Annotated in this window: 56 protein-coding genes and 1 tRNA gene (2 of these 57 only partly in view); 34 read left to right on the forward strand and 23 right to left on the reverse strand. The window is 65.3% G+C overall.

What is annotated here, in order from left to right:
- On the forward strand, positions 1–633 hold the end of the coding sequence (locus tag QX135_RS09685; RefSeq protein ID WP_316176546.1) for an ABC transporter substrate-binding protein. 981 nt of this gene lie to the left of the window's left edge; the window shows 633 of its 1,614 coding nt (coding positions 982–1,614); its start codon lies off the left edge, out of view; it ends in the stop codon at positions 631–633.
- A 101-nt stretch (positions 634–734) separates the two neighbouring features.
- Here the strand turns inward: QX135_RS09685 and QX135_RS09690 are convergent, their stop codons facing one another.
- A complete protein-coding gene (locus tag QX135_RS09690; RefSeq protein ID WP_315780679.1) occupies positions 735–878 on the reverse strand; it encodes a hypothetical protein in 144 nt (47 codons plus the stop codon).
- A gap of 261 nt (positions 879–1,139) precedes the next feature.
- Here QX135_RS09690 and QX135_RS09695 point away from each other — a divergent pair, with 261 nt between their 5' ends.
- Positions 1,140–2,753 carry an ABC transporter substrate-binding protein gene (locus tag QX135_RS09695; RefSeq protein WP_316176545.1) on the forward strand — a complete coding sequence of 538 codons (1,614 nt, stop codon included), beginning with the start codon at positions 1,140–1,142 and terminating at the stop codon, positions 2,751–2,753.
- A gap of 326 nt (positions 2,754–3,079) precedes the next feature.
- On the opposite strand, the gene QX135_RS09700 is transcribed toward QX135_RS09695, so the two are convergent.
- Entirely contained in the window at positions 3,080–4,483 is a 1,404-nt protein-coding gene (locus QX135_RS09700) for a methyl-accepting chemotaxis protein (RefSeq protein ID WP_316176544.1), read from the reverse strand.
- 216 nt (positions 4,484–4,699) lie between these two features.
- Between QX135_RS09700 and QX135_RS09705 the strand changes: the two genes are divergently transcribed.
- The 4 genes from QX135_RS09705 to QX135_RS09720 all read left to right on the forward strand — a co-directional run bounded on the left by QX135_RS09705 (position 4,700) and on the right by QX135_RS09720 (position 7,187).
- A complete protein-coding gene (locus QX135_RS09705; RefSeq protein WP_316176543.1) occupies positions 4,700–5,029 on the forward strand; it encodes a metalloregulator ArsR/SmtB family transcription factor in 330 nt (109 codons plus the stop codon).
- Positions 5,022–5,507 (forward strand): SRPBCC family protein, encoded by a 486-nt coding sequence (locus QX135_RS09710; protein ID WP_316176542.1) that lies wholly within the window; start codon positions 5,022–5,024, stop codon positions 5,505–5,507. The genes QX135_RS09705 and QX135_RS09710 overlap by 8 nt, the downstream gene beginning before the upstream one ends.
- Positions 5,508–5,537: 30 nt before the next feature.
- Entirely contained in the window at positions 5,538–6,197 is a 660-nt protein-coding gene (locus QX135_RS09715; RefSeq protein WP_316176541.1) for a glutathione S-transferase family protein, read from the forward strand.
- A 264-nt stretch (positions 6,198–6,461) separates the two neighbouring features.
- A complete protein-coding gene (locus QX135_RS09720) occupies positions 6,462–7,187 on the forward strand; it encodes a Crp/Fnr family transcriptional regulator (protein WP_316176540.1) in 726 nt (241 codons plus the stop codon).
- Positions 7,188–7,223: 36 nt separating this feature from the next.
- Here QX135_RS09720 and QX135_RS09725 read toward each other — a convergent pair.
- A tRNA-Leu gene (locus QX135_RS09725) sits at positions 7,224–7,310 on the reverse strand.
- A gap of 389 nt (positions 7,311–7,699) precedes the next feature.
- On the opposite strand from QX135_RS09725, the gene QX135_RS09730 reads away from it, so the two are divergent.
- Positions 7,700–8,161: a hypothetical protein gene (locus QX135_RS09730; RefSeq protein ID WP_316176475.1), complete on the forward strand. Its 462-nt coding sequence runs from the start codon at positions 7,700–7,702 to the stop codon at positions 8,159–8,161.
- 19 nt (positions 8,162–8,180) lie between these two features.
- Here the strand turns inward: QX135_RS09730 and QX135_RS09735 are convergent, their stop codons facing one another.
- Entirely contained in the window at positions 8,181–9,380 is a 1,200-nt protein-coding gene (locus tag QX135_RS09735) for an FAD-dependent monooxygenase (RefSeq protein WP_315737481.1), read from the reverse strand.
- 10 nt (positions 9,381–9,390) lie between these two features.
- Positions 9,391–9,633, reverse strand: coding sequence for a zinc-finger domain-containing protein (locus QX135_RS09740; RefSeq protein WP_006611181.1), 243 nt, complete (start codon positions 9,631–9,633; stop codon positions 9,391–9,393).
- A gap of 292 nt (positions 9,634–9,925) precedes the next feature.
- Between QX135_RS09740 and QX135_RS09745 the strand changes: the two genes are divergently transcribed.
- Complete coding sequence (locus QX135_RS09745) at positions 9,926–11,077, forward strand: hypothetical protein (RefSeq protein ID WP_409997755.1); 1,152 nt, start codon at positions 9,926–9,928, stop codon at positions 11,075–11,077.
- A gap of 46 nt (positions 11,078–11,123) precedes the next feature.
- Positions 11,124–11,873 (forward strand): alpha/beta hydrolase, encoded by a 750-nt coding sequence (locus tag QX135_RS09750; protein WP_316176474.1) that lies wholly within the window; start codon positions 11,124–11,126, stop codon positions 11,871–11,873.
- A 120-nt stretch (positions 11,874–11,993) separates the two neighbouring features.
- Here QX135_RS09750 and QX135_RS09755 read toward each other — a convergent pair whose 3' ends face one another.
- Positions 11,994–13,190, reverse strand: coding sequence for a hypothetical protein (locus tag QX135_RS09755; RefSeq protein ID WP_316176473.1), 1,197 nt, complete (start codon positions 13,188–13,190; stop codon positions 11,994–11,996).
- A gap of 580 nt (positions 13,191–13,770) precedes the next feature.
- Between QX135_RS09755 and cysE the strand changes: the two genes are divergently transcribed.
- Together cysE and QX135_RS09765 are read left to right on the forward strand one after the other, a co-directional pair.
- The gene (gene cysE / locus QX135_RS09760) at positions 13,771–14,601 is read left to right on the forward strand and encodes a serine O-acetyltransferase (protein WP_315737485.1); all 831 of its coding nucleotides are present in this window, start codon (positions 13,771–13,773) and stop codon (positions 14,599–14,601) included.
- A 280-nt stretch (positions 14,602–14,881) separates the two neighbouring features.
- Entirely contained in the window at positions 14,882–15,094 is a 213-nt protein-coding gene (locus QX135_RS09765) for a DUF3126 family protein (protein WP_006611186.1), read from the forward strand.
- Between the two features lie 102 nt (positions 15,095–15,196).
- Here QX135_RS09765 and QX135_RS09770 read toward each other — a convergent pair whose 3' ends face one another.
- Positions 15,197–15,895, reverse strand: coding sequence for a hypothetical protein (locus QX135_RS09770; RefSeq protein WP_315776699.1), 699 nt, complete (start codon positions 15,893–15,895; stop codon positions 15,197–15,199).
- Between the two features lie 194 nt (positions 15,896–16,089).
- On the opposite strand from QX135_RS09770, the gene QX135_RS09775 reads away from it, so the two are divergent.
- Positions 16,090–16,419 carry a DUF6949 family protein gene (locus tag QX135_RS09775; protein ID WP_172115419.1) on the forward strand — a complete coding sequence of 110 codons (330 nt, stop codon included), beginning with the start codon at positions 16,090–16,092 and terminating at the stop codon, positions 16,417–16,419.
- Positions 16,420–16,502: 83 nt separating this feature from the next.
- On the forward strand, positions 16,503–17,033 hold the full coding sequence (locus QX135_RS09780; RefSeq protein ID WP_315737487.1) for a gamma carbonic anhydrase family protein: 531 nt from the start codon (positions 16,503–16,505) through the stop codon (positions 17,031–17,033).
- Between the two features lie 39 nt (positions 17,034–17,072).
- Here QX135_RS09780 and QX135_RS09785 read toward each other — a convergent pair whose 3' ends face one another.
- On the reverse strand, positions 17,073–17,240 hold the full coding sequence (locus QX135_RS09785; RefSeq protein ID WP_316176472.1) for a hypothetical protein: 168 nt from the start codon (positions 17,238–17,240) through the stop codon (positions 17,073–17,075).
- Positions 17,237–17,518, reverse strand: a complete 282-nt coding sequence (locus QX135_RS09790) for a hypothetical protein (RefSeq protein WP_315776697.1) — start codon at positions 17,516–17,518, stop codon at positions 17,237–17,239. The genes QX135_RS09785 and QX135_RS09790 overlap by 4 nt, the downstream gene beginning before the upstream one ends.
- Positions 17,519–17,617: 99 nt before the next feature.
- Between QX135_RS09790 and QX135_RS09795 the strand changes: the two genes are divergently transcribed.
- The 3 genes from QX135_RS09795 (at position 17,618) to QX135_RS09805 (ending at position 18,840) form a co-directional block, all read left to right on the forward strand.
- The gene (locus QX135_RS09795; RefSeq protein WP_315798724.1) at positions 17,618–18,088 is read left to right on the forward strand and encodes a hypothetical protein; all 471 of its coding nucleotides are present in this window, start codon (positions 17,618–17,620) and stop codon (positions 18,086–18,088) included.
- 158 nt (positions 18,089–18,246) lie between these two features.
- Positions 18,247–18,558, forward strand: coding sequence for a hypothetical protein (locus QX135_RS09800; protein WP_315754014.1), 312 nt, complete (start codon positions 18,247–18,249; stop codon positions 18,556–18,558).
- Positions 18,559–18,687: 129 nt separating this feature from the next.
- Positions 18,688–18,840, forward strand: coding sequence for a hypothetical protein (locus QX135_RS09805; RefSeq protein ID WP_315737739.1), 153 nt, complete (start codon positions 18,688–18,690; stop codon positions 18,838–18,840).
- A gap of 95 nt (positions 18,841–18,935) precedes the next feature.
- Here QX135_RS09805 and QX135_RS09810 read toward each other — a convergent pair whose 3' ends face one another.
- From QX135_RS09810 to QX135_RS09820, 3 genes are all read right to left on the reverse strand, one after another.
- Positions 18,936–19,748 carry a dienelactone hydrolase family protein gene (locus tag QX135_RS09810; protein ID WP_410052028.1) on the reverse strand — a complete coding sequence of 271 codons (813 nt, stop codon included), beginning with the start codon at positions 19,746–19,748 and terminating at the stop codon, positions 18,936–18,938.
- Positions 19,749–20,145: 397 nt separating this feature from the next.
- Positions 20,146–20,661 (reverse strand): hypothetical protein, encoded by a 516-nt coding sequence (locus tag QX135_RS09815; protein WP_315737492.1) that lies wholly within the window; start codon positions 20,659–20,661, stop codon positions 20,146–20,148.
- Between the two features lie 253 nt (positions 20,662–20,914).
- Complete coding sequence (locus QX135_RS09820; RefSeq protein WP_316176470.1) at positions 20,915–21,337, reverse strand: hypothetical protein; 423 nt, start codon at positions 21,335–21,337, stop codon at positions 20,915–20,917.
- 332 nt (positions 21,338–21,669) lie between these two features.
- On the opposite strand from QX135_RS09820, the gene QX135_RS09825 reads away from it, so the two are divergent.
- Positions 21,670–22,725, forward strand: a complete 1,056-nt coding sequence (locus QX135_RS09825) for a hypothetical protein (protein WP_316234058.1) — start codon at positions 21,670–21,672, stop codon at positions 22,723–22,725.
- 247 nt (positions 22,726–22,972) lie between these two features.
- Here the strand turns inward: QX135_RS09825 and QX135_RS09830 are convergent, their stop codons facing one another.
- The 3 genes from QX135_RS09830 to QX135_RS09840 all read right to left on the reverse strand — a co-directional run bounded on the left by QX135_RS09830 (position 22,973) and on the right by QX135_RS09840 (position 25,905).
- Positions 22,973–23,884 (reverse strand): methyltransferase domain-containing protein, encoded by a 912-nt coding sequence (locus tag QX135_RS09830; RefSeq protein ID WP_316176468.1) that lies wholly within the window; start codon positions 23,882–23,884, stop codon positions 22,973–22,975.
- Between the two features lie 445 nt (positions 23,885–24,329).
- Positions 24,330–24,956 carry a transglutaminase-like cysteine peptidase gene (locus tag QX135_RS09835; RefSeq protein ID WP_316176467.1) on the reverse strand — a complete coding sequence of 209 codons (627 nt, stop codon included), beginning with the start codon at positions 24,954–24,956 and terminating at the stop codon, positions 24,330–24,332.
- A gap of 334 nt (positions 24,957–25,290) precedes the next feature.
- Positions 25,291–25,905: a PilZ domain-containing protein gene (locus QX135_RS09840; protein ID WP_316176466.1), complete on the reverse strand. Its 615-nt coding sequence runs from the start codon at positions 25,903–25,905 to the stop codon at positions 25,291–25,293.
- 183 nt (positions 25,906–26,088) lie between these two features.
- On the opposite strand from QX135_RS09840, the gene QX135_RS09845 reads away from it, so the two are divergent.
- The 4 genes from QX135_RS09845 to QX135_RS09860 all read left to right on the forward strand — a co-directional run bounded on the left by QX135_RS09845 (position 26,089) and on the right by QX135_RS09860 (position 32,974).
- Positions 26,089–27,072 carry an MBL fold metallo-hydrolase gene (locus tag QX135_RS09845; RefSeq protein ID WP_316176465.1) on the forward strand — a complete coding sequence of 328 codons (984 nt, stop codon included), beginning with the start codon at positions 26,089–26,091 and terminating at the stop codon, positions 27,070–27,072.
- Positions 27,073–27,360: 288 nt separating this feature from the next.
- The gene (locus QX135_RS09850; protein ID WP_315776690.1) at positions 27,361–28,473 is read left to right on the forward strand and encodes a trypsin-like peptidase domain-containing protein; all 1,113 of its coding nucleotides are present in this window, start codon (positions 27,361–27,363) and stop codon (positions 28,471–28,473) included.
- Positions 28,474–28,564: 91 nt separating this feature from the next.
- On the forward strand, positions 28,565–29,839 hold the full coding sequence (locus QX135_RS09855) for a hypothetical protein (protein ID WP_316176464.1): 1,275 nt from the start codon (positions 28,565–28,567) through the stop codon (positions 29,837–29,839).
- A 3-nt stretch (positions 29,840–29,842) separates the two neighbouring features.
- A complete protein-coding gene (locus QX135_RS09860; RefSeq protein ID WP_316176463.1) occupies positions 29,843–32,974 on the forward strand; it encodes a tetratricopeptide repeat protein in 3,132 nt (1,043 codons plus the stop codon).
- Between the two features lie 64 nt (positions 32,975–33,038).
- Here the strand turns inward: QX135_RS09860 and QX135_RS09865 are convergent, their stop codons facing one another.
- Positions 33,039–33,596 carry a PAS domain-containing protein gene (locus QX135_RS09865; RefSeq protein WP_316176462.1) on the reverse strand — a complete coding sequence of 186 codons (558 nt, stop codon included), beginning with the start codon at positions 33,594–33,596 and terminating at the stop codon, positions 33,039–33,041.
- Between the two features lie 523 nt (positions 33,597–34,119).
- Here QX135_RS09865 and QX135_RS09870 point away from each other — a divergent pair.
- Both QX135_RS09870 and QX135_RS09875 read left to right on the forward strand, forming a co-directional pair.
- Entirely contained in the window at positions 34,120–34,917 is a 798-nt protein-coding gene (locus QX135_RS09870; protein ID WP_316177236.1) for a rhomboid family intramembrane serine protease, read from the forward strand.
- A gap of 276 nt (positions 34,918–35,193) precedes the next feature.
- Positions 35,194–35,622, forward strand: coding sequence for a CBS domain-containing protein (locus QX135_RS09875; RefSeq protein ID WP_315737503.1), 429 nt, complete (start codon positions 35,194–35,196; stop codon positions 35,620–35,622).
- Here the strand turns inward: QX135_RS09875 and QX135_RS09880 are convergent.
- Positions 35,609–36,643, reverse strand: a complete 1,035-nt coding sequence (locus QX135_RS09880; RefSeq protein ID WP_315737504.1) for a patatin-like phospholipase family protein — start codon at positions 36,641–36,643, stop codon at positions 35,609–35,611. The two genes, QX135_RS09875 and QX135_RS09880, sit on opposite strands and share 14 nt — an antisense overlap.
- A gap of 270 nt (positions 36,644–36,913) precedes the next feature.
- Between QX135_RS09880 and QX135_RS09885 the strand changes: the two genes are divergently transcribed.
- From QX135_RS09885 to QX135_RS09895, 3 genes are all read left to right on the forward strand, one after another.
- Entirely contained in the window at positions 36,914–37,981 is a 1,068-nt protein-coding gene (locus tag QX135_RS09885; protein ID WP_410052023.1) for a hypothetical protein, read from the forward strand.
- 81 nt (positions 37,982–38,062) lie between these two features.
- Entirely contained in the window at positions 38,063–38,230 is a 168-nt protein-coding gene (locus QX135_RS09890; RefSeq protein WP_316176461.1) for an RNA polymerase sigma factor region1.1 domain-containing protein, read from the forward strand.
- Between the two features lie 924 nt (positions 38,231–39,154).
- On the forward strand, positions 39,155–41,629 hold the full coding sequence (locus tag QX135_RS09895) for a putative bifunctional diguanylate cyclase/phosphodiesterase (RefSeq protein ID WP_316176460.1): 2,475 nt from the start codon (positions 39,155–39,157) through the stop codon (positions 41,627–41,629).
- Positions 41,630–41,736: 107 nt separating this feature from the next.
- Here the strand turns inward: QX135_RS09895 and QX135_RS09900 are convergent, their stop codons facing one another.
- A complete protein-coding gene (locus tag QX135_RS09900; RefSeq protein WP_316176459.1) occupies positions 41,737–42,300 on the reverse strand; it encodes a nitroreductase in 564 nt (187 codons plus the stop codon).
- 322 nt (positions 42,301–42,622) lie between these two features.
- Here QX135_RS09900 and QX135_RS09905 point away from each other — a divergent pair, with 322 nt between their 5' ends.
- A complete protein-coding gene (locus QX135_RS09905; protein WP_410052027.1) occupies positions 42,623–43,525 on the forward strand; it encodes a hypothetical protein in 903 nt (300 codons plus the stop codon).
- A 91-nt stretch (positions 43,526–43,616) separates the two neighbouring features.
- On the opposite strand, the gene thrS is transcribed toward QX135_RS09905, so the two are convergent.
- A complete protein-coding gene (gene thrS / locus QX135_RS09910) occupies positions 43,617–45,683 on the reverse strand; it encodes a threonine--tRNA ligase (RefSeq protein ID WP_316176457.1) in 2,067 nt (688 codons plus the stop codon).
- 381 nt (positions 45,684–46,064) lie between these two features.
- Between thrS and QX135_RS09915 the strand changes: the two genes are divergently transcribed.
- From QX135_RS09915 to QX135_RS09925, 3 genes are all read left to right on the forward strand, one after another.
- Positions 46,065–47,342 (forward strand): hypothetical protein, encoded by a 1,278-nt coding sequence (locus QX135_RS09915; RefSeq protein ID WP_316176456.1) that lies wholly within the window; start codon positions 46,065–46,067, stop codon positions 47,340–47,342.
- Between the two features lie 94 nt (positions 47,343–47,436).
- The gene (locus QX135_RS09920) at positions 47,437–48,612 is read left to right on the forward strand and encodes an MFS transporter (protein ID WP_316176455.1); all 1,176 of its coding nucleotides are present in this window, start codon (positions 47,437–47,439) and stop codon (positions 48,610–48,612) included.
- Positions 48,613–48,759: 147 nt separating this feature from the next.
- A complete protein-coding gene (locus QX135_RS09925) occupies positions 48,760–49,110 on the forward strand; it encodes a hypothetical protein (RefSeq protein WP_315737513.1) in 351 nt (116 codons plus the stop codon).
- A 21-nt stretch (positions 49,111–49,131) separates the two neighbouring features.
- On the opposite strand, the gene QX135_RS09930 is transcribed toward QX135_RS09925, so the two are convergent.
- Positions 49,132–50,292, reverse strand: coding sequence for an alpha/beta hydrolase (locus tag QX135_RS09930; protein WP_316177232.1), 1,161 nt, complete (start codon positions 50,290–50,292; stop codon positions 49,132–49,134).
- Positions 50,293–50,682: 390 nt separating this feature from the next.
- Here QX135_RS09930 and QX135_RS09935 point away from each other — a divergent pair, with 390 nt between their 5' ends.
- Both QX135_RS09935 and QX135_RS09940 read left to right on the forward strand, forming a co-directional pair.
- Positions 50,683–52,056 carry an APC family permease gene (locus QX135_RS09935; protein WP_315737728.1) on the forward strand — a complete coding sequence of 458 codons (1,374 nt, stop codon included), beginning with the start codon at positions 50,683–50,685 and terminating at the stop codon, positions 52,054–52,056.
- 1 nt (position 52,057) lies between these two features.
- Entirely contained in the window at positions 52,058–53,296 is a 1,239-nt protein-coding gene (locus QX135_RS09940) for a hypothetical protein (RefSeq protein ID WP_410051331.1), read from the forward strand.
- Between the two features lie 10 nt (positions 53,297–53,306).
- On the opposite strand, the gene QX135_RS09945 is transcribed toward QX135_RS09940, so the two are convergent.
- Positions 53,307–53,519, reverse strand: coding sequence for a hypothetical protein (locus QX135_RS09945; protein WP_315737515.1), 213 nt, complete (start codon positions 53,517–53,519; stop codon positions 53,307–53,309).
- Positions 53,520–53,683: 164 nt separating this feature from the next.
- On the reverse strand, positions 53,684–54,034 hold the full coding sequence (yidD, locus tag QX135_RS09950; RefSeq protein ID WP_315811526.1) for a membrane protein insertion efficiency factor YidD: 351 nt from the start codon (positions 54,032–54,034) through the stop codon (positions 53,684–53,686).
- 262 nt (positions 54,035–54,296) lie between these two features.
- On the opposite strand from yidD, the gene QX135_RS09955 reads away from it, so the two are divergent.
- Positions 54,297–55,196, forward strand: a complete 900-nt coding sequence (locus tag QX135_RS09955; protein WP_315780744.1) for a hypothetical protein — start codon at positions 54,297–54,299, stop codon at positions 55,194–55,196.
- A gap of 135 nt (positions 55,197–55,331) precedes the next feature.
- Here QX135_RS09955 and QX135_RS09960 read toward each other — a convergent pair whose 3' ends face one another.
- Positions 55,332–55,793, reverse strand: coding sequence for an iron-sulfur cluster assembly scaffold protein (locus QX135_RS09960; protein ID WP_315798710.1), 462 nt, complete (start codon positions 55,791–55,793; stop codon positions 55,332–55,334).
- A 227-nt stretch (positions 55,794–56,020) separates the two neighbouring features.
- Between QX135_RS09960 and folE the strand changes: the two genes are divergently transcribed.
- Positions 56,021–56,299, forward strand: the 5' end (the start) of a protein-coding gene (gene folE, locus QX135_RS09965) for a GTP cyclohydrolase I FolE (protein WP_315737519.1). Its footprint extends 429 nt past the window's final position; 279 of the gene's 708 nt are visible here — the first part of the coding sequence; it begins with the start codon at positions 56,021–56,023; its stop codon lies off the right edge, out of view.

Here is a 56,299-nt window from a genome sequence, read left to right on the forward strand (position 1 = left end):
GACAAGTATCAGAAGATCTGCGGCGCCGTGTTCGTGTGCGGCACGCCGCTCGAGACCGATGTCGGCGCCGAGACGCTGATCAAGGGCAACGGCATGGCGGAAGCCAAGAAGGCACTCGCCGAGTCCGGCTATGACGGCACGCCGATCGCGATCATGGCGCCGGGCGACGTCACCACCTTGAAGGCGCAGCCCGTGGTGGCGGCGCAGCTGTTGCGCGAGGCCGGCTTCAAGGTCGACCTGCAGGCCACCGACTGGCAGACGGTGGTGACACGGCGCGCCAGCCAGAAGCCCGTGAAGGAGGGCGGCTGGAACATGTTCTTCACCAACTGGGTCGGCGCCGACGTCGCCAATCCCGTGGCGAACGTGTCGATCGGCGGCCGCGGCACCAAGGGCGGCTGGTTCGGCTGGGCCGAGGATGCCGACATCGAGAAGCTGCGCGACGCCTATGCGCGGTCCGCCTCGCCGGAGGAGCAGAAGAAGATCGCCACCGAGATCCAGAAGCAGAACTACGAGAAGGTGATCTACATCCCGCTCGGCCAGTATTTGCTCCCGAGCGGCTGGCGGAAGTCGCTGACCGGAGTGCTCGACGGCCCGGCCACGCCGGTGTTCTGGAACGTCGACAAGAGCGAGTAGGCCGCGCGCCGAACTCGTGACGCAACGAGAGACGCGGTGAAGCGGAGACTTCGCCGCGTCTCTCTTTTGTTCTTGCGCTCGCCTTGTGCATGAGCCGCGCTTCAGCAGTGCGGATCGCGGACCGCTTCCAGACCGTCGACCATCAAGGGCGGGCTGATCTGATCCTGGGGTGGCGTCTTGCCGGTGCGGATAGGTGCGGTCGGACGTCGGCCATTATCCCGCGGTTCGGTGACTTCATTCGGCATCGTCAAGCTCCTTGCTGGTGCGCATAACGGACCAGGTGCAGCCGAGTTCCAGAGGGCGGGACGCCATCGTCGCAGCCGCGCCATGTGCATCCGTGCGATGCGGTGACCCATGCGCCCATGGCGATTGACCTGCGATGGAACTGCTGCAAGTCTCCTTGCCGAGACTCTTTGCTCCGCGTTTGCAGACGCGACGCAAGACGCCTCATCAGGCCTTGATCGGTATCAGGGCCCTCGGATGGAAGCCACGCCAAGAGAGATCGCATGTCACATACTTCGCGCCGGACCTCATCCGCGCTCGTTTCATGGTTCGTCGCCTCGGTCATGGCCGTGTCGATGGCGGGCGTGACGACCCAGGCCCTCGCCGCCGGCAAGAAGACGATCACGGCGGTGATGCATTCGGATCTGCGCGTCATCGATCCCGTGTTCACGCCGGCCTACATCACGCGCGACCACGGCTACATGGTGTACGACACCTTGCTCGGGACCGACGCCAAGTTTCAGGTCCAGCCGCAGATGGCGGAGTGGAAGGTCTCGGACGACAAGCTGACCTACACCTTCACCTTGCGCGACGGCCTGAAGTGGCACGACGGCGCGCCGGTCACCGCCGAGGATTGCGTCGCTTCGCTGAAGCGCTGGAGCCGCAACGACAGCATGGGCCAGAAGCTGATGGAGGCCACGGCCTCGCTGGAGGCCACCGATGCCAAGACCATCACCTTGAAGCTGAAGGAGCCTTACGGCCTGGTGCTGGAGTCGATCGGCAAGCCGTCCTCCTACGTGCCGTTCATGATGCCGAAGCGTCTCGCCGAGACGCCCGCGAACCAGCAGATTTCGGAGCAGATCGGCTCCGGACCGTTCAAGTTCGTCAAGGCGGAATTCCAGCCGGGCGTGAAGGCGGTCTATGAGAAGAACACCGACTACGTGCCGCGCAAGGAGCCGCCGAGCTGGACGGCCGGCGGCAAGGTGGTGAAGGTCGACCGCGTCGAGTGGGTCTCGATGCCCGATGCGCAGACGGCGGTCAACGCGCTGCAGGCGGGCGACATCGACTTCATGGAATTCCCGCCGCTCGACCTCGAGCCGGTGCTATCAGCCAATCCCGATCTTTCGATGAACGTGCTGAACAAGTTCGGCTACCAGACCCTGGGACGCATGAACTTCCTGTTTCCGCCGTTCGACAATGTGAAGATCCGCCGTGCGGCGTTCCTGGCGCTGAACCAGAAGGATGTGCTCGACGCGCTCGTCGGCAACGCCAAGTACTACACGATCTGCGGCGCCGTGTTCGGCTGCGGCACGCCACTCGAATCCGACATCGGCTCGGAGACGCTGGTGAAGGGCAACGGCATGGAGCAGGCCAAGAAGCTGCTGGCCGAGGCCGGCTATGACGGTACGCCCGTCGTGATCCTCGCGCCGGGCGACGCGATCACCCTGAAGGCGCAGCCGGTGGTCGCCGCGCAGCTGTTGCGCGAGGCCGGCTTCAAGGTCGATCTGCAGACGACGGACTGGCAGACCGTGGTGACGCGGCGTGCCAGCCAGAAGCCGCCCAAGGAGGGCGGCTGGAACATGTTCTTCACCAACTCGGTGATCGCCGACTCCGGCAATCCGATCGGCAGCACCTTCGTCGGCGCACGCGGCCAGAAGAGCCCGTTCGGCTGGCCCGATGATCCGAAGATGGAGGAGCTGCGCGACGCCTTCGCCAAGGCCACCAAGCCCGAGGACCAGAAGCGGATCGCCGCCGAGATTCAGCAGGAGATCTACGAGCAGGTGATCTACGTGCCGCTCGGGCAATGGTTCATGCCCAGCGCCTGGCGCAAATCGATCACCGGCGTGCTGGAAGGACAGGCGGTGCCGGTGTTCTGGAACGTCGACAAGAGCGAGTGACGTGATGTCGGCCGCGGCCCGTAGCCGTAGCCCGGATGAGCGATAGCGACATCCGGGTTCAAACGCACTGTGGAGGAGACCCGGATGTCGCCGCGCTCATCCGGGCTACGCGACTGCCGACGGGGCCGGCTCTCTCGCCATCATTCCGGGGCATCGCGCAGCGATGAGCCCGGAATCCCTATCCACGCGCCGTCATGTGGCGAAGATAAGCGCCACTGCCATCTCGCACCACACTCTGTCCTGGGGCTATGGATTCCGGGCCCGTGCTGCGCACGCCCCGGATGACGCGCGGATGGAGTGACGTGACGTCGGCAGCAGCCTCGTAGCTATGAGGCCCTGATCTCGTCCAGCGCCGCCAACACCTCGCTGGAAGCGACCTCGACCTTGCCGATCTCGTTGAGTGCTTCATCGATGCGCCCTGAGCTGAACAGGCGCGCGGCTTCCTTGCCGTGGCGATGCACCGCCTCGTGAGGGCGTTCGAGGTTACGAAATGCCGGATCGCCGGCCAGACGCTGGCCGCCTTCGCCATAGTACCATTTGCCGAGCCGGCACGTGTGATGATCGGAGAGCTCGTCGGCGCGAAGTTGCAGCCGGCCGACCGACATGTCGACCAGCCGCTTCTTCCAGATCACGTGGTCGGCCTTGGCCAGTCTCACCACCTGGTTGTCGAGCGAGAGCTTGGCGATCTCGCCCAGCATCTTGCCGACCTTCGCGTCCGTCTTGCCCATGGTGTCCGCGAGCGACATCACCTCGTTGGCATTGGCGGTCGCGAGATCGGCGATGATGGTGATGCCCTGCGCGACCTCGTCGGTCGCGGCGGACTGCTCGGCGAGAATGCCGGAGATCTCGTCCATCTTGGTGCTGACCACCGCGGTCCGGGTGCCGGCCTGATCGATCGCCTGCGCCAGATCGTTCATCTCGGACATGCCGACCTCGACCGCCTTGGCGCCGCCGGCCATGGCCTCGACGATGCCGCTCATCTCGGCCTGCAGCCGCTCGATGCGACCCTTGATGTCCTCCGTCGCCTTGGTGGTCTGCTGCGACAGGTTCTTGACCTCGGCTGCGACCACCGCGAAGCCCCTGCCGAATTCGCCGGCGCGCGCCGCCTCGATGGTGGCATTGAGCGCCAGCAGGTTGGTCTGGTTGGCGATCGCGTCGATGGTGCCGACGATGGATCCGATCTCGGCGGAGGCGGCGCTGAGATCGGCGATCTTCGCCGAGGTGTCGCGCACGGAGCTGGCGATGCCGTTCATCGTCTGCAGCGTCCGCCGCACCGCGGTCACGCTGGTCTCGACGGCCTGGCGCGTCGCGGCGGCCTCGGCAGCGGCTTCGGTCGACGTCGACCGGATGGTGTGCACGGAGGCCTGCATCTCGACCGATGCGGCAGCGAGACTCTGACAGCGTTCGGACTGATTGTTGGAGGCGCCGATCAGGCGCGCCGCGCTGATCGAGGCTTCGTTGCTGTTGATGCAGAGGTCGACGACCGAATCGAGATCCTGGGACGCGCGGGCCGCGAGCGCGGTGCCGAGACGATGGATGGCCTCGATCAGTTGCGGCTTGAGCTTGGCGCGCAGCGCGGCAGCATCGACGCCTCCGATATCGCGATTGAGCTTGCCGTCCGCCCAGTCACCAAGGCACTGCGCCAGCGCGTCCTGGAAGGCGTCGTGTGCGGAGGTGTCGGACGCAAGCGGGGCGTCCGATGGTTCGTTCTTTCGGCGGAATCCCAGCATCGTGCCTCTCATTGATGGCGAGCCCGGCTGGCCTGAGCGAGGTCGCACGCAGTGACCGGCCCGGACGCCGGTAGCCGTTGGTTCCACCCTCGTCGGTTGTGGTTAATGGCGGGTTTCTTCCTGCAACCGGTGGTGGCGAGATCTGCTGGATCAGGCTCTCGCGTACCCCGACCTGCCGCCCTTGACCATTATGTAAGTCGCAGCTTACAGTAAGCTATGGCTTACGGAACGACGCTGAACGTGTTGGCGGACCCGACGCGGCGGGAAGTGCTCGAGCGGCTGCGCGGCGGGCCGCGCCCGGTCCATGCGATTGCGGCCGGGATGCCGGTGTCGCGGCCGGCGGTCTCGCAGCATCTGAAGGTGCTGAAGGATGCGGGGCTGGTCGAGGAACGCAGCGAAGGCGTGCGCCGCATCTACGCGTTGCGCCGTGAGGGGCTGGCCGAGCTCCGCGACTGGCTCGACAGCTTCTGGGACGACGCGCTGCTCGCCTTCAAGATCGAGGCGGAGCGCACGCATCGGCAGACGAAAGGGAGGATCGATGAGTGAGGGTGCCGTGATCGCGCCGGTTCGGAAGCTCGTCCATGTCCCGGCGCCGATCGACCATGCGTTCGACGTTTTCACGCGCGGCCTGACGCGCTGGTGGCCGCATACGCATGGGGTCGGCCGCAAGCCGATCGAGAAGGTGCTGCTGGAGCCGAAGCTCGGCGGTCGCTGGCTCGAGATCGCTGAGGACGGCACGGCGACCACGGTCGCGACCATCACGCTATGGGAGCCGCCGCATCGCTTCGTCATGCTGTGGCAGATCGATGCGCAGTGGAAGCCGAACGCGGCGATGCGCTCGGAGGTCGATGTGCAATTCGTCGTCGAAGGCGCGGACGTGACCCGCGTCGAGCTGTTGCACCACAAGTTCGAAACCATGGGCAGCGAGGCCGGCGCATCGATGCGGCGGGACGTCGAAGGCGGCTGGCCGGGGCTGCTGCAGCGTTTCGTGGCCGAGGCCGAGCGGTCGCCGACGTCATCGTGAGCAAATCATCATAAGAGCGGGGAGACCGTGATGTCCGAGTTCGTGGTCCATTCCGTGCCGGGAAGCCCGTTCGGGCGCAGCGTGCTGATCGCGCTGGAGGAGAAGGGCGCGCCGTATCGGCTCGCCGCGCTGGCGCCGGGGGACTCCAAGGGAGAGGCGCATCTGGCGCGTCATCCCTTCGGGCGCGTGCCGGTGCTCGAGCATGACGGCTTCGTGTTGTACGAGACCCAGGCGATCCTGCGCTATCTCGACCGCATGCTGCCCGAGCCGGCCCTGACGCCCGCGGACGTCAGGCAGGCCGCGCGTATGGACCAGGTGATGAACATCAGCGACTGGTACCTGTTCCAGGGCGTGTGCAACGTCATCATCTTCCAGCGCATCGTCGGCCCGCAATTCTTCGGCACGACCACCGACGAAGCCGCGATCGCACGCGCGATGCCGCAGGCGAGAGCCGTCATCGCGGAGTTGTCGCGGCTGCTCGGCGAGCAGCCGTTCATGGTCGGCGACCATCTGTCACTGGCGGATCTGCAGGCCGCGCCGCAGGCGAGCTTCCTGTCGTTGACGCCGGACTGGACGGAGCTGACCGCCGGCCATCCCAATCTCGTCGCCTGGATCGACCGGCTGGAGGGGCGGCCGAGCTTCAAATCCACCACCATGGCGGAGCTGATGGCACGAGCGCAGGCGGCGTAGGCGCTAGCCGCGTCGATCATTGCTTGGGTGTGAGATCCGCGTCCAAACGACTGATCGCGCCGTGAAGGCCGCTGGGGCGGACGAATGCACGACTTTCAACCACGTCATTAATCCAAGTTATATCGCTACGGACCGGTTCCATCTTAGCTGTCAGGCATGCCGGAGGCTTCGGCATCCGCTGACTCGGAGCGGCCGCCGCTGCGTGCCGACGGCCGCGCGACGAAGCTGGCCCTGCGGACAGATTGGACACAAGCACCCCCCTTGATGCTGCGATCAGACCCCGATCTAGCCGCCCGCTGCGTCTCCTGCACTCACCTCAATTCCGGATTCTGTGCCGCGCTGTTCAATGCTTGCGGGGAGCAGTCGGCGCTGCCACGGCTCCACCAGCAGTTCTTCACCGTCCGGGCGGGCCAGCAGATCAAATGCCAGAGCGAGGCGCGCGACGATGTGCTCGTGCTCTGCACCGGCTGGGCATTCCGTTACATCCAGTTGTCGGATGGCGGCCGCCAGATCCTGCGCTTCCTGCTGCCGGGCGACATCTTCTCGCCGGCGGCGATCTTCGCCAAAGGCATGAGCTTCTCGGCCAAGGCATTGACCCAGGTCCAGGTCAGCCGGCTCGATGGCGAGGAGGTCCGCAAGCAGTGTCGTGCCGACGAGCTGGTCATGATGGAGGTGTTCCGCTCTCTCGGCGACAACGGCCGGGCCTCCTACGAGCTCATCACCGTTCTCGGCCAGCGTCCGGCCGAGCGTCGGATCGCGCATCTGCTGCTCAGCCTGATGCGGCGCGTCGCGGCGAACGGCGTGATGCAGAATCACCGCTATCCGTTTCCCTTGAAGCAGCAGCACATCGCCGACGCCGTCGGCCTGACATCGGTCCATGTCAGCCGCGTGCTGGCGCTGTTTCGCGATCGCAAGATCCTGACGATCTCGGAGGGCAGGCTGGAGGTCACCGATCTCGCTGAGCTCGAGCGGCTGGCGGCGTTGAACTGAGCCGGGCAGGGCGGTCAAGGAAGGCGCGCATAGCGCTGGTGCGGACGGTGGGACTCGAACCCACACGACGTTGCCATCGAGGGATTTTAAGTCCCTTGCGTCTACCGATTCCGCCACGTCCGCGCTTTGATTTCAGAGACCTGGCGCACCATCCGGCGAGGCCGGACGAGGTTGCACTTTGGCTCTGAAGCTCATCCTCTGCTTAAGCCAGCGAGAGCGCCTTGGTAAAGCCTCAATCCGGCCGTCACCAGCTGCTTTGAGAATGCCTTCGCGTTGAAGCGCTTTGCCAAGTCTGGGATCACGTGGTGCAAGACATGGACGAAGCGGCCGTTGTAAGGCACGGACCCATCACGAGAAAACGATTCGGATCCGCATGCCTTGCGGACCGGTCGCTGGGCGAGGTGAGCGTGACGAATCCGAAGACCATCGCAGAGGCGAACACTGCCGCCGTTCGCGGCCGATCGGCCCACAATCGCGTCGACGTCTCGAGGCCGCCGCATGATCGAGGCTGCATGACCACCGATCGCCTTCGTTCCCGTCGTCTCGCGCTGGCCGCGGGACTGCTGGCCTTGTCATCGCTGCTGTCGGGCTGCGCCGGCATGAGCGACAGCGTGTCGACGGCCTTCGCGGATCCCGCCAAATACGATCTCTACGACTGCAAGCAGCTCGAAGCCGAGCGCAAGGCCCTCGCGGCGCGAGCCGCCGAGCTGCAGGGCCTGATGGCCAAGGCGGAGACCGGAGCCGGCGGCGCCATCGTCGCCGAGGTCGCGTATCGCAACGATTACGTCGCCATCAGGGGCCAGTCGCAATTCGCCGAAGAGGCCTGGCGCCGCAACAAATGCGTGGAAACGCCGCCGGCGCCGGTGGCCGCGAAGGGTGGCAAGCCGGTCAAGCCGGCGCGCAATGCGCGGCCGATGGCCTCGAGCAATTCCGGCGCACCATCGATCTTGCCGCGCGACGGCTCGGTCTACTGACCGCAGCCGCAGCGGCAACCTATAGCCGCCAGTCGTAGATCCAGCTCTGCCGCGCCGACAGGCGCTGCGGGCCGAGCGCCTTGATGCTGAGGTCGCGGGCCAGCGCTAGCGGCCCGGTCATGTGATAGAGGCGGCCCTGATTGCGCGCGGTGCGCTGCACCTGGCCGACGCGCGGACGGCGCAGCTTGGCGTAGCGTTTGAGCGCAGCCGGGATCGCGCCGGGACCGTCCGGGCGTGCCTCGCTCAGGCTCTTGGCGAGCACCACCGCATCCTCGATCGCCATTCCCGCGCCTTGCGCCGCAAAGGGCAGCATGGCATGCGCGGCATCGCCCAGCAGCGCGACGCTGCCGTCGGTCCATTCGATGCCTTCGGGGACGCCGAAAAGCGCCCATTTGCGCCAGCCGTCGACCGCGTTGAGCAGCAGGCGCGCCGTCGCAGGCCAGCGCGGTGGGGCGAACGCCGCCTTCAGCTCGCTCGGATCACCCTCCGTGCTCCAGCCCGGCCGGTTCCAGGTCCCCGGCACCACCGCGACCACGTTGACCTGCCGGCCGGCAGAAATCGGATAGGCGACGAGATGGGCCTCGGGACCCATCCACAGCTGCACCCGTGCTGCGGTCAATTCGCGTGGCAATTGCCGGGCGTCGAGCGTGCCGCGCCAGGCGATCAGGCCGGAAAACGCGGCGCGGACCTGCGGAAACAGATGGTGCCGGACCGCCGACCACACGCCGTCGGCGCCGATCAGCGCCAGCGCCACGTCCTGGCGGCGCTCATTGCCGCGGCGATGCACGACGGTCAGGCCCTTGGCGTGGGCGGCGACGTCCTCGAACTGGCAGCCGAGCCGCAGCTCGACGTCCGGATGCGCCATCACCTCCGCGGCCAGCGCCGCCTGCAGGTCGGCGCGGTGGATGACCCAATAAGGCGCGCCAGCCGCCTGGCTCGCGGCCTCGCCGAGCGGCAGGCGGGCGATCTCGCCGCCGGCCCGCGCGCTCATGATGCTGACGGCGTCGGGCACCACGGCGCGCGCGGTCAGCCGCGGCCCCAGGCCGAGATCGAGCAGGATGCGGCTGGCATTGGGCGACAGCTGCAGGCCGGCGCCGACTTCCTCGAGCCGTTCGGCCTTCTCCAGCACGACGACGCGGAAGCCCTTGGTGGCGAGCGCGAGCGCAGCCGTCAGGCCGCCAATCCCGGCTCCCGCCACATAGACGGTACGCGATGCCACGACACGCCGATCAGGCAACGTCCTTCAATACGCATTCCGGCGGCCGCGCTTCGCCCGCGGCGAGGTCCGGCGCATAGCGGTACAGCGTCGAGCAGTACGGGCAGATGATTTCCTTGTCGTTGCCGAGATCGAGGAACACGTGCGGATGATCGAACGGCGGATTGGCGCCCACGCACATGAACTCATGCGAGCCGATCTCGATGACGGGGACACCGGCATCATTGTGGAAATGCGGGACGATGTTATCGGCCATCGGTATCACCTCGCGTGGCAACGGGAGCGTATGCGGTCAGCACGACGGAGCAGGACGGGACTGAGGTCGCAGGGCCGCACGCGTCGAAAACGGCGCGACCATACTGAGCCTTAAGGCCAATTCCTAGTTTTGGGAACCCGCGTTTGGTGCAACGCACGCCGTTATGTTGTGGCCTGTGGATTCGACACAAACTCAGGCCCGCCGAGAAGCCCTTCTTTCGTCGGGGCCGTTGTGTCAGGCACGGGACATCCTATGTCTTTCGGCATCGTCCCCGCGAAAACGTGAAGGCGGCGTGATCTCGAAGCGAATCAAGCTGGGAATCAGTCTGGCGCTGGCCGGGCTTGCCGTCAGCGCCGCGGTCGGCGCTGCAATATGGCCGCACGCCTATGGGGCAGGAGCCATCATCGTGGCACAGGATGACCCGGCGAGGCTGTCGGAGCTTCAGATTGCGTCCGTTCTGCAGAACGATCCGGCGCGGATTGCTCGCAACATCGAGGATGCGCTCGCGGCTGGCGATCCCGATCTGGCCGAGAGTTTCGTCGCGCTCGCACAGGATCATCGCGTTGCGCTCGACGAGGCGCTGATCCAGCGGGTGAGCGATGCCGTGGCCGCCGAGAAGGCGCCGGGGAGTGTCGCCAAGCGCTTCGCCAGCGGGCTCGTCACCGGCCAGGCCGATGACGTCGCGAGCCTGTCCGGCACCGTGGCCGGCGACCTCTTCGTGTTCGGCGACATCCGCGACGCGGTGCGCGAGGGCAAGCATCTGGTGATGGGCGAGGAGACCGACCGGCTGGTGCTGGGTCTCGCGACTGCGGGCCTTGCCGTCACGGCCGCGACCTATGCCTCGGTCGGAACTGCCGCGCCGGTGCGGGCCGGGCTGACGCTAGTCAAGGATGCGCGGAAAGTCGGCCGGCTCGGCGAGGGGCTCGCCGCCTGGGCCGGGCGCTCGGCGCGCGAGGTTGTCGATGCGCCGCTGTTGCAGCAGGCGGTGGCCTCGGGCTCGGTGCTGCGGCCGGGCCAGACCGCGACCGCGATCCGGGCTGCGTTCCGCGCCGAGAAGGCCGGCGCTCTGGTGCGGCTCGCCAAGGATGTCGGCCGCATCACCGAAAAGGCCGGCACGCGTGGCGCGCTCGATTCGCTCAAGCTTGCCGAAGGGCCGAAGGACATTGCCCGTGCGGCCCGCCTGGCCGAGGCCAAGGGCGGGCAGACCCGCGCGATCCTGAAGCTGCTCGGCCGCGGCGCGCTGCTGCTGACCGCGGGCGCGTTCAATCTCGCGCTGTGGCTGTTCGGCGCGTTGATGACGCTGCTCAGCTTCGTTGCCTCGCTCAAGGCGATGGCCGAGCGGGCCACCCAGGCCTGGCTCGACCGGAGCAAGCGGCGCCGCCTGCGCCAGATGCAGGCCGCTGCGGTCCGTCCCGAACTGGTCGCGGCCGCGCCCTGCGGCTAGACTGCGGCTCAAGATCAATACTTGCACATTCCGGGATCCGCGACCGATGCCGAGCTTTCACAACGGCGCTGTTGAAATCGCCTTCATCGATGAGGGGGAGGGCGATCCGATCGTGCTCGTCCACGGCTTCGCCTCGACCAAGACCGTCAACTGGATCTATCCGGGCTGGACCTCCGAGTTGCGCAAGGACGGCCGCCGCGTGATCGCGCTCGACAATCGCGGCCATGGCGATTCGGCCAAGCTGTACGACCCCGCGCTGTATTCGATCGCGGAGATGGCGAGCGACGTCACGGCGCTGATGGATCATCTCGGCCTCGCCAGCGCCGACGTCATGGGCTATTCGCTCGGCGGCCGCATCGCCGCGCATATTGCCTTGAGCACTCCACAACGCCTGCGCTCGGCGATCTTCGGCGGCATCGGCATGGCGATGATCGAAGGCGGCGGCCCCGGCGAGAACGTTGCCGCAGCGCTCGAGGCGCCGTCGATCGACGACGTGACCGATCCCGTCGGCCGCACCTTCCGCGCCTTCGCCGACCAGACCCGCTCGGACCGTCTGGCGCTGGCCGCCTGCATGCGCGGCTCGCGCGGCCTGATCTCGCGGGAGGAGGCGGGCCGCATCGCGGTGCCGGTGCTGGTCGCGGTCGGCACGACGGACGAAGTGTCGGGCTCGGGGCCTGCGCTCGGTGCGCTCATCCCGGACGCAGAGGTGCTCGACATTCCCAACCGCGATCACATGCGCGCGGTCGGCGACAAGGTCTACAAGGCCGGCGTGGTGGATTTCCTGGCGCGGCGCTGAACGCGTAGCCCGGGCGAGCGGAGCGACCCCGGGTTCTCCGGAGCAGCGCGTGTGAACCCGCATGTCGCTTTCGCCGAAGCCTCGCGGCTTCGGCTGTCGCTCACGCGGGCTGCGGGGCCGTCACGTGGCGGATACGTCGGTGCGCTCACCGCCGAACCAGCGCGCGGCTGCGATCAGCGCGGTGAAGGTGGCGATCCACACCAGCCGCGCGCCATAGCGGTCGTGCGGGCCGGAGATCACGCCGCAGATCACGGCGTTGCCGAGCAGCGCGAGCGTCACGGTGCTGGCGAGCAGGGCGACGTCGTCGCGCCGCCGCCGCCAGATCGCGTGAGCGGCAATCGCTGCTGCCGCGAGCATCGAGCCCAGCGCGACCGGCACGTGCAGCCAGTTCACGACGGCGAAATTGATCTCCCAATGCTGCTGGTGAGCCGCACGCATCTCCCGGACCTGCGAGGGGATGTAGCGCTCGATGATGCCATAGGTGTGCGGCACCCAGCCGCTGGTGCCTTCACCGGTCGCCACATGCATCAACTGCTCGGCCGTGGCGACCGCGGCGGCCTTGGCCTGCCACAGCGGGTAGGCCGCGAGCGACTGCTTCACGATGTAGCCCATCTCGTCGTTCATGCCCTCGAAGCGGCCGAGCTTGTTGAACATGCTGTTGCCCCACAGGAAGTCGTCGGCGGTGGGCGGCAGCTCGTTGCGATAGGGGCAGAGCTTCAGCTTCTCGCGGGCGCAATGATCCTTCAGATATTGCACCACGATACCGTCCTGGAGCATGCGGCCGAAGGCGACGCCGGTGCCGCCCGGCGTCCACGCCAGCTGGCCGGACAGGGCAAAGTTGGCCGCGAGCAGCATCGCCGCCCCCGCGACGATGGTCATGCTGGCCTGGACCAGGCCCGAGAGCGCGATCTGCCGGCGCAGCCGGGGATAGGCGATCCAGCCGACGCAGCACAGGCCGAACAGGACGCCGAGCGTGGCGCTGTGGGTGGCGGAGGCGAAGGCCACGAAGCCGAACAGCGCGCATTTCTCCAGCAGGGAGGTCCGGCGCGCCTGCGTGACCATGATGTACAACGCCAGCACCGACAGCCCGGCGAAGATGTCGGTCAGCAGCATGCTGGCGAGCCAGGGCAGGGCGGTGGTCAGGACCAACAGCAGGCCGATCCAGAGCAGGCGCAGCGGCTGGGCCAGTCCCAGCACGCGCAAGGTGAGCTGCAGGATCCAGAGCGTTGCCAGCGCCTGCAGACCGAGATTGAGCCAGAAGCTCGAGCCCTCGCCCCAATGCAGATAGAGCCCGAACACGGTCGAGCGGCTCGGCACCAGATAGCCTTCGTACCAGCGCGCGAGGTAGCCCCCGGTGTCCCACTGCAGCAGCGGGTAGCCGTTCCACAGCGCCGGCGCGACCAGGAAGAGCGGGATGACGATGACGGGGAGCCAGGCCGATCCGGCCTCGGTCGTGCGTTCGTCCAGGATCTGAGTGTTACTGATACCCGTGTCCCCCCGATCAGGAGCACCATGGCCGAAATATGGTCAGGGCGATATTCACTAGTAGACGCAGAGCGATGGATGGTAAAGCCGATCCCGGGATTGAACGGGGGAATGGTCGGCCTTCTGTGCCCAGGTGGTTCCTTTTTGCCGCAGCCACGGTGTTCGCCGCTTCTTCCGCCACGATCGTCTTGATTTCGGGTTCCTGCTGCCCACCTTGAGCCGACGGCGGTGCCGAACCGTATGGCGGCGCAACCGGGACGTCACCGGCGGGGCGTAACGGAAATGTCTCAATCCCGTGTTCTCTGGGAGGCGGGCTGGCCGGGATGGATCGCCGGCCTCGCGCAGCCCGCGGAGGACATCGTTCCCGGCGCCGTGCTATAAGGCCCGCCCACTGAAACTGCGAGAAGCAGCCATGGCTATGCACCAGACCAATCCGCAGCAGGGCAGCAAGCTGGCGACGCTTGATCCGATCTGGGATCGGATCCGCCACGAGGCAGAAGAGATCGTGCGCCGCGAGCCTGAACTCGCGACCTTCATCTATTCAACCGTTCTGCACCACGGCCGGCTCGAGGATTCGGTCGTGCACCGGGTTGCCGATCGTCTCGATCATTCCGCGCTGTCGGGCGACCTGATCCGCCAGACCTTCGACGACGCGCTGCGCGACGAGCCGGACCTCGGCCATGCGTTTCGCGCCGATCTCGTCGCCGTCTACGATCGCGATCCCGCCACCTCGCGCTTCATCGATCCGTTGCTCTACTTCAAGGGCTTTCACGCGCTGCAGACGCACCGGCTGGCGCATTGGCTGTATCGCAAGAGTCGCAAGGATTTCGCGTTCTATCTGCAGAGCCGCTCCTCGGCCGTGTTCCAGACCGACATCAATCCGGCGGCGCGCATCGGCCGCGGCATCTTCCTCGATCACGCCACAGGCTTCGTCTGCGGCGAGACGGCCATCATCGAGGACAACGTCTCGATTCTGCATGGCGTGACGCTCGGCGGCACCGGCAAGGAGAATGAGGATCGGCATCCCAAGATTCGTCACGGCGTGCTGATCGGCGCCGGCGCCAAGGTTCTCGGCAACATCGAAGTCGGTCATTGCGCGCGCATCGCTGCCGGCTCCGTCGTCGTGAAGCCGGTACCGAACAACGTCACCGTCGCAGGCGTGCCGGCGAAGATCGTCGGCGAGGCCGGTTGTGCGGAGCCGTCGCGCACCATGGATCAGATGATCAACGCGATCGGGATCTGAGCCGCGAGCGCGTCGGCGACAGCGAAGTCAAGACCTTCTCATCCAGGGAAATTCGTGCCAACACATCGGCGTCTGTGGATTTGACGATCCGCCGTTTGTCTTGGCGGAGTGAATGTGAGATCCACGGCGTCCCTTTCAGGTCGTTCGACATCGCCGGCTCGTCTTGCCTCGATCGGTGGGCCGGAATGTCGAAATCACAATGTCGAAATCACAAGGACACGGACGTTCGCGCTGCAACGTCCTCATCATCCGCAAACCTCGCTGTCGATTGGAGATCACCGTGGACGTTCAGGAAGTCAGGAAGCTCGACGCGTATCTGAAGCGCGTGTTCGGCAATCCCAAGATCCGTGTAGTGCCGCGGCCGAAGAAGGAGGACTCCGCCGAAGTCTATATCGGCGAGGAGTTCATCGGCGTGCTGTTCGTCGACGATGAGGACGACGATCGCTCGTTCCAGTTCCAGATGGCGATCCTGGAAGACGATCTGGTGGAGTAAGTCCTAGAGCGCGTAGCCCGCATGAGCGCAAGCGACATGCGGGTTCACACGCGCTGGGCGAAAGACCCCGGATATCGCTGCGCTCATCCGGGCTAAGACTGACTACTTCGTCGCATGCATCTGCGCCGTCAGCCGCTCCATCGCGGCGGCGACGTCCTGCCACTGTGACAGCCAGCTGCGCGGAAACCGGAAGATCAGATCCGCGCCCTCGACGCGGCGTTCGCTGAGGCACATGCCGGGCGTGGCGGCGTCACGCGTGCAGCGGGCGACCAGCAAAGGCTGTTCGGCCGTGAACAGATCCTCCACGTCGTACGGTGTGCCCGCGCGGAAGCTTCGCATGCTCAGCCCGTCCTGCACCGACACGGCAGCCGGATTGAGGTAGCGCGGATAGATTGTCTTCAGTCGCGTCTCGGGCGACATCGCGTCGTGATGCGCCGATATCGAGACGAAGATGCGATCGATCGGGTGCGGCGCCTGATCGATCTGGTCGGCGCTGACGTGATGCGGCGCCTCGGGCGGCGTGAGCGAGGGATATTCGAAGCCGAGATCGACGCGCTCCTGCGGGCCGGTGTGGCGCTGGACCTTCACCCGGATGGCGGCCGCCGGCACGTTGAACACGGTGCTGCCGATGCTGACCGGCAGGCGCTCGGGCCCCTTGAAGGTGCTGGCGCGCCAGGTCGGCCAGAGCAGGTAGGCAACGAGGGCGATCGCCGCCGCCGCCAGCACGCAGCCCAGGATGATCGGCACGGCATGGCCATGTCCGTTCGAAGGGCGGGCACTGCGGACCGAAAACATCGTCATGGCGGGCAGGGATCTCAAGGCCGAATCAGCGGCGACTATGCCACGGCGATGCGGCATTCCGCAGAAACTTACCTGCAGGGAGCCGCGCACCGGCTGCCGCCGCCGTTAACCGTTCCTTAAGGATAATGTGGCGGGCGCGAGCACTTTTTGCCAAACCAGCATCGGGCTGTTCTGCAAGTGTGTGAGTGCGTACGATGTCGGCAGAGGCGTTCAATTCCCTGTTCTCGCTCCTCATCGGTTTCGCCTTGGCCGGTGCCCTGGCGAGCGGCTATCAGGCCTATGCCGAACGTCCGCCGGGCTTCGAGCTGCTGCAGGAGGGCGTCACGCCCCGGCGCTTCGCCGCGGTGCCGTTCCTGGTGTTCGCCGCGCCCTTCATCATCATGCGCAACACGCTACGCGGCGCGCGCATCGAGCGCCGCCGCTTCGAGTTCGTGATGCTGGCGACCGTCATCGCCGGCTTCTGGAGCATGATGTCCGGCACCTTCGTGGTGATGACGCTGCGCGCCGCGGGCGTGCTGACCTAGTTCCCGTGCCGGGCGCCGCCGCGGCGGTTGCTTGAAATCGCTCTGGCGGCTGTGCCAAGGTCACCTGCGAACGGGAGACCTCGATGGCCATCTACGAACTCGACGGGCAGGCGCCCGAGCTGCCGGCGGACGGCAACTACTACATCGCCGACAATGCCACCGTGATCGGCCGGGTGAAGCTCGCCAAGGAGGTCACCGTCTGGTTCGGCGCGGTGATCCGCGGCGACAATGACTCGATCGAGATCGGCGAAGGCTCCAACATCCAGGACAACGCCACCTGCCACGTCGATCCCGGCTTTCCGCTGCGCGTCGGCCGCAACGTCACGGTCGGCCACAATGTCATCCTGCACGGCTGCACGGTCGAGGACGACGCCCTGATCGGCATGGGCTCGATCATCATGAATGGCGCGCACATCCGCCGCGGCAGCGTCGTCGGCGCCGGCGCCATCATCACCGAGGGCAAGGATTTTCCGGAATACTCGCTGATCATCGGCGCGCCGGCGCGTGTCGTGCGCACGCTGGAGCCGGCGCAGGTCGAGCGCATGGGTATCGCGGCCAAGGCCTATGTCGCCAAGGGACCGCGCTATACCAAGGGCCTGAAGAAGATCGGCTGACCTCGCCGCCGATCGAACTGTCGGGCTATCGGAGATCCCTCACATCCCTTCGGACTCGCCAGCTTCGGCTGCGCTGGCGACACGCTCGTGGCCGCTCGCCCACAGCGCATGCTGCTCGCTGCCGTCGTGATAGGGATTGGCCTCGGCCGGAATGTTCTCGCGCGCGGCGCGCTCGCCCTGCTCGAACGGATCGGGGTCGGTGCTCATGCTGATGCCCTGCTTCTCTGCTTCGGTTTGCGCTTCGACTGGTTTCTGGACTTGTCGTCGGTCTCGCTTTTCCGTTTGCGCGCAGGCTTGCCTGCGCCATCGCCATCCTCCGCAGCGCTCTTGCGCAGCGCGTCCTTCAGATCCGCCGGTACGCCGTGCTTTTCCAACAGGTCCATGAACGCCTCGTCGGCGAGATCCTGCAGACTCAGCATCTGATCGCGGCCCAGCTGCTTGAGCTTGCCGAACGTGTCCTCGTCGAAGGCGATCAGCTTGCGCACGGCTCCTCGGTCTCCTCGCCCCATCAATCCTCTCCGATCAACATTCGTTCCGGAACGCGGTCCGCCCGGTCGGGTTGAAGCGTAAAGGGAGACGGTCACATGGCCAGATCTTCGTTGGGCACTTTGATCGTGATTGCAGGCCTCAGCACGGCCACAGCGGTGTTCGCGCAAGGCGGTGGGGGCGGTGGAGGAGGCGCTGGCGGCGGCGCGCCGGGTGCGGGGGCCGCCGGCACCGGCACGACCGGCATCGCCGCGGGATCAGGGAACGCCGCCGGTCTCGGCAACGCGCAGAACGAAGCCGGAAGCGGCAACAATCCCTCGCGGCTGTCGCAACCGGGGGCGGCAGGCACCAACGGGACTAACAGCCTCGGCACGGCGCAGTCGTCCGGTTCCGGCGCGAGCGGGTCGGGGTCGAGCAATTCCGGCGTCACGACGGGCACGGGTCGTGGAGCGGCGGGAGGCACCGCGGCAACGGGACCGAACCGCGCCGGTGATGCGACCGATGAGCAGATTCAGCAGGAGAACAAGACGGTCGACCGGAAGGTCAAGAGCATCTGCCGCGGTTGCTGAATATTGCCCGCGGCTCCGGACGTCACGCAACGACATCGAGATCGCGCAGATGTGAGCGGGGTTGCCCCCGCGCCGTTCCAAATTCGGCTTAGAGACATCCGGCTGAGAGTACCGAGTGCAATGACATTGTCATGCCGGTTGAATTTGGAGACGGATCGATGCGCAAGAGATTGATGGGATTGCTGGCGGGTGCCGTGATCGCGGCGGCGATGGTGCCCGGCATGGCATCGGCGCGCGGGCCGGGCGGCTTTCATGGCGGCGGTTTCCATCACGGATTCGGTTATCATCATGGCTTTGGTCCAGGCTTCGGAATCGGGTTCGGCTTCGGCTATCCCGGCTACTACGGTTACGGAGGCTATCCTTACTACTACCCGTACACCTACGAAGATCTCGGCGGCTGCTACGTCGCCCGCAAGCGCGTGCGCACGGCGCACGGCTGGCGCTATCGGAACGTCGAGGTGTGTGAATGAAGCTTGGGCGAGGTGACCGGCCGATCCGGTCACTTCGCCTTAACGACATCTCGTCACCTTTTGTTGGCGCTCCGATCGGCGGCGCACAACGGAGAAGTAGCTGGCGCAACGCTTGCATGGGATCCAGGCATGATGAACACACTCACATCCCCTGAACTCACGTTGGTCTTCATGGGCGTCGTCGTCGGCCTGGGCGCAGCGCTGGTCTGGATGGCCTGGGAGCTCGAGCAGGGCGGCAGGCAGCTGGCGAAGATCCGTCGCGACGATCATCGCCTGCGCTAACCGCCGACAGCCCGGAGCCCGCATGAGCGCAAGCGACATGCGGGACGTCTCGCGGAGGCAGTCTTACCCGGTTCGCTCGCCCGGGCGGGCGGCCGTCAGCTCAGCACGCCATATTTCTTGAACCACGCCTGCATCTGCACCCAGCCGTCCTCGGCGGCGTCCTTGCGATAGCTGGGGCGATAATCGGCGTGGAAGCCGTGCGGCGCGCCGGGATAGATCTTGAACTCCGCGGTCTTCTTGTTGTCGGCGAGCGCGGCCTTCATGGCCTCGACGCTGGCGACGGGAATACCGGTGTCGGCCTCGCCGTAGAGGCCGAGGACGGGCGCCTTCATCTCGGGTGCAAGCTGCGTCGGGCTCTTCGGCCAGGGAGGATTGGGCGGATCGATCAGCGGGCCGTAGAACGCGACGCCCGCCTTCAGCGCCGAACTATGCGCCGCATATTCCCACACGTTGCGGCCGCCGCGGCAGAAGCCGACGATGCCGAGGCGCGAGCTGTCGCCGCCCTGCGACTTGGCCCAGGCCACGGTCGCGTCGAGGTCCGACAGCAGCTCCGCGTCGGGCTTGGCATTCACGATCGGCAGCAGGTCCTTGATCTCGGTGATCTTGGTGAGGTCGGTCCCGCTGCGGAAGTAGTAGTCCGGCGCCACGGCCAACGCGCCGAGCTTGGCGAGACGGCGGGTCACGTCCTTGATGTACTGATGCAGGCCGAAGATCTCCATCGCGACCAGCACGACGGGCGGGCTGCTGGCGCTGGCGGGGCGGGCGAAATAGGCCGGCATGTCGCGGTCGCCGACCTTGATCTTCGCATCTCCGGCATTCAGGCCATTGCTGTCGGTGGTGATGACCTCGGCCCGCACCGGGCCGGCAGCCAGCGTGTAGCCGGCCGTCACGGCAGCGGACGCGGTCATGAAGCCGCGGCGTGAGAAGGGGGCGACCGTGGTCAGCCCGATGACATCGGAGGTCAGTGCTGGATCGGCGGACATGGGGGCTCCTCTGCGTCTTGCGGGCGCATTGAGCCGAGAATTGGCTGGGAAAAGCAAGTCACCAGCCGGAGAGCCGCGGCAGTCGGGTCCGTTCCGGGCGGTCGAACGCGATCCCACAAAGAACAAGGCCGTCGGCGCAGTATGGCGCCAACGACCTTGCCAGCCCCGGATATTGAAATTGGCCCTGTGCCATCCTGAAATTGGCTCGCCATCCGGTGAAGGCAGGATGGCGTGACTCCAGGTTTCAATCTGTGAAGCACTTCACAGGGGCCCGGGAAAATTCGGCGGGAAATTCTACGAGCAGGTGTCAGGACCGGCCATATCAGGACCGGTTGCGGCGATGCCGATGGCCGCTGCGGCTGGCATGGGCGCGGGCGCGGATGCTGCGGTTGCGCGGGGCCGGTGCGGCCTGCTCCGAGCTCTGGGTGCTGGCGAAGGACTGGCGCAGGCCGTCGATGGAGTCCTTCAAGGTCGAGACCTGGTCCGAGAGCCGCTTGGTGTCGGCCTGCTGGGCGGCGAGCAGGCGGCGCATGCTCTGCATCTGCTCCTGCATCATCTGCAGCTGATCGATCGATTCCTGCTGGGTGGCTTCCAGGCCCTTGGTCTTCTCCACCAATTGCTCGGACGCCTGCACAGTGCGCGCCTGCAATTGCCGCGTCACCGCGCCGCGCTCGGCTTCCGGCGCGCCCCCATGGGCACGCCACAACATGATGCCGCCGATGCCCGCGACCAGCACCACGAGCGTCGCGGCTGCGAGCGCGATCGGCTGGGCGCCCTTGACGGGGCTCGGGCTGAGCTTCTCAGGGTAGCGTCTGGTGTCGCGCGTCACCGGATTCATCACGAAACCACCCAAATTGAAAAAGCTTCGGATGCTCCTCCCGAAAACTGGGAGAGGCGAAAACTCGAGCAGAGAACGCTGTTCGCCCAGCCCGCAAATCGAGCGTCTGACGGACGAACCAAGTCGTCAAGGTTTGATTAGGAAATCCGACAAAAGCGAGGCCTGCAAGTCCGAAAGCGCGCCGCCGCGCCATGCACCATGCCGGTTCCGTGCGGCGGTCGCGACCAGCCGAAAAATGCGGCGGGACAGATGCTTACTGCGTTGCGCTGCAGTTCCGGCAGATCGTGAGCTTCTGCTTGAGGCGGGCCTCGTCGGCGAGGTCGGCCGCCTGTTCCTCCTCCCAGCTCATCCGGCCCCGATAGCCGGAGCTCGACTGCGCGGACATCACGTCGACCCGCGAGTCGCCACGGCGCTTGGCGCCTTTGCGCGGCGTGCCGATGTCCGGCTCCGTCGCCATCTCGGTGTCGGCTTCGGAGGTGGCGACACGGCCGTCCCAGTCGGCCGCAGCGCTCGTCGGCTGCGCGGCAATCACGGCGGGCGCAGCGGCCATCGCCGGCGTGGCTGCAGGTGCGCCGGCCGAGGCCAGCGGTCCCGAGCAGCCGGTGCCGGACATGCAGCAGTTCGCCAGCGTCAGGGCCGCGGCCAGCAGGGTCGCGCTTCGCAGGATCATCATCATGCCGACAACCTAAACCCGACGGTCGAGGGAAAACAAGGTTGGCCGGCCATTGCCGCGCCCCGCCTGCGACATATCGTCAAAGCAAGGCCAAAAAAAGTTGCGCATCGAGACGACCTTACGCGAGGCGATGACGTGCCTCCCACCGTCCGCGACCCACGGCAAGACGCCGAACTACGAAGTCCGCGACCCCCGCGCCGCCGGGCTTTTTTTGTTCCGGCAGCTCACCCCGGCTTGCCGGAAACTCGGCTTAGATAAGTATAAAAATACCGTTATTGATTGCGTTAGACTCTGAATTCAATCTTAAGTCGATTTTTTGCGCGTGATGGCGAACCATGTGGTATTTGCTAACCGTTTTTCCGGCCGGCAGAGGGGGGGGCGCGCGCGTGCGTGATGGGCACAAACTTTGGTTGTTGATCTATATTGCCATGGTCATTGTATCGGGTTGCCTGGCGGCTCCGATCGCATATGGCGGCAGGGGGATCTCGATCGCCGGATGCAAGCTGGCGCCGGAGCCTGATCAGTTCATCAGCTACTGCAGCGCGCGCCGATTTGGAGACTTCGAGCATGCTGCGTTTTGGTTCGGGATCGAGCGCAGGGCGCTTGCCAACCTGAAGGCAGCCGATGTGGTCTTTACTGGGTCGAGCCGCACGATGTTTGCTTTCAGCACGGCCGAAGTGCGGTCGTATTTTGCCGCACGCGGTCTACGGCAGTTTAATCTCGGATTCGGCTATGAGGACCAGCAGACGTTCTTCTCTGCGCTTGCGGTGAAGCACCATCTGCGTCCGCGTGTGCTGGTGATTGGTGTCGATCCCTATTTCAACGATCGGGTAAGCGAGCCCGCCTTGGCCGCGCTGCATGATGGATGGGAGCTCGGGCGGGCTCTGGTCAAGAAGGGGGAGATGTGGGCCCAGCCAGCCCTGTGCAATTTACGGTTTGTCGACTGCGAAATTGCGCCGACGGCCTTCAGATCCTCAGTGGATGGCTATTTTCGTTGGCGGGATGTGCTGATGGCGGATCGCCAGCGCCCGCGAGTTCGTCGGAGCCAGTTGCGGGACTTTCAGGTCAATGTGCCGCTCTCGGCGATCGAGGCAAACAACTTCTTGAAGCGAATTGGCATGCCTGCCGACTGTGTCGTCCTGGTCCCGATGCCGACGACCGAAATCTGGCCAAAGCCGGATCCGACCAAGCAACTCGCCGAGACGATCGGGGCGATGTATATCGATGCTGATACCGGCGACGATCTCACCTTCGTCGACGAGGCTCATCTGTCATTTGACAGCTCGAAGCGGTTCTCGTCGGAGTTTGTTCGCGCGTTCGACCGGCTGCCGCAGACGTGCTTGAACAATGGTCCATTGCGGGCTCAAGCCTCCGTGCTTCCTGGCGGGTGATGGAGCTAGGACGGTCGAGATCGCCGCTGGCCTCTAACGGCGGACGCTTGCATCTCGGCCTGCTCTCAGCACGGCGTCGTCGAGAGATTCACGGTGACAGTCGATCGTGCCCGACGCGCGAGATATCCTGGCCGCAGCCTTTGCCACGGCCTGGTCGATTGAAGGCGCAGCTGCGCCCGATGGCAGATGCTGATGCCAGCTACGCTTCTCTGGCATCACAATTCGAGGAGCGGTAGGCCACCTTTCGCTATGGCAGCCGGACGGGCGCGCGCCCGCTCCCACGCAGCAGAGCGTAGTTCTTCTGCAGCCAGCGGATAAGGCGGGGGCTCACCGTTCTGTCGAGTTCCGACTCAAGCGCCTCGATGCGATCCTGCAACTGGAGGAGGTCGCTGTAGCGAGCTCGCATCCTTTCGCTCAGTTGGCTGTGGGTCGTAGCGATCTCGAGCGAGGGGCGGAACGCCTGGTCGATCGTCTTCCGCAGGACGACGTGCAGATTGAGCTGGGGGACGCGATTGTTGTCGGCGAGATGTGCCGGCTCATTCAACATCGTATCGCCGCCGAGACAAGTGATGCCGAGAGCGTCGATCCGGTTTTCGCCCGCATGGGTGACTGCGAGGCACTCGATCTCGTAGCCGTTGGCCTGGGCAAGCTCCCGGAAGAACAGCGGCGTGTAGCAGAAGTATCCGTGGTCGAGATAGCCGCTCGCTGGCAGCTGATGGTAGATCACGCCGCCGACCTTCATGGCGTCATGCATCACTTCGAAACAGTTCCACTGATTGACGATGTGCTCGGTGGTACCGAAGTTGAGAACCACGTCGAAATGGCCACGGAGCTGCGAAGGGAGTTCGTCGAAGTTGAGATCCAGGATGTTGGTGTTCTTCAGCCCGGGACAAACATCGATCGCCTCATATTCGATGTTTGCGAGATCCGTGATCTCGGAAAGCATCGTCGTTCTCTCGTCCGCTCTTGGCGTCGAGAAGTGGACGAGCCGATCAACGGTTGTTGCGTCAGGACGCGGCTGTCCCAGGCGCTCGACGATTTCCGTGATCTGCTCGGCGCGTGCGAAATAGATGGTCTGCGGCCCGATATCGAGAATTCTGTTTTTGCTGCCGGTCAGATGTCCGTTCCGCTGCAAGTAGATCACGGCATCGAGGTTCATCCCCATAGCAATGCCCCGCGCTAAAGTGGAAGAACTCTAGCACCACAGTCTCAGCACGATCAATCTTCACGTGTTGATTTGGAACGCAGCTGATCTTGGATTGTATGGCGGGGCTGCAGCAGCCGCCAGTTCCTCAAAAAACGAGTATACTGAAAGACTTGCGCCTCGCGTACGGGCTCGAGGAACTGCGCGATCAGGTCAGTCGGGCCTGGCCCGAGCGGCCGAAGTGACGGGTGGATCGGCGAGCGGGACCGGAACGGTGCTGCCAAGCCGTGGAATTCAAGCGGTTTTCGTGAATTTCGGCTGGCTCAAAAAAGTTGCGGCCAGGCCTTGGGGGAGGCCTGGCCGCGCGCGAACCGGTCTGGGACGGGGAGGGGTGGGGATGTGACCGGGTCGCGTAACTCGAATTCGTGTCTCGCCTCTCTGATCAGCGTTCGCGGACGCCTTAGCGTTCTCTTGCGCTGGCGGTGGCCACTGCCGGGCGACCGTCGCCGAGCGAGACCCAGACGTTGGGATCGCCCTGCGACTGCCGCTTGACGAAGCGGTAGCCGGTCTCGGTCCAGGCGACGACGCTCTCGTTCTGATTGTCGAGCACGTATTCGCCCTTGTCGGTCTTCACGGTGAGGACGGCGTGTCCTTCACCCTTCTTGTCGCGCACCACCGTGATCAGCAGCGCCTCGCGGGGCCAGCCGGCATCGATCAGCAGCTTGCGCTTCAGCAGCACGTAATCCTCGCAGTCGCCGTAGCCGTCCGTCGGCAGCGACCATTTCTCGACCACGCCCCAATGGTCCATGTCGGTGATGGGCTTGACGTTCTCGTTGACCCAGCGATTGACCTTTAGCAGATCGCGCCAGGCGGTCTGGGACAGCACGATGTCGCGGGGCTGCGACGCGCCGCCGCGGCATTCCTCGGGCGTCTCGGTGCAGAAATCGACCCAGCCGATCGGCGCCCGTGCGGTGTCGCCAAGGCTCGCATAGAGCACCCGGTCATCGCCGGCATGCGCCATCCCGCCCATCGCCATCAGGAAGGCTGCGACCGCCCACCCTTTTGCCTGTCCCGTCCGCTTGACCATTTTTGGCCCCCCGTTTTCGTTGGGACCATGTGTCTCACAAAGATTTTTCGCTGCCGCTAAATCGCCACGATGGATTTGACGCAAATCCAAGTAAAACAAAGGGCTTATTCGACTTTCACTTGAATCGAACTTAGCTAAAATTTGAATCGTTCGGGGTTGAATCGAATGCGCGGCATTAAGCCGGGAACCGCTGCCGTTGCAGGGTCTGCCGCGCTTTGCCCGCCAGCCATTAACCGCGCCGGACCACCTGTGCGCTGGCCGAACGCCACACGGCGTCCGCGGTGGCGGACGTCGTGTGCTCCGTGAAGTTGCGGGATTTCAGAGGCTTGCGGCTTTACCGCGCGGTAACGCTGTCTTCGAGCGTTTCGGCGAGCTGGGCGTGCAGGAACTCGATCGCGAAGCCGCCTTCGAGATTTCGCACCACGCGCGCCTGCACGCGGCCGAGCAGGACCTGCGATTTCAACGGTGGCCGGGTCTCGGCCGCGATCGCCGCGCCCGACAGCGACATGTCGATGATGCGGCAGGTCATCTTGGTGCCGTCCTCGAGCGTCAGCACCGCGATCGGGTTGCGCGGAATGATACGGTCGTGGCGGCGATCCTCCGGCAGGTTGAGGATGTCGCGGTTGGCGAGCCAGGTCAGCTGCGCGGCGAGCTTGTCGCGCTTGCGCGCGGTGGCGCCGATCGTCATCGCAAAACCGTTGTCGATGATGCGGGTGATCTTGCCTTCGACGCGGCCGATATGGTCGAGATAGGCGATCACGCGGTCGCCGACATTGCCGATGCCCGGCGCGAGCAGCGCGAGGCCGCCCGGCGACATGTTGATCACCTGGCAGGGAAACTCACGGCGGTCCGGCAGCATGTAGCGGCCGAGCAGGTGGACCTTGACCCGCTGGAAACGGCGGCGCTCCTCGGCGGCCGGAAGAGAGAGTTTTTTGTTCGGCAACGCCATGTTTCGCCACTCAAAGCCGGCTCTTAGCGTGCCGGATGATCCAGTGTTGAAACTAAGTCCTGCACGGTTAATTCAGCGTTACGTTGTGCTCCTGCAGCACGCTGCCACGGCCTTTGACGAGCTGATAGAATGGGCAGGCGCGGCATCGCGCCAATGACACCAGTGAAGACGGGAGAGACGTTCATGCGGAACTGGTTGGGAGCCGTGGCAGTCGTGGTCTGCGCAGCGGTTGGATCGTCGCCGGCCGCGGCGGCCGAGATGAAGGTGACCCTGCTCGGGACGGGCACGCCGACGCCGCGCCTGTCGAGCTTCAGCGCCTCCACCCTGATCGAGGCCGGGCCGGAGCGGCTGCTGTTCGACCTCGGACGCGGCTCCACGATCCGCCTGTTCCAGAAGAACATCCCACTCGGCAGCGTCACCGCGCATTTCCTCACCCATCTGCATTCCGATCACGTGGTGGGGCTGCCGGACATGTGGCTGAGCGGATGGATCGGCACGCCCTGGGCCTCGCGCAAGGGGCCGATGGTCGTGTTCGGACCGAAGGGAACAGTGGCGATGACGGAGAATCTCACCAAAGCCTTCTCCGAGGACATCCGCATCCGCATCGATGACGAGCACTATCCGCCCGAAGGCGTCGCCTTCGCCGCGGCCGATATCGGGCCGGGCGTCGTCTACGAGCGTAACGGCGTCAGGGTCAGCGCCATCGAGGTCAATCACGGCGAGAAGATCAAGCCGGCGCTCGGCTATGTCGTCGAGTTCGACGGCAAGAAGGTCGTGCTGTCCGGAGACACCAAGCCCGATCCGCGGGTGGAGAAGGCGGCGAAGGGTGCCGATCTTCTGATCCATGAGGTCGCCGTCATCGATCCGGAACTGCTGAAATCCTACCCGAACTACCGCGCCATCGAGGACCACCACACCTCGCCCGAGGAGGCCGGCAGGATCTTCAGCGAGGCGAAGCCGAAGCTCGCAGTCTACTCGCACATCGTGTTTGCGACCGTGAAGCCGGTCCAGGACGTGCCGGAGGATGCGCTGGTCGCGCGCACGCGCACGGCCTATCAGGGCCCGCTTGTCGTCGGGCGCGATCTTACTTCGTTCGTCATCTCGGATCACGTCGCCGCGTTCGCTTCCGACGGCGGTCTGCTCACCCCGCTGACCGGCTCGCGGTGAGGCGCGGGACGTAGCCCCGATCGCGTGGCCCGCATGCGATGCGACCAGAGGTCGTCGCGACAAGATCCACACTCTCCAGACCGGATCTGGCGGCCTCCCGTCCCTCCGGTGACTTCAGCGGGAGGTTACATACCGTCAACAACACTCTTGAAAGTAGAGCTTGAGCGCAGCACATTGTTCTGTGGAGCAATGAGGGGCACCGAGACGACGAGCCCATCGGCTTCAACGAGACGTCGTGTGCCGGTCGTCGGCCGGGCGGGCACCTCAGTTCGCGCAGGATCTGGTGCGATGATACCGGGCATCGATTTCGGCGAGTTCCAGGAAGCGCTTGTCGCAGCGTTCAATCCTAGAGAATTGGAGATGATGGTCCGCGTTCGATTAAACGAACGGCTGGAAGACATTGTTACACCCGGTCCGAACAACTACGTGGCGTTTCAACTGATCGACTGGGCGGAGCGAAAGGGCGCGACGATCGTCGTCGATTTGGCCCGCGCTGCGTATCTTACGAAGCCTGACCACGAGAAGATACGACGCCTCTACGAGAAATTCGGCATGGCGCCGACGATGTCGGTACAGAACGCGGGCAAGTCCGTCACCGCGGCACCCGAGCGTGCCACCGCAAGCGGCCTCGAAGCGATCGTGCGTCCGCGACTTAAGACCTTCGATATGGGCGTGTGGCGGGGATGCATGGCACAGATCGAGGGCCAAGTTTGCCGCATTGAGTTTGACGGCAACGCGATGGGAACCGGCTTCTTGATCGGACCGGATCTCATCCTGACCAACTATCACGTGCTCGAGTCCGCGATCGAGGGGACGGCACGTCCGGCCGCGATCGCCTGCCATTTTGATTACAAGGTTCTCACCGATGGCTCGCGCTCGGAAGGAGTTGTCGTGCCGCTGCACGATTCAGACTGGCGCATCGACTTCGCGCGTTACAGCCAGGCCGAGGCCGAAGGTCAGCCGGACCGAGATCTTCCGGCGGTCGACGAACTCGATTTCGTACTCGCCCGCTTGGCGCGATCCATCGGCAACGAACCGATCGACAAGAACGCCGGCTCCGGTGCCCCGCGACGGCGCTGGATCGCAATGCCCAAGACACAGCCGCCACTTGAGATCGACATGCCGCTGCTGATAGCCCAACATCCGGACGGGAGCCCTTTGAAGCTCGCCGTGGACACGCAAGCTGTGCTCGGCGTGAACGGCAACGGCACGCGGGTTCGCTATGCCACTAACAGCGACCGAGGCTCATCGGGGTCCCCGTGCTTCAATATGGAATGGTCGCTGGTTGCGATGCATCACATGGGCGACCCTGCCTGGGGCTCGCCGAAATTCAATCAGGGCATTCCGATTGGAATGATCCGCCAGCGGCTTGCAGGCAAGATCGAGTTCGAGGCGCCATGATGCGCTGGGTCCGCTTCGCTTCAAGTGAAAGGGCGTAGAGGCCATGGTCGAGACAGACGCTGCCGGCTCCGCGAAAGGGGCGGACTCTCTCTTGGACAAGAAGCTGCTCCATGGCATCTGCGATGCGTTCAACATGAACGATCTGAAGATCCTGGTTCGCACGACGATGGGCAAAGTCGTTTTCAATCGACTGTCCTGGGACCAGCCGAAACCGAACATCGTCCTCGATCTCCTGGATATGGTCGAAGGGGACGGCCGGCTTCTCGACCTGCTCAATGGCATCAAGAACTGGGAGGATCAACAGTCCAACGAGGTCCTTCAGAGGGTTGTCGACGAGCACCTCGATCGCATTTCCACCCCGGCCAGCGTCAAGACACTCAACACCGGGATCAATAGCCTGCGTCGGGAAGTCGAGGAGGACGCCGGGATACGCTCCGTCGTCGCGGCCTCGCGCAAAACGCTCGACCAGGTCAGCAGCAGAATCGACGCTCTTTTTCATTACAAGGAGCTGCACGATTGCCTGCACGACATCCAATTGCGACATTACCGCGAGATCATCGATTGTGCCAAGGAACTGGGGCGCGATCCGCAAGCATCGTTCGGGCTCCAACAACACGTCATCGACCTCGCGAAAATCTGCAGCCGCGTGCGCGAGGCGGCCGAACTGCTCCCGGAGGTCGGCGCCGATCGGACGCATGTGCGGGGCTGGATAGAGGAGCTCGAATCGGCGATTCCGAAATTGCGGAAGGCCGTTCGCGAGGAGGATACGCACGATGTGATCACTGCGGTGTTCCCGTTTCGGAGCGTGATCGTCTCCGAACAGAGCAGGGTCAATGCATCGCTCAACCGATATGCCGAAGAGCTCCCGTTGCGAGAGCTGAGCGAAATCCTCGCCAATGCTGTCGCCGCCAAGCCGGCAGGGGATGCGTCGGCTGCCGACCTTCAAGAGGCGATCGCGTCTTTGAGGAACATCAAGTCGCAACTGAGTAGCCGGGTTGCGGAACACGACAAATGGCAGAGAATCGAGAAGGATTTCTGGGAGGCCGAAGACAACATCGAAAAGAACACACCGGAATCGCTCGACCTGTTCAAGGAATTCTGGCCGGCGATCAAGTCGCGCGTCGACGAGATCGCATCCACGCAGGCTGAAGCGGACTGGGCGAAGGATGCGAAGGAGTACGCCAGCCGGGTCGACGAGACGATCGCCAGCCACGTTACCAATTTCGGCACGCTGCGCAGAAATTTCAAACTATTCCGCGATACGGCGCTTCTTCACTTCTTCAATGTCGATCGAGATCTCAAGGCGCAGTGTGGAGACATCCTGAAGATCCGTGAGCCTCTGCGAGAACTGTCTGACAAGGTGTGAGCCATGTCGAAAGATCACCAAGTTGCGCCGGACGCCTCAGGACCGGTGCCGTCAACATTCACCTCGCTAACCGAATTGCGCGCCGAACACATCGCGTTGATGCGCGCGGCCCGCGATCGAGAGAACGACCAAGATCTGCTTGCCGACGTCCATAAGTTCGTCGATCGGGCGCAGGCGGCGGGACGATGGATAGATTCGCCGGCCGACCGCGAGGCTGCCCAGAACATCATTACCTACTGGACGTCGTATCAGTTTTCGGCCGGCGATCGGGAGGCTCTCTCTGCCACGCTGCCCGCCCTCGCCCCCTTCGACCCATCGCACGCCCCGGACCTCACCAGCGCCGCCAATCCCTACATAGGGTTGAACCCGTTCGACGAAGGCGACGCAGGGCGCTTTTTCGGGCGCGAGGAGGCTGTCCGAAGACTTCTGGAGCAGCTTCGCGAACAGCGAACAGTGCTCGTCACCGGCCCGATGGGAAGCGGCAAGACATCGATTGTAATGGCCGGCGCCATCCCAAGGATGAAGTCGCAGATTGCCGGGGAAGGCAAGAGCCCGCTCGTTCTGGTCGTAGTTCCGAGAGCAGATCCGTTCGCCGCGTTGCTCACGAGCATATATGAGGCGGCTGCCAATCCCGCATTACTCAAACTCGAAACATGGATCACCGAGCAGAAGCAGAAGCTCGAACGTTCGCCAGAGCTTTTTGGCGCCCTGCTCGACGGCGTATTTCCGGGGCGGCCCGTTATCATGGTTGTCGATCAGCTCGAGCAGATCTTTACGATCTGCTCGGACGAGAAGACGAGGGAGGGCTTTGTTCAGGCACTGGTCGGAGCGCGTGGCCAGCCGGACCGGACCATCCTCATTATCGAGGAGCGGTACCAGCAACCGGCGCTTCAGCTCGCCGCGCTCAAGTCACTCGGGGAGAACCCGGCCGCGCGCTTCTCGCTTGCGCCGCCCAACGCTGCCGAAGTGCAGCACATCATCGAGAGCGCGGCCACCACGGTCGGGCTCAAGTTCGACGAGGGAATCGTCGAGGACCTCGCCAAGAGCGTTGCCGGCGATGCGGGCGCGCTGGCCATGCTGCAATTTGCCCTTGGAAGGCTGTGGGACCAGCGCGAGCGCAACCGCATCACCTGGGAAGCCTATCATAAGGTGGGCAAGCCGCGAGACGCTCTGATCCGTACAGCAGAAGCGATTTACGCCGGTCTGACGTCTGACGACCAGGCGGCCGCGAGGTGCGTCTTCCTGCAACTGGTGCAGCCCGATGTGGAGGGGTTCATCCGCCGCCGGGTGCGGCGGGACGTTCTGGTGCAGATCGCGCCTGCCGGTCGCGTCGACCATGTTCTGGAGCGATATGTGGATGCCGAGCTCATCCGGCGCAGCCCAGGCGTCGGCTGGGACGACGATCGCTTCGATCTGGCCCACAGCGCGCTGATCGACGGCTGGCCGCGATTGCGCGACTGGCTGCAGGACGAGCGGAACCGCTCCAAGGCGAAGCTGCAGCTCATCGCGACGGCGCAGCGCTGGCAGGCATCCGGCTTCGACGCCGGTTATCTGCTCTCCGGCGCCGCTCTGGACGACGCGGCGTCCTACATGGAGGGCGCGCCGGAGCTCAAGGAGCTCGTGGCGGCCAGTCGGGCCCACAACGAGCTGCAGGCGCGACGATATTCCCGCGCCAGGAACGGCGCGCTGATTGTCATGGCGGCCTTGCTCGTTTTTGCGGTGTGGGGCTGGCGAAAGGCGGATTTGGAGGAGCAATCCGCGCTGCGGAGCGCGAAAAGTGCATTTTCCGTCGTCGGGAGCGTGCTCGATGTAATTCAGGATCAGCTCAATACCGGCGCAATCCAGGTTTCGAGTGCTGAACGGCTGCTGCGCGGCGCCGAGAAGATCTTCGGTGCCGTCGAGAATCGGCCGGAAGTCATGGAGTATCGCGCCAAGCTGCTGACGAAGTTCTCGGATGTGTACCTGCTGGTTGGAGCACATGACGCTGCCTTAACACAAATCGAAGAGGCCAAAGACCTCGCTGACCAGCTCCTCGAGAGCGACGCCGAGAACGACGAGTGGAAGAAGCTGCGTTATGAGGTTGCGTTCCGACTCGGAGACGCCTTCGAGGGCCGTGACCTGAAGCGATCCGCAGCGGAACTTGATTACGCGCTACGGATTGCGCAGCGGCTGGCTGACAAGAATCCCGCGGACGGCGCAGCGCGCCCAAGAATCGCATTCGTCGAGAACAAGATTGCGGACAGCCTCCTGAATACGGACTGGAAGGGCGCGCTGGATTGGTACCGGAAATCCCTTGCGATTGGCACCGCTCTCCTGGCTCAGGACCCGAACGATCCGGATGCGCAGAAGGCCGTGGCGGATGCTCGGACCCGGATCGGCGATGTCCTTGCTGCGCACGATCGTCCGAAGGAAGCTCTGGCGGAATACGAGCAGGCAATGACGATACGGGAAGCCCTGGTCCGCAGGGAGCCGAAAAACAACATCTATCGATCCAATTTGTCGAGGATCTACGAGCAGATCGGCCGCGTGTACAAGATGCAAGACCAGCTCGACGACGCACTGAAGTACTTCCAGAAGGCAGTCGACCTCTCAGCCGGCCTCGCCCGCGACGATCCCGACAAGGTCGACTGGAAAATTCGCCTCGCCCGGCAATACGTCATCATCGGCGATTCGGTGGCAGAACAGGACCCGGCGGGCGCGATCGACAAATACCGCAGTGCTCTGGCAATTCGCGAGGAGATCACCGCAAAGGGCCTCAATAAAGTGGCATGGACGCGCGACGTAGCCGACACACACGATAGGCTTGGGAGCGCCTGGCGAAGGCAGCACGACTTCGTAAACGCGCTCAAGGAATATGATGCCGGTCTGCAAATCCGGCTGCAGCTCGCGGGAAGGTTTCCCGACGATAGCAAGCGTCAACTTGAGCTGGCGGAAGGCTACGAGCGCATCGGTGACGCCGCGCGCGAGCAGAGCGAGCCGGGAAAAGATGACCGCTCCCTGCAAGACGCCGTCGACGCCTATCGCAAGGGCCTCGTCGTCGTCAACGCACTCATGGCCAAAGACCCGAAGAGCGGGGCAGAGAAGGTGCGCGAAAGGTTCCAGACGAAACTCTCGGCCCTTACAACAATCCGCTAGCGGTCACGCAATTGGAGTATTTGCGGTTGCTTCTGCACAGAAGTCCTAACTACGCGCGCCGCAGTCAGCGCAGGCCCTCATACACCATCAAGCCGCGGGCGAGCGCGAGCTTGCGCAGCGCGCGCGGCACGATCGGCTCGGCCGGCGGATGGATGTAGCGCCATGACACCATCTCCAGCGGTCCGAGCGCGCCTCGCGGCGTCTCGAACGGGGCGAGCAGGCCGGTCAGGCTGATCGGCTCGTGCGCGCGCGTCGCGAACGGCAGCAGCAGCAGCTCGAAATGCGCCGTCGTGCGATCCGGTCCCTGCGCCCTGACGCCGGCGATCGCCGGCAGCGTCTCCTCGCACACGACCATCGCGATCTCTTCGATCTCGCGGCGGCTGGCGGGCGCGAACTGCGCCGGGAAGCTCCTGTCCTTGACGTCGCCGCCGAGCAGGGCGCACAGCCGCGTGCCGGCCATGCGGAACGGAAAGCCGCTGTCGGCGTCGCAGGACAAGACGAAGATGTCGCCGAGCAGCTCGCGCACGGCCGACGGCTCGAAGTCGCAGCGCTCCGGCGCCTTGGCATGGCCACGCCTGTCGTTCCAATAGGCGAAGAGCTCGCGATTGGACGGATGTTTCATCTCGGTGATCCCTCGCGCCCTCGACGTCACGGAGGACATTGCTGTCCCGCTTTCGTCCAGGCGCCTCCCTGGTTTGTTTTCGCAGGAGGGGCGGTGCAGCGTCCATGCCGATGGTGCGATCGTGCCGGCTTTCCCCCGGCCTTCCGCGCGTTAAGGTTAAATTAACGATGAGCTTGGCGGCCGCCGAGCGATCGTTAACAATGCGTTCATCAGATCGCGGCCGGACGGTGGAAGGTCCGCCGCGATACGGTGAGGTACACGCAGGCGGCGTCAAACAAGTCTGGTCGTCGCGACGGGGCGGGGTGGGGAAAACAACCTCGGGCGCTCCGGACGCGGCAAAGGCCGGCAAGTCTCGGAGGGAGGGTTTTCTCAGGACCCTCCCTCGTTCTTTTTGCGGATCCGCCGCCCTTTCTCCGCCGCTGCCACCGCGCCGCACATCAACTCTGCCGCCGTGCGCTTGCACAGGCCGGCCAAAGCCGCCTATCTGACGGATCTGTTCCTCTCGTCGAAGGCGTGCGTTCCGTTGGATTCCTCCTCGTCAGACCTCACGCAGGATCCGCCGCTCCAGCAGGCGCGGGAGCCGATTCTCAATCTGCCGGGCGCACTGACCGCCTACATCCTGCTGATCGCGGTGATCCATCTGCGCGTGCTGTTGCCGGACGAGTGGAACGGCTGGATCATCGACCTGTTCGCCTTCGTCCCGAAACGATACGACCAGACCCTGATGGACGGGGCGTTTCCCGGCGGCACGCCGGCCAAGATCTGGACCTTCGTCAGCTATTCGCTGCTGCACGCCAATCTGGCGCATATCGGCTTCAACGTGCTGTGGCTGCTGCCATTCGGCAGCGCGCTCGCGCGCCGCTTCGGGGCGGCCCGGTTCTATCTGTTCATGGCGGTGACGGCGGCGGCCGGTGCGCTGGCGCATCTGCTCACCCATGAGCACGCGCTGGCGCCGATGATCGGCGCCTCGGCCTCGGTGTCCGGCACCATGGCGGCTGCGATGCGCTTTGCCTTCGTGAGCGGCAGCTTCCTGTCGTTCACCCGCGGCGATGCCGAGGCGGCGGCCAGGGTTCCGGCGCTGTCGCTGACGCGTGCGCTGCGCAATCCGCGGGTGCTCGGCTTTCTGGCAGTGTGGTTCGGCGTCAACATCGTGTTCGGCATCGGCGGCATCACGCCCGGCGCCGAGGGCGCCGACGTCGCCTGGCAGGCTCATATCGGCGGCTTCATCGCCGGCCTGATCCTGTTTGCGCTGTTCGATCCCACCCCGCATGTGCGTGACGATGCTGCGCCTGCGTTACCGTCCGACGTGGTCGACCGCTAGTTGCCGCAATCCTGCGCTTGCGAGCGCAGGTGATTTCATTCATCATTTACGTCCACTGCAACCGGAGCACGATTCCGGATGAACGAAAGCAGGCCATTTTGTGCCGCGCAGGCCAGCCTGCCGAGTGCAATGCAACCAAAGCGTAATCGGGAGGATTGGATCCGTTGCGTTGCCAGACTGTTGATTGAAGACTCGCTTGACTGACGATCGCTGGAAGCATCGGCCGCAACGACGCCTCGCTCAAGAAGGCACACCGGCCCCTGAAGGAGACGAGCAATGACAGTACGTGCGATCCTCGACATCAAGGGCCATCAGGTCGAGAGCGTCGAGTCCCAGACCACACTCGCCGAAGCCGCCAAGCGGCTCGCTGACCGCAAGATCGGCGCGGTGCTGGTGATGTCGGGCTCCCGGATGGAGGGCATCCTATCCGAGCGCGACATCGTCCGCGCGCTCGGCGAGCGCGGCGCCTCGGCGCTGACCGAGCCGGTGTCGAACGTGATGACGCGGCGGGTGGTGAGCTGCAAGCCGGCGGATACCGTCGCCTCGATCATGGAAGTGATGACGAACGGCAAGTTCCGCCATCTGCCGGTGATCGAGGGCGGCGTCGTCGTCGGCCTGATCTCGATCGGCGACGTCGTGAAGTGGCGCGTCCAGGAATACGAGACCGAGCAGGAAGCCCTGCGTCAGTACATCAAGACGGCGTAGTCGTCGCTCCGCCGCCGGTCGGCGTCACCGCGCCGGTCGCCTGGCCGATGGTCTCCTGGATCGAATCCAGCGCACGTTCGGCCGCCCTGGTGCCGAACGCGATGAGGTCGGCCGCGCGGTGGAAGTCGAACCAGCCGATCTGGCCGACGCGCGGCGAGATCAGAAGGTCCGGCGGATCGCCGGCGAGACGTGCGCGGGTGATGCGGTCCTGCATGATGTTGAAGGCATCGACCATCACCGACGAGATGCCCGGGCGGCCGCCGCCGCCAAAGAACTGCCGCTTCACCGCGCGCTCCGGCGAGAACAGCCTGCCGAAGCGGCGCTTGGGCGGCGCGCTCTCCATCACCGTTTCCGGCACCTCGACCGGCTGGCCATGCGAGTAGATCGTCGTCGAATGCGTGAACACGTCGCTGGACAGGTTGGCGGCGATCACGATCTCGGCGCCGAGCGCGCGCGCCGCCGACACCGGCACCGGGTTCACCATGGCGCCGTCGACCAGCCAGCGGTCGCCGATCAGGACCGGCGCGAAGATGCCGGGCAGGGCGTAGGAGGCGCGCATCGCATCGACCAGGCTGCCATGGGTCAGCCAGATCTCGTGACCGGTGCGGATTTCGGTCGCCACGGTTGCGACCTTCATCGGCAGCTCCTCGATGGTGACGCGGCCGAGCGAGGCTTCGAGCTGGGCGGCGAGCTTCTCGCCGCCGATCAGGCCGGAGCCGTTGAGGCGGATGTCGAGATAGCCGAGGATGTTGCGCATCTGCAGGCTGCGCGCCCATTCCTCCAGGGTATCGAGCTGGCCGGCCGCATAGGCACCGCCGACCACGGCCCCGATCGAGGTGCCGACCACGACGTCGGGCACGATGCCGTGCGCCATCAGGGTTCGGAGCACGCCGATATGGGCAAAGCCGCGCGCCGCACCGCCGCCGAGTGCCAGGCCGATGACCGGCTTGCGGATCGTCCCAAGACCGACATCGGAACCTTCGGTTCCGCTCGCACGGCGTCCTTTCAGAATATCCAGCACCGAGATCTCCACGCCTACGCATACTGTGTGCAATGAGTCGGCAACGGACTCATGACGCATGACAGCCTAGCACCAGCCTACCAGAAGCATCCTTTATGCCGGGTCGACGGAAGCATCGGATGCCGCTGATGTGAACGCTCCCCTGGACGGAACTGCGCGCCCCGGCGGCTCACCGCCGGAGAATGCGACCAAGTCGCACGCCGCTCATGCGGTTCCTCGGGGACAGTTGAGTAGAGGCTTGAATTTGCCGCGTTTTCGGTCAAAAGCAGGATGATGACGACAGGTCGCGGGTTCACCAGATTCCGGCGCAGCGGGCGGCTATGGCTTGTGCTCGCCTTGTCGTGCCCGCTGACCGGGCTCTCGATGTCGCCGGCCGCAGCGCAACTGTTCAGCGACAGGCCGCCGCCGGTTCCGCCGGCCTCGGTGCCCGATCCCGGGGCAGCGGTCAGCCTGGCACCACCCTCCGGCCCCATTCCGCCGCCGGCACCCCAGGCGCTGCCGGGACCGCCGGTCGCCGCGATTCCACCCGGCGCGCCGGCTGCGATCCCCCCGGTTGCCGCTCCGCCGGCCGCAGCCCCCAATCAGGGCGTGCTGTCGCTGTCGGCGCGGTTCGGCAAGGACCTGCCGAACATCAATGGCGGGCTGGTCTGGCGCGTGTTCGCCGACCGGCCGGACGAATCCGGCGCCTTCAAGATGCTGCGCGAGGATCGCGGCGCGACGCCGAACATCGTGCTGCCGCCCGGTACCTATGTCGTTCATGTCGCGCTCGGCCTCGTCAGCGCGGTCAGGTCCGTGAACCTGAAGCCGGAGACCGATCGCGAATCCTTCGTGCTGCCGGCCGGGGGCCTGCGTCTCGAGGGCAGGGTCGGCACCAGCAAGATCCCGCAGAACCAGATCTCGTTTGCCATCTATAAGGGCAGCCAGTTCGACGGCCGCGAGCGGGCGCCGCTGGTGCCGAACGTCGCCGCCGGCGACATGCTGATGCTGCCGGAGGGGACCTATTACATCGTCTCCAACTATGGCGACGCCAACTCGGTGGTGCGCTCCGACATCCGCGTCCAGGCCGGCAAGCTCACCGATGTCACGGTGACCCATCGCGCCGCGGTCATCACCTTGAAGCTCGTCTCCGACAAGGGCGGCGAGGCGCTCGCCAACACGGCCTGGTCGGTCATCAACCCCGGCGGCGACGTGATCAAGGAATCGATCGGCGCCTTCCCCAAGGTCGTGCTGTCCGAAGGCGACTACCGCGCCATCGCCAAGAACGAAGGCAAGGTGTTCGAGCGCTCCTTCAGCGTCGTCAACGGCGTCGACGGCGAGGTCGAGGTGCTCGCGCGGTAAGCGGCTCGCACGTGAAATGGCCCCGCAGAAGGACACCGACTCTCCCCGCTATCTATGAGAGCCAGTCTCCGGGAGAGCCGCATGCAGATATTCGACGTCATCCGCCAGGCCATCGAGATCGGCGAGAAGGGCTGGATCACGTTCGACGAGCTGAACGCACTTTGCCCGGCTAACACAGTCGACCCCGAGGACATCGAGCGGATCATGCGGGCGCTCAGCGACGCAGGCATCCGTCTGGAGGAGGACTGATGCAAGAACAGCGTTTTGGGCAGGAGCGCGCCTGACCACGGGTGTCGTCCCGGCGAACGCCGGGACCCATACCGCGGATGCTATCGGGGGACGTCGCTGTCAGTGGCCCGCATCACCGCGGCCGGTGGCTATGGGTCCCGGCTCAAGGCCGGGACGACAGCGGTGATTGTCGAAGCAGTGGTGCGCGACACGACTCGCTAAGTCGTGCCACATCTGCCCGTCGGGTTACTTTGTCGCAGTTATTAGTTCTTGTGTCGTCGGGCAAATCAGGTCGATCTTCCGCGCATCCCGCCTCGAGATGAGGGGCGTATCGCGGTCGTCACGAGACGCGAGGCGGGGAGCGGTGGGCGTGGTGGATTGCAGCGCGAGTCTCTCGCGCCGACGAACAATTCGCTGCGCACGGTCAAGTCGCGCGGTCCTGATATCCCGATGCTGATATCAACCTCACAGCGATGCTCGCGCGTCGTGCGGGGGATGGTGGCCAGAAAGCCCGGCGCACCAGGGAGAACGCGAAGCAGCCGTTCAGCCATCGCGCAGGGAGGGCCGGGTTTCCGGCTGACCCGTGGTACCTGCCGCCTGCATTTTTTCGCAGGCGGGCCACGGACCTCAGTCGAGGTCCGGCTCTCCCTGCGCCCTCTGTTCGAAGAGGGCGGTTCGATCAGCAAAACTCGGGCAGAGATTGTCGCGAGATCGCAGGTTCACATCCGCATCTATGCCGTATCGGTCTCGACCTCGCCGTTGCGACATAGGCGACGAACGTGAAGCGATGCTGTCACAGTCGCTAATGCGCGATAACCATGGAACCACTTAAAACTGTCACAATGGCTGCGCGCCACGCGCGAAGCCAATGCATTTACAGCTCGTTAAAGCCGCGTCTGCTTCAGATACCGCCGGGACCGACAGGGTGGCGATTGAGTGGAAATGATGAGTGCCGCGACGACCAAGGCGTTGACGACGATCAGCAGCGATCTGTTTGACGACATCCCGGTGCTCAGGCGCAAATGGCAGGCCGCGTTGAAGCCCGGCCAGCGCCTGCCGCGCTACGAGGACGTCATGCTGGGCAGCCTCGGCCGTCTCGCCGATCATATCGCGGTGCTCAACAACGAAGACGGCGGTCTGCAGATTTCGCGCAGCGGCCGCTACGTCCAACAATGGTTGCAGGACGAACGCTCGGGCGTCGCGGTCGAGGCCGTGTCGCCGGATTGCGCCACCGTGCTGGTGGAGGCCGCAAACTGCGCGCTCGCCAGCGGCCAGCCCTATCTCGCCCATGCGCATTGCGTGCGCGACGGCATGGTTCGCAGCTATGACGTCCTGGCGCTGCCGACCAACTCGCGGTGGGGCAGCACGCTGGTCGGGACCTATGTCAACGAGCGCGACGCGCAATATAATCTGCTCGATGCGATTTTCTCGACGACGGATGACGGCGTGGTCTCGCTCGCAACCATCCGCGACAGCGTCGGCATGCCCTGCGATTTTCAGGTCGTCCATCACAATCGCGCGGCGGCCGAGCTGCTCAGGCTGCCATCGGCGACGCTGCAATGGCATCGGCTGAAGCAGGGCGGCAACATGCTGTGCACGTCCGAGGTGATGGCGCGGCTGTTCGACGTCGTCACGCACGGGCGGAGCGACCAGTTCGAGCTCGACAGCGAGGCCCGCAGTCTCAGGCTCGGCGCCCACGCCTTCGGCGACATCATCTCATTGACCATTGCCGACGTGACCGCGCTGAAGCGGCGCGAGGCGTCGTTCCGGCTGCTGTTCGACGCCAATCCGGTGCCGATGTGCATTCTCGACGCGAAGACCGCGCAGATCCTCAATGTCAACGATGCGATGGTCGGCCACTACGGCTACGGCCGGGCGGACCTCCTTTGCATGAACGTCTGGGATCTCTGGCCGCCGGGCGAATGGGAGAGCCTGGATGACGCGCTGTTGCGGCTTGCCGACGGTGACTTGTTTCATCGCGACTGGCGCCATCGCAAGGCCGATGGCAGCGAGATCGAGGTGCTGACCTATGGCCGAGAGATCACCTTCGACGGCCGCGACGGCGTGCTGGTCGCGATCGTCGATATCACCGAGCGCCGTCGCGCCGAGGCGCGCATCGCCTACATGGCGCACCATGACGGGCTGACCGGCCTGCCGAACCGCGAGTTCTTCCAGCAGCGCCTCACGCAGGAGCTCGACGGCGCCGGCGCGGCCGACCGGCGTATCGCGGTGATGTGCATCGACCTCGACCTGTTCAAGACCGTCAACGACTCCTTCGGTCATCCGATGGGCGACCGGCTGCTGCAGGCGGTCGCCGGCCGCCTGACGCAGCAGATGCATGGCGGCAAGCTGGCGGCGCGGCTCGGCGGCGACGAGTTCGCGGTGATCATCAGCCAGAGCAGCGGCGTCAACGACGCGAGCGAATGTGCCGCCCGCCTGATCGCGGCGCTCGGCGCGCCCTATGACATCGACGGCAATGAGCTCGTGATCGGCGCCTCCATCGGCATCGCGCTGTCGCCGGGCGACGGCGCGAGCTGCGAGGAGCTGATGAAGAACGCCGACATGGCGCTGTATCGCGCCAAGCAGGACGGCGGCCGCGTGCATCGCTTCTTCGAAAAGGAGATGGACCGCCAGGCGCAGAAGCGGCGCGACATGGAGCACGATCTGCGCCGCGCCTTCGCGCATGGCGAGTTCGAGCTGCACTACCAGCCGCTGGTCGATGTCGCGACCAACGCCATCTCTGCCTTCGAATGCCTGCTGCGCTGGCGTCATCCCGACAAGGGCATGATCTCGCCGGCCGACTTCATCCCTGTGGCTGAGGACATTGGCCTGATCGTGCCGCTCGGCGAATGGGTGCTGCGCGAGGCCTGCCACGAGGCGGCGCGATGGCCCGATGGCATCAAGGTGGCGGTGAACCTCTCGGCCGTGCAGTTCCGCAGCCGCAACCTGGTGCAGGTCGTGGTCCAGGCGTTGGCGCAGTCGGCGCTGGCGCCGGAGCGGCTCGAGCTGGAGATCACCGAGTCGATCCTGCTCGCCGAGACCGAGGCCAATCTGGCGACGCTGCATCAGCTGCGCCAGCTCGGCATCCGCATTTCGATGGACGATTTCGGCACCGGCTATTCCAGCCTGAGCTATCTGCGCAGCTTCCCGTTCGACAAGATCAAGATCGACCGCTCCTTCGTGAAGGATCTCGCGCAGCGCTCCGACTGCCTCGCCATCGTCCGGGCCATCTCCGGCCTCGGCAAGAGCCTCAACATCATCACCACCGCCGAGGGCGTCGAGACATCGGATCAGCTCGACTGGCTGCGCGCCGAAGGCTGCAACCAGGTCCAGGGCTTTCTGTTCAGCGCCGCAAAGCCGGCATCGGAGATCGCGGGGTTGCTGGCGCAGTTCGGCGCGCGGTCGTCGAAGGCAGCGTGATGGCTGACGAGTGCGCAGTGCGTAGCCCGGGCGAGCGGAGCGGCCCCGGGAACACCGTCCCCGCATGTCGCTTCGCTCATGCGGGCTACGGACTGCGGGCTGCGTTGTCAGAACCGCGTCACGATCTCCGCCAGCGCCGGGCGTGGCCGGTCCTCGCTCGGCTTGGTCGGCTTGCCGATATGAATGAGCCCGGCGAGCTTCTCCTCCGGCTTCAGGCCGAGCCCGTTCATCACATCGCGATCGAACATGAACCAGCCGGACAGCCAGCAGCCGCCATAGCCGAGCGCGGTGGCCGCGGTCAGGATGTTCATCGCGCTGGCGCCGGCGGAGAGCTCCTGCTCATAGGCCGGCACCTTGGGATGCGGCCGGGTGAAGCTGACGAGGCCGATCACCAGCGGCGCCTCCATCAGGCGGTTCTTCTCGACCTCAAGCTCGGCCGCGCTGGCCTGCGGGTTGTTCTTGGCGAAGACGGACGCGATGACCTCACCGGCGCGGCGGCGGCCGTCGCCCTCGAACACGATGAAGCGCCACGGCGCGAGTTTGCCATGGTCGGGCACGCGGGCGCCGATGGTCAGGATGGTGTCGAGCTCGGCGGGCGAGGGGCCGGGGCCGCTCATCTCGCGCGGCTTCACGGAGCGGCGGGTCTTCAGCAGTTCAATCGCATCGGTCACGTCGTGATGTCTCGTTGGTTGCACGCGGGACAGATAGCATGCGCCTTCGCCTGCAACGAGACCACGGAACGGCGTTTTGATCGGTTCTACCGCGTGTTGCCGCAGCCGCAGGCGGCGCGCGCTCTGCTCAAGCTGCCGTGCAGCCGTGACGTGAATCCTGCAATCTTTCGCCTCACACGGCGGCCCCGGCCTGGTTGGCTGCGGCCATCGGTCCGCCGCCAGCCTCGGCCGTGGCAATTGTGGAAATTTGGGTGGATCGGTAAAAAGATGACGCTGGAGACCGCAGTTCGCGGCCGGCCGGGGCAGCAGACTTGCGGTGGGAATGACAGCGCTGACACCTTCAGTTGATGCCGTCGTGCGGCTGCGCCGCGAGCCGGGCTTCGCCGCGGCGATGCGGGCGTCGACCGAGGCTGCCGTCAGGCTCTACCGGGGCGACCGCATCCTCAATGCGCTGCTGAGCGACCGGGCGCGGGCGCTGTTTCCACATGTCGCGCTGTACCTGCACTTCGCCGAGCAGCGCGATGGCGAGCTCGGCCTCACCGTCGGCGCCATGAAGGAGATGTGCGTCAGGCTCGGCCTGTGCAGCCGCGGCCGCTGCGAGGCGATGCTGGCGCTGATGCGCGCGACCGGGCTGGTCGCGTCCGCCTCCAATCTCGACCGACGCCGGCGTCCGCTGGTGCCGACCGACAAGCTCATCGCGCTGCATCGCGAGCGGTGGGGCGTGCAGTTCGACGCGATGAGCGCGGTGCTGCCGGTCGCCGTGGCTTATCGGGCGGCGCTGAACGATCCGGCCTTCGTGAAGACCTTCGTGCTCGAGCTTGGCCGCCGCTTCATCGCCGGCGTGCGGGTGCTCGACGGCGCGCCGGAGCTGGAGCCGTTTGCCGAGCGCACCGCTGGCATGGTGATCCTGTTCAGCCTGGCCCAAGGGGGCGGGCCGGACCAGCCGTTCCCGCCCGCTGGTCCCGTGCCGCTCTCCATCAATGGACTGGCGACGCGCTTTTCGGTGTCACGCAAGCATGTGCTGACGCTGCTGCGTGATGCGGAGGAGAAGGGCCTGCTCGTCCGCGGCACCGACGCCATCACCATCCTGCCAAGGGGACGCGAGGCGATCGAGCGGATGCTCGCGACGATGTTCCTCTACATGGCCGAATGCGCCGAGGTGGCGCGGCAGGCGGCGGGCCGGGATGGGAGTGCGACGGATGCCGTGGCCACCCTGTCGGCATAGCAGCGCCCGTAGCCGGGGTGAGCGCAAGCGACACCCGGGGAAACTGTTCCCGCCTGTCGCTGCGCTCATGCGGGCTACGAACCGGGACAGCTCACGCCGCCTCGCGCTGACGGCGCCGCACGTCCGGCGGCGTCGCTTCGTCGACCAAAGCGGCGATGGCCTCCGCGGTCGGCATCACGGTCTGGCCGTCGCGCCCGAGCCGGCGGACGGAGACCGAATGCGTCTCGGCCTCCTTCTTGCCGACGACGAGCAGGGCAGGGATCTTCTGCAGCGAGTGCTCGCGGACCTTGTAGTTGATCTTCTCGTTGCGCAGGTCGATCTCGGCCCGCAGACCCGCACGCCGCAACGCCGCCAGCACCTGCTTGGCGTATTCGTCGCCTTCCGAGGTGATGGTGGTGACGACCACCTGCGTCGGCGCCAGCCACAGCGGGAAGCTGCCGGCATAGTGCTCGATCAGGATGCCGATGAAGCGCTCCATCGAGCCGCAGATGGCGCGGTGGACCATGACCGGCGCCTTCTTGGCGCCGTCGGCGTCGATGTAGAACGCGCCGAACCGCTCCGGCAGGTTGAAGTCGACCTGCGTGGTGCCGCACTGCCAGTCGCGGCCGATGGCATCGCGCAGCACATACTCGAACTTCGGCCCGTAGAACGCGCCTTCGCCCGGATTGATCTCGGTGCGGATGTGGTTGCTCTGCGCCTTGATCTCGTTCAGCACGGTCGCCATCACGCGCTCGGCGTGATCCCACATCTCGTCGGTGCCGACGCGCTTGTCCGGCCGGGTCGAGAGCTTCACCGTCAATTCGCCCTCGAAGCCGAAGTCCGAGTAGGTCGACAGGATCAGGTCGTTGATCTTCAGGCACTCGTCCGCGAGCTGGTCCTCGGTGCAGAACACATGCGCATCGTCCTGGGTGAAGCCGCGCACGCGCATCAGGCCGTGCATGGCGCCGGAGGCCTCGTAGCGATGCACGACGCCGAACTCGGCGAGCCGCAGCGGCAGGTCGCGGTAGCTCTTCAGGCCGTGCTTGAAGATCTGCACGTGACCCGGGCAGTTCATCGGCTTGAGCGCGAACCAGCGCTTGTCCTCGGCCTCGTCGCCGGCGGACTGCGCTGCGAACATGTTCTCGCGATACCAGTTCCAGTGACCGGAGGTCTCCCACAGCGACTTGTCGAGGATCTGCGGCGCGTTGACCTCGTCATACTCGCCGGCGAGACGCCGGCGCATATAGGCGATCAGCGCCTGGAAGATGCTCCAGCCTTTGGGATGCCAGAACACGACGCCCGGACCTTCCTCCTGGAAGTGGAACAGGTCGAGCTCGCGGCCGAGCTTGCGGTGGTCGCGCTTCTCGGCCTCCTCGATCTGCTTGAGGTAGGCGTCGAGCTGCTCCTGCTTGGCGAAGGCGGTGCCGTAGATGCGGGTCAGCATCGGGTTGTTGGAATCGCCGCGCCAATACGCGCCCGCCACCTTCATCAATTTGAAGGCGTTGCCGATCTTCCCCGTCGAGGTCATGTGCGGACCACGGCACAGGTCGAACCAGTCGCCCTGGTAGTAGATCTTGATCGGCTCGTTGCCCGGAATGGCGTCGACCAGCTCGACCTTGAACGCCTCGCCCTTGTCGCGGAACACCTGCTTGGTCTTCTCGCGGTCCCACACCTCCTTGGTGAAGGGTTTGTCGCGGCCGATGATCTCGCGCATCTTCTTTTCGATCGCGGCGAAGTCTTCGGGCGTGAACGGCTCGTTGCGGAAGAAGTCGTAATAGAAGCCGTTCTCGATCACCGGACCGATCGTGACCTGGGTGCCCGGCCACAGCGATTGCACGGCCTCGGCGAGCACGTGCGCGCAATCGTGCCGGATCAATTCCAGCGTGCGCGGGTCGTCGCGGTCGACGAGCTCGAGCTTGGCGTCCTCGGTGATGGGATCGTCGAGGTCGACGAGGTCGCCGTTCAGCGCCATCGCGACGGTGCGCTTGGCGAGCGAGGGCGAGATGCCCTTGGCAATGTCGAGACCGGTGGTGCCCCTGGGATATTCACGCCGGGCGCCGTCTGGGAAGCTGATGGTGATCTTCTCGACCGGGGTGGCGGGCTTCAGGTTGCTGAGGCTGTATTGGAAATTGGACTTTTGCTGGTCGGACTTGGAATCAGGCGATTTCGGATCGGACATGGGTCACTCCTTGAGCTCACTCCTGCGAACGAGCGCAGGTAAGCGGGAGCAAGGGGTATAGCAGGGGATTTTCAGGCTGCAACCGGGAGAGGGACGGGAAAACCGCCCAATTGCGGCCGGTGCGGCGATGCGGAGATTGCCGCCGCGGACCGGTATGATACAACTTCAAGTGTTCGGGGCGTGGGGACGCGTTTGGCGATGGAGTCTGCAGGGGAGGCGCCGCTCTCCGTTTGTCGGCGCGGCGGCATTCATGTTGGGGCCGCACTGATCATGTGCGTGTTGTCGAGCCTGTCGTCGTTCGCGGCCGTTCCGGCGGCAACAAGGCCCGCGGACCAGTCCAGATCCATGGTCCAGCCGAGACCTCTTTCGCAGCAAAAGGCTTTGCAGCCGAAGCCGGCGGCGCAGCCAAGGCCCCCGGCCAGACCTGCAACGGAGTCCAGGCCGGCCGCGCGCCGCGCCCCGTCGCCGCGGATCGCAGATGGCTCGGCGCCGATTGCGTTCGCGCTCGTCAAGGGCTCCTCGGACGCCTGTGGACATGGCTGTGACAGCTGGATCGCCGCTGAAGGCAAGATCGACGGCGGCGCCGCCGCGCGCTTCCGCAAGTTCATGAAGCAGATCGGCGAGCGCAGATTGCCGATCTACTTCAATTCTCCAGGCGGCAATCTGCAGCAGGCGCTCGCCATCGGCGACATGCTGCGCGAGCGCAAGGCCGCCGTGCGGGTGGGACGTACCACCTTGCGCGAGTGCGGCTTCGAGCCTCAGGAGGGCGAAGCTTGTAGCAAGCTGAAGCTGTCCGGACGCGAGCTGCATGGCGAGGTCTGGACGCGGGGGGCGACGTGCAATTCGGCCTGTCCCTACCTGCTGCTCGGCGCGTCCACACGTGACATCGCAGCGGATGCGACGCTCGCGGTGCATTCTCCGCGCGTCATCCTGAACTTCACGGGCGGCGTGCCGACCCGCGAGATGCGGGCGCAGGCGATGCAGCAGGCGATGGCTCGGGCCGACAAGATGGTGCTCGACTACATCACCAAGCTCGGCGCGGATCCCGGTCTGCTGACGGTGGCGCGGTCTGTCCCGTTCGAGAGCATGCGCATCCTGACGCGGGAGGAGATCGCGCGGTTTGCGCTCGACAGGCGGCAGCGGGTGGAAAGCCCCTGGATGTTCGAGACCGCCAGCCGAGGGATTGCCTACAAGACCATTCTCGCACGTAGGGACGGTGAGAGCACGTTCCAGACCACGCGCTTGCAGATGGTCTGCTTCGATCAGGACCGCTTCGAGCTCGACGTCGAGCGCATCGCGCCGGCCGGCTCGCCGCCGGGTCCGCTGGCGATGGCGAGCGGAGATATGCGGCTCAATTTCCTCTCGCCGCCGCGGCGGTCGGGCGATCGCGAGACCTGGGGCGTGTTCCTGAATGCAAGCCAGGTGAAAACGCTGTCGTTGATGCCGTCGGCCGAGCTGAGCGATTCCCTGTTGAATGTCGCGCGTCGCAATGTCTCGACATTTCCGGTGAGCAGCGAAGGCCTGCAATCTGCCCTGAAGATGCTGACCGACAGCTGCCCGCCGTCCAAGGCCATCGCCCGTCCGACGAGTACGCCGGTTCCGTGGACGCAGATTCCCTCGCCGCAGGCCTCGGCGGCGCAGTCCGCCCCCGCGCGCTGACGAGAATGGACGAAGGAGGCAGGACGAGAGAAAGTCATGGACGGCATGAGACATTTTCATGCAAATGCATGGAATTCTCTGCTATTGAGGCGCGATGACATCCACATCCGCTCCCGGGCGCTTTGCGCCGACCGCGCTCATGCTCGGCAATCTCGTCACCGGCTGCTCGGTGCTCGCGCCCGCCGGCCTGCTGCCGGAACTCGCCTCGGATCTTGCTGTCGGCGTTCAGACGGCGGGGCTCCTGATCACCTTCGGCGCGGTGGTGCTCTGCATCTGCTCGCCCTTGACCGCCTGGCTGACGAGCCGCTTCGATCGCCGCCGTCTGCTCGCAGCGACGCTCTTGGTGCTCACGCTCGGCAATCTCGGCTCGGCGTTTGCGCCCGATTATGCGAGCCTGCTCGCGCTGCGCCTCGTGATGCTCGCGGGCGGCGCTCTCTATACACCGCAGGCCGCCGGAACGGCGGCGCTGATCAGCCCGGTCGAGAGACGCGGCAGCACCATCGCCTATGTCTTCCTGGGCTGGTCGCTGGCGGCCGCCGTGGGGCTGCCCATGATCACCTTCATCGGCAGTCATTCCGGTTGGCGAGCCGCCTATCTCGCGGTCGGTGCGGCCGGCACGGTCAGCTTTGTTCTGCTGACATGGCGCCTCCCATCCGGCCTGAAGGGCGCGCCGGTCGCGTTGAAGACCTGGACCGAACTCGGCCGCAACCGCCTGGTGGTCCTGCTGCTCCTGGTCACGACCCTGCAGATGTCGGGACAGTTCGTCATCTTCACCTTCATGGGACCGCTGCTGAAGCGCCTGACTGGCGCCGACTCCAACCAGATCGGCCTGGTGTTCGCGATCTACGGCGCCTGCGGCTTTCTCGGCGTCGTCATCGCAACCCGGATCGTCGATGGCTGGGGAGCCTACCGGACGTCGCTCTTGTTCACCTGCCTGATGTTCGCCGGCGTGTCGGCCTGGACGCTGGCGGCAGGCACCTACGGCCTCATGGCGGTGGCGGTCGCAATCTGGGGGTTGGGGTTTGCGTCCACCAATTCGATGCAGCAGGTTCGGCTGGTGGCAGCCGCGCCGCCGCTCGCCTCGGCTTCGGTGTCGCTCAACACCTCCGTGCTCTATATTGGCCAGGCCATCGGCTCCGCGATCGGCGGCAGCCTGTTCGCGCGGGACCTGCTCGGCGCCACCGGCTACGTCGCATTGATGTTCCTGACCCTGGCATTGCTGGCAATCCTGGCCAGCCGCCAGCGCGCGCGGATCGCGGTTCCGGCCTGAGTAGCGGGTTGACGCTTGGCAAAGCCGGCCCGACCGGATTAAAGGCCGATGTCGTGGGGGCTGCTGGGGCGTGGATTCTGCCACGGCCGGCGAGTAGCATCGACGGACGTCCTCGCGTGCCCACGGGTCGGATGAGAGAGATATGGCATGAAGAAGATGATGTTGAGCCTGGCTGCAGTGCTGCTGTGCACCCCTGCGCTGGCCCAGAGCGCGCCGATGGTCGGTGACCGACCGCTGGTGCAGGTCAAGCCGAAGGGGACGAAGACCGCCGCCGCAGCGCCGGCCAAGCCGCAATCGGCGGCCGCCAAGCTCCAGGCCTGCCTGGAGATCGATGACGGAACCAAGGAGCGCCTGAACTGCTACGACGCCGTCATTCCGCCGGCCGCCAAGCCGAAGGCGATGAAGGCCAAGGCGGTCGGCGACTGCAAGTTCACCAAGGAAGAGGACGAGCGGCTCGCCTGCTTCAACGGCTTCGTCGAGAAGCTGCCGAAGTCCTGAGGCGTTGCTGCGGCCGCTCTCTCAGCGGCTCGACACGCGGTTCGACATGTCCTGGGCTCCGGCCGCAATCCGGATCGGCGGCTGGGCGGCCGCCATCTTGACCAGCACATCCTTGATTGGGTTGCGAGTCCAGGCCTGCGTGACGTAGTCGCGATGGGTGATGCCCTCGTCGGTCTCGACGAAGACGACGCTGCCCGGGCGCAGCGGCCGGTCCATTTCTTCGGAGACTTCGATGCCGCGATTGCGCAGCATCGCCATCAGTTCCTGATCATGCCGCGCGGTATAGCGCGTGTAGGAGCTGATGAAAAAGCCGGAGCGGTTGCGCTCGATCCAGTTGGCGAACTTGTCGAGCTGGCCGTAGACCGCATCGAGCAGCACGACGCCGCGCACGCGGTCGCTGATGCCGCCGACCTCGAGGCTCCATGCCGTGGGGAGGAAGCCGCCGCTGTAGCCGACGATTACGATGGGCATGCCGGCGAAAGTCTTCGCGCTTGCCGGATCGCCGGTCAGGCGGGCGAGGCTGGCCGCGGCCTCGTCCATGAAGCGCTTGAAGCCGCCGGGCTGCCAGAACTTGCCGGCGCTCGAATCGGCGGCGTCGACGGCCATCTGCGGCGCGAGCAGCACCGCGTTGACGCCGGCCGCGGTGATCTGCTGCGGCACCAACTGGCGGTCGCGCACGTCGCGCTCCAGCGTGGCGCCGTTGCCATGGAAGAACACGACGATCACGCCCGGCTTGCGCACATCGAATTGTTCGGGGACGTGCACCAGCACACGGCTGTCGTTGTAGGTCTGGTCCTGCCAGTAGACGCGGCCGGAGAAGCTGCGGTGGCCGCGGCGCTCACCGCTGCTGACGTTCAGGAACGGTGCGTCGGATGCCGGATTGTTGCCGAAATAGGGAAAGGCCGACGACTTCATGCTGACGAGGGTCGTCAGTTCCTCACGCTGCGGCCGTCCCGGCCGCTGCGGCTCCAGCGATGCGATCTGAGAGGACGCCGGCTTCGGGGCGAAGTCGGAGGGCGTGTGAAGCCGAAAGCTCTCCTGCGCAGACGGGAAACGGTCGCTGAATTCAGGTGCCGGAAAACGATCGTCGAAGGTCAGCCCCTGGGCCGTCGACGCGTTGGCGGCCAACGCCTCGGGATTGGGGGCCTTGCCGCAATGCGTGAACGAAAGGCAGATCGCCAGCGCGAATGCCGCGCGCCACCAGAGGCACCAACCTCTGCGCACAGACCTCAAGACGTTATGGTCTTCCCCGATCATCCGTCCCCAAAGACGAGTTCGAGCGCAACACGGCTCTTCAACCAGCGGATTTCGTTCAACCTGCGCCGCCGAAATTGAGGTCGCGTTAAGGATCGTGTCCGGTCAACCCCGGGCGCACCGGGACACACCACGCGAACGTGTCGCGATTGTGGGACGCCTGGCGACCCAATGCAATGTCGCAGCCCAGCCTGTCCGAAATCGGTTCATAAATACCCTTGATGAAGGTCATATTTAACGCCCGTTAACGATGTTTGAATGGTTCGGCGGGAACCTGGGCCGAGGCAGAGGAAGGGGCGCCGGGCGTCCTTCGACGAGATGGCTGCATCCGAGGCGGACGATCCCGGCCGGGGCCGGACAGACGGCGACCGGGTTCCATCCGTGTCGCTTCCGGTTGCGACTGCTATCGTCATCGCCGACATGATCGGGGTCGGCGTCTTCACCAGCCTCGGCTTCCAAGTCCGGGACATCCCGTCGGGCTTCTCCATTCTGGTGCTGTGGGCGGTCGGGGGATTGGTGTCGATCTGCGGGGCACTGTCCTATGCCGAACTCGGCACGATGTTTCCGCGCTCGAGCGGCGAGTACAATTTTCTCACGCGGGCGTTCCACCCGGCGATCGGCTTCATGGCCGGGTGGGTCTCGGCGACGGTGGGCTTCGCGGCGCCGGTGGCGCTCGCGGCCATGGCGTTCGGAGAATATGGTCGTGCCGTCATCCCGGGCGCTCCGCCGCTGCTGCTCGCCACCGGCGCTGTCTGGCTCGTGACAGCAGTGCAACTCGGCGGCATCAGGCAGTCGAGCCGTTTCCAGCTGTTGTCGACCGTGCTGAAGCTCGGGCTCATCACCGCCTTCCTGATCGCCGGCTACACCATCGCCACCCCGCAACCGGTGACGTTCCTGCCAACCGTGACCGATGTCGGTCACGTGACGAGCGCGGCGTTCGCGACCGGACTGGTGTTCGTGATGTACGCGTTCTCCGGCTGGAACGCGGCGACCTACATCATCGGCGAGTTGCATGCGCCGGAGCGGACCTTGCCGCGCGCGCTGCTGTTGGGCACGGTGATCGTTCTGGTGCTCTACATCGCGCTCAACGCGGTTTTCCTGCGAGCCGCACCGATGGACGCGCTCGCGGGCCAACTCCAGGTCGCGAGCATCGCGGGCAGTCATATCTTCGGCGAGACCGGCGGGCGCTTCGTGGCCGCGATGATCTGCATCGGACTGGTTCCTTCCATTGCCGCGATGATGTGGATCGGCCCGCGCGTGCTGATGACAATGGGCGAGGACATTCCGGCGCTGTCGGTGTTCGCGCGGCGCTCGCGCAACGGGGCGCCGGCATATGCCGTCCTGTTCCAGCTCACGGTGGCCACCCTGATGCTGTTCACGGAGAGCTTCGAGGCGGTGCTGGATCTCGTCCAGTTCTCGCTCTTGTCCTGCTCGTTTCTCGCTGTGCTCGGACTGTTCAAGCTGCGCATCGCGCAGCCCGAACTCACGCGACCCTACCGCGCCTGGGGCTATCCGGTCACGCCGTTGATCTTCCTCAGCGTGACCTTCTTCATGATGTACTATCTCGTCGCGACGCGGCCCTTGCAGGCAGGGCTCGGCGCAGGCGCAATGGCGTCAGGATTGCTGATCTATTGGCTCGCTCACGCGCGATCGCGCCGTATCACCGCAACGCTCGCATCGGGTTCGGATTGAAATGCTGTTGGCCTCGAGAGTCTGGTTCGCCGTCGCATGTCTGATCCTTGCCATGAGCTTCGAGGCTCGGGCTCAGACCATCACGCCGGACGATACGGCGCGGGTGCTGGCGGGCATGGCGCCAGCGGCGGGCTCGCCGCTCGTGCCCTTCGTGCAGGATCCGGCATGGCGGCGGCACGCGGCGTTCTTCGACAACGCCTTCAATCAGCTCGAGCAGCGACAATTGTCGAAGATCAGGGCCTGGGCGGATGCCAATCTGGCCGCGCCGCGGCCGGCGATGTTCTATTTCTTCTCGGGGCCGGATTTTCTCTATGCCGATGCCTTTCATCCGAAGGCAACGACCTATGTCCTGGTGGCGCTCGAGCCGACCGGCCCGATCCCGGACCTGACCAGATTGCCCCGAGGCAGCATCGGCCCTGCGCTGTCCTATGTCGAACGCTCGTTGCAATCGATCCTGAGTTTCTCCTTCTTTATCACCAGGGACATGAAGGTCGACTTGCGCGAAGGCGAACTCGAAGGGACCTTGCCAATCCTCTACGTCTTCCTGGCGCGCACCGGCAAGACGATCCGCGAGGCCAGTCTGATCTGGTTGGACGAGAATGGCGGATTGCACGGAAACAACGAGCCGCCGACGCGCAATGCGACCAAGGGCGCGCGCATCCTGTTTGCCGGCGCCGACGGGGTCGCGAAGACGCTCTACTACTTCTCCGCTGATCTCTCCGATTCCGGCGTGAAGGCCAGTGGGTTGTTCAAGTTCTGCGAGCCGCTGGGGCCGGGCGACAGTCTCCTGAAGAGCGCGTCTTATCTGTTGCATGAGAACGGCTTCGCACGGGTCCGCAGCTGGCTGCTGAAGAACAGCGCCACCGTCATCCAGGACGATTCCGGCATCCCGCTCGCGAGCTATGAGGCGCGGGCCTGGCGTTTCCTGCCGTTCGGGCGCTATGCCGGGCCGATCGACAAATTCCCGGACATGTACCAGAGGAGCTATGCGAGGCTGTTCGAGCGTGCGCAGCCGCTGGAATTCGGGATCGGCTATCGTTGGCGCACGCGTGAATCGAATGTCCTGCTCGCGGTGAGATCGCCTCCGGCCGACGCGACGGTCTCGGCCGAAGCGAGCGCCCCTGCAGAAACGGATTACCAGCCACCGCCGCGCGCCCGGCGCGTGCCGCGGCCGCTGGAGCCGGTTCCTCTCTATCCGCCGCCGCGGCGCGACGATTTCATCTTCTGGCCGAGATGGTAGGGGGTGAATATCACCAGTGCACGCTCTGGCTGGGCACGATGTAGGACGTCGTCGGCGGGGGCAGGGCGGTGCTGTCGGCAAGATAGCGCCAGGCACCGACAATGACGATCAACAAAGCGATGATGCAGAGTAGATCCACCTGGCGTGCGTCGTGGTGGCCGGCCTGATCGGGACCGATGCTCTTGCGGGAACGGTTGCTTCTGGGGCTGATTGTCCAGCGCATCGTTGTTTTCCTCCCGAAGGAAGCATCACATCAATGCAGGTCGAGGCAGCGCGGTTCCTGATGGGAGCGCCGGCTCGTGACGTAAGGATAATCGTAGCCCGAGATTTCGCCAGGGCCATGTGCTGCAGATCAATTGACGAGCGCGACGTCTGTTGCGCTGCACATCAGCCCGGGCCGTTGACGCCGCGCCATCGCGCGTAGCGCCAAGGCAGATACCAGTGAGCGCCTGCGGGAGCCGTTGTTGGGACGTTGTCGATGCCCGAGGTGCCAAAGGGCTGGCAGCGCAGCAGACGGGCGAGCGTCATCCACCCGCCCGCCCAGAGTCCGAAGCGTTCGATGGCCTCATCGGCATAGACCGAGCAGGTCGGCAGGTGCCGACAATTGTAGCCGACCAGCGGCGACAATGTGTGGCGGTACAGCCAGATCAGCGCGTGAGCAGCGCGCCGCGGGAGTCGGGCCAGCAGCGACCCGATGTGCGCAGAATGGCAGCCGGTGTCAGAGCATGAGTGCTTCATGAGCGCGATGCCAGATGGATGTGCGAACTTTTGACCGGTTCCTCGGCAGGGAACCCGGATCGCGTTCATTTGTGGTGATGTGATGCAACAATGGCCGGTTTTCAGCGGCGCCGCAGCACGCCGCAGCTGGACGGTCGGTGATTGCCCGGATACGTTTCCCGACAAGGATGTGACAGACTAATAACGGATTTGAGGCTAGGTTGTCAGGTCTTTCCGCGAGAAAACCGAGGAACTGCGTACCGAGCTTGACGAGGGGGACGGATTGCGCGTGAGATTGCTGCGGTCGCGTGAATTGCGCTGGATGCTACTTGGTGTTGCAGCGCTTGGTGCGGTGGTCGGTAGCGCGATCACCATCATGTCAAACACGGCGCGCGCCGGCGGCGCGCTCGAAGAGCGCAAACTCCCGATGCGGTTCGGTTGGGTCGCCTGCGAGCCGAATTGCGGCTGGGTCAGTGCGGTCGGGATCGTCACCGGCGATACGCCGAAGGATTTCGAGGATTTCGCGAGGGATCGCGACCTGACGGGGGCCACCCTGGTGCTCGACTCCAGCGGCGGCTCGGTCAACGACGCCATCACCTTGGGCCGCCGGTTCCGTGGGCTGAAGATGCGCACCACCGTCGGCATGACCCAGCGTCCGAGCCGCGCGGGTGACCGGCCGCGCGTCATGCCCGAGGCCTATTGCGAGTCGATGTGCGTGTTCCTGCTGCTGGCTGGAACCACGCGTTATGTTCCGGATACGGCCCATGTCCGCGTTCACCAGATCTGGATGGGAGACCGCGCCGACGACGCCAAGGCGGCGAGCTATACGGCGCAGGACCTGATGATCGTCGAGCGCGACATCGGGCGTCTCGCCAAATACACCTTCGAGATGGGCGGAGCGGGCGATCTGCTGTCGCTGGCGCTGAACGTGCCGCCCTGGGAGGACCTGCATGAGCTGTCACGCGCCGAGCTGCGGCTCACCAACGTCGTGACCACGGATCTGGTTGCCGAGGTGCTGCCGCCGAAGGGGGCCGTGCCGGTCGCCGAGCTCGCACAGAAGCCGCAGGCCAAGGACAAGCAGCAGGACCGCTTCTCCGTGGCGCTGGACCGCGACAAGGGGCAACTGTCGCGTACCGCCGAGGCTCTGCCGCCAGCGACGGTCGCCACGACGCCGCAGCAATAGGCATCGACGTCGCCGGGGCGAGCCGGACCTCCGCGTCCAATCATGAGCTTGCCGACGACCGCTCCCGCATGCCGGTGCGCTCATGCGGGCTATGGATCTGTCAGTCTGCACGCACGGGTGGGAAGCGGTGCCGCCTCAGCCCTGAGCCGCGGCCGGCTGCTCGCCGTTGGTCTTGGCCTCGATCTGGCCGATGGCATCCACCACGGCGTCGAACGTCAGCATCGTGGAGGCGTGGCGGGCCTTGTAGTCTCGCACCGGCTCAAGCAGGGCAATGTCGGCCCATTTGCCCTCCGGCGGCGCACCGTTCTCCTTCAGCATCCTCCGGACCGTCTCCCGCAGCTCGCGCAGCTCCGCGGCGCTGGAACCGACGACGTGGCGGGCCATGATCGAAGAGGAGGCCTGGCCGAGGGCGCAGGCCTTCACGTCATGGGCGAAGTCGGTCACCACGGGCCCGTCCATCTTGAGGTCGACCTTGACGGTCGAGCCGCACAGCTTGGAATGGGCGGTGGCAGTGGCGTCCGGGTGGTCCAGCCGTCCGAGCCGCGGAATGTTGCCGGCGAGCTCGATGATGCGCTTGTTGTAGATGTCGTTCAGCATGTGCCTGACGTCCCGGAATTACCGGCGTGGCGGCCTTGGCGGCCGGGTTTCATCGCCCTATATTGCGAGTATATGGAAACGATTGGCAGGAATTCCAGCCACATCCACAGGCGTCCGGCGCGAGAGGCGCCAAGCCTGCGTGTGGCACCTCTGCAGGTGACGCCCTCAAGGTGATGCTGTGCCGGTGACACTCCGGTCGGACCGCCGACCGGTCGAACGGAGTTGAGATGGACACTTTGATCAAGACGTTGCGTGCGAACAAGCCCGAGGGCAAGCCGTTAGACGCCAAGCTGACTGACGCTCGCGCTGCAGAGCTCGATCCCGCCGAGTTTCTCGCTGCCGCCGTGCGGCCCGACCGTGCCAGGCCGTCGCGGGCCGAGGCCGAGGCCGCGGTCTATACGCTGTTGAATTACATCGGCGAGGATCCGACCCGCGAGGGGCTGGTCGACACGCCGCGCCGGGTCGTCGAGGCCTATGACGAGCTGTACCAGGGCTATCACCAGTGC

Source organism: Bradyrhizobium sp. SZCCHNR1098 (genome assembly GCF_032489375.1).
Taxonomy (GTDB): Bacteria; Pseudomonadota; Alphaproteobacteria; order Rhizobiales; family Xanthobacteraceae; genus Bradyrhizobium.

Coding starts and splice junctions, on each gene's coding strand:
- QX135_RS09690 (WP_315780679.1), bottom strand. CDS start 878: ATGCCGAATGAAGTCACCGAACCGCGGGATAATGGCCGACGTCCGACC.
- QX135_RS09695 (WP_316176545.1), top strand. CDS start 1,140: ATGTCACATACTTCGCGCCGGACCTCATCCGCGCTCGTTTCATGGTTC.
- QX135_RS09700 (WP_316176544.1), bottom strand. CDS start 4,483: ATGCTGGGATTCCGCCGAAAGAACGAACCATCGGACGCCCCGCTTGCG.
- QX135_RS09705 (WP_316176543.1), top strand. CDS start 4,700: ATGGCTTACGGAACGACGCTGAACGTGTTGGCGGACCCGACGCGGCGG.
- QX135_RS09710 (WP_316176542.1), top strand. CDS start 5,022: ATGAGTGAGGGTGCCGTGATCGCGCCGGTTCGGAAGCTCGTCCATGTC.
- QX135_RS09715 (WP_316176541.1), top strand. CDS start 5,538: ATGTCCGAGTTCGTGGTCCATTCCGTGCCGGGAAGCCCGTTCGGGCGC.
- QX135_RS09720 (WP_316176540.1), top strand. CDS start 6,462: ATGCTGCGATCAGACCCCGATCTAGCCGCCCGCTGCGTCTCCTGCACT.
- QX135_RS09730 (WP_316176475.1), top strand. CDS start 7,700: ATGACCACCGATCGCCTTCGTTCCCGTCGTCTCGCGCTGGCCGCGGGA.
- QX135_RS09740 (WP_006611181.1), bottom strand. CDS start 9,633: ATGGCCGATAACATCGTCCCGCATTTCCACAATGATGCCGGTGTCCCC.
- QX135_RS09750 (WP_316176474.1), top strand. CDS start 11,124: ATGCCGAGCTTTCACAACGGCGCTGTTGAAATCGCCTTCATCGATGAG.
- cysE (WP_315737485.1), top strand. CDS start 13,771: ATGGCTATGCACCAGACCAATCCGCAGCAGGGCAGCAAGCTGGCGACG.
- QX135_RS09770 (WP_315776699.1), bottom strand. CDS start 15,895: ATGACGATGTTTTCGGTCCGCAGTGCCCGCCCTTCGAACGGACATGGC.
- QX135_RS09775 (WP_172115419.1), top strand. CDS start 16,090: ATGTCGGCAGAGGCGTTCAATTCCCTGTTCTCGCTCCTCATCGGTTTC.
- QX135_RS09780 (WP_315737487.1), top strand. CDS start 16,503: ATGGCCATCTACGAACTCGACGGGCAGGCGCCCGAGCTGCCGGCGGAC.
- QX135_RS09785 (WP_316176472.1), bottom strand. CDS start 17,240: ATGAGCACCGACCCCGATCCGTTCGAGCAGGGCGAGCGCGCCGCGCGC.
- QX135_RS09795 (WP_315798724.1), top strand. CDS start 17,618: ATGGCCAGATCTTCGTTGGGCACTTTGATCGTGATTGCAGGCCTCAGC.
- QX135_RS09800 (WP_315754014.1), top strand. CDS start 18,247: ATGCGCAAGAGATTGATGGGATTGCTGGCGGGTGCCGTGATCGCGGCG.
- QX135_RS09805 (WP_315737739.1), top strand. CDS start 18,688: ATGATGAACACACTCACATCCCCTGAACTCACGTTGGTCTTCATGGGC.
- QX135_RS09810 (WP_410052028.1), bottom strand. CDS start 19,748: ATGACCGCGTCCGCTGCCGTGACGGCCGGCTACACGCTGGCTGCCGGC.
- QX135_RS09815 (WP_315737492.1), bottom strand. CDS start 20,661: ATGAATCCGGTGACGCGCGACACCAGACGCTACCCTGAGAAGCTCAGC.
- QX135_RS09820 (WP_316176470.1), bottom strand. CDS start 21,337: ATGATGATGATCCTGCGAAGCGCGACCCTGCTGGCCGCGGCCCTGACG.
- QX135_RS09825 (WP_316234058.1), top strand. CDS start 21,670: ATGTGGTATTTGCTAACCGTTTTTCCGGCCGGCAGAGGGGGGGGCGCG.
- QX135_RS09830 (WP_316176468.1), bottom strand. CDS start 23,884: ATGAACCTCGATGCCGTGATCTACTTGCAGCGGAACGGACATCTGACC.
- QX135_RS09835 (WP_316176467.1), bottom strand. CDS start 24,956: ATGGTCAAGCGGACGGGACAGGCAAAAGGGTGGGCGGTCGCAGCCTTC.
- QX135_RS09840 (WP_316176466.1), bottom strand. CDS start 25,905: ATGGCGTTGCCGAACAAAAAACTCTCTCTTCCGGCCGCCGAGGAGCGC.
- QX135_RS09845 (WP_316176465.1), top strand. CDS start 26,089: ATGCGGAACTGGTTGGGAGCCGTGGCAGTCGTGGTCTGCGCAGCGGTT.
- QX135_RS09850 (WP_315776690.1), top strand. CDS start 27,361: ATGATACCGGGCATCGATTTCGGCGAGTTCCAGGAAGCGCTTGTCGCA.
- QX135_RS09860 (WP_316176463.1), top strand. CDS start 29,843: ATGTCGAAAGATCACCAAGTTGCGCCGGACGCCTCAGGACCGGTGCCG.
- QX135_RS09865 (WP_316176462.1), bottom strand. CDS start 33,596: ATGAAACATCCGTCCAATCGCGAGCTCTTCGCCTATTGGAACGACAGG.
- QX135_RS09875 (WP_315737503.1), top strand. CDS start 35,194: ATGACAGTACGTGCGATCCTCGACATCAAGGGCCATCAGGTCGAGAGC.
- QX135_RS09885 (WP_410052023.1), top strand. CDS start 36,914: ATGATGACGACAGGTCGCGGGTTCACCAGATTCCGGCGCAGCGGGCGG.
- QX135_RS09890 (WP_316176461.1), top strand. CDS start 38,063: ATGCAGATATTCGACGTCATCCGCCAGGCCATCGAGATCGGCGAGAAG.
- QX135_RS09895 (WP_316176460.1), top strand. CDS start 39,155: ATGAGTGCCGCGACGACCAAGGCGTTGACGACGATCAGCAGCGATCTG.
- QX135_RS09905 (WP_410052027.1), top strand. CDS start 42,623: ATGACAGCGCTGACACCTTCAGTTGATGCCGTCGTGCGGCTGCGCCGC.
- thrS (WP_316176457.1), bottom strand. CDS start 45,683: ATGTCCGATCCGAAATCGCCTGATTCCAAGTCCGACCAGCAAAAGTCC.
- QX135_RS09920 (WP_316176455.1), top strand. CDS start 47,437: ATGACATCCACATCCGCTCCCGGGCGCTTTGCGCCGACCGCGCTCATG.
- QX135_RS09925 (WP_315737513.1), top strand. CDS start 48,760: ATGAAGAAGATGATGTTGAGCCTGGCTGCAGTGCTGCTGTGCACCCCT.
- QX135_RS09935 (WP_315737728.1), top strand. CDS start 50,683: ATGGCTGCATCCGAGGCGGACGATCCCGGCCGGGGCCGGACAGACGGC.
- QX135_RS09940 (WP_410051331.1), top strand. CDS start 52,058: ATGCTGTTGGCCTCGAGAGTCTGGTTCGCCGTCGCATGTCTGATCCTT.
- QX135_RS09945 (WP_315737515.1), bottom strand. CDS start 53,519: ATGCGCTGGACAATCAGCCCCAGAAGCAACCGTTCCCGCAAGAGCATC.
- yidD (WP_315811526.1), bottom strand. CDS start 54,034: ATGAAGCACTCATGCTCTGACACCGGCTGCCATTCTGCGCACATCGGG.
- QX135_RS09960 (WP_315798710.1), bottom strand. CDS start 55,793: ATGCTGAACGACATCTACAACAAGCGCATCATCGAGCTCGCCGGCAAC.